Origin of the sequence: Hymenobacter saemangeumensis (genome assembly GCF_039541835.1) — a bacterium.
In the GTDB taxonomy this organism is placed as follows: domain Bacteria; phylum Bacteroidota; class Bacteroidia; order Cytophagales; family Hymenobacteraceae; genus Hymenobacter; species Hymenobacter saemangeumensis.
In genome coordinates this window covers 628,059-685,729 of the sequence record NZ_BAABGZ010000013.1, presented here as the reverse complement: position 1 = coordinate 685,729, position 57,671 = coordinate 628,059, and the positions used below count along the sequence as shown (strand labels likewise).

36 protein-coding genes and 1 riboswitch (1 of these 37 only partly in view) are annotated in these 57,671 nt (G+C 64.2%); of the genes, 12 read left to right on the top strand and 24 right to left on the bottom strand.

Annotation, left to right across the window (positions count from 1 at the left end; all coding sequences use genetic code 11):
* Positions 1-78 precede the first annotated feature (78 nt).
* The 3 genes from ABD919_RS07180 to moaC form a co-directional block, all read right to left on the bottom strand.
* On the bottom strand, positions 79-771 hold the full coding sequence (locus ABD919_RS07180) for a porin family protein (RefSeq protein ID WP_345235168.1): 693 nt from the start codon (positions 769-771) through the stop codon (positions 79-81).
* A 136-nt stretch (positions 772-907) separates the two neighbouring features.
* Positions 908-2,095 carry an NTP transferase domain-containing protein gene (locus ABD919_RS07175; protein ID WP_345235166.1) on the bottom strand — a complete coding sequence of 396 codons (1,188 nt, stop codon included), beginning with the start codon at positions 2,093-2,095 and terminating at the stop codon, positions 908-910.
* Between the two features lie 9 nt (positions 2,096-2,104).
* Entirely contained in the window at positions 2,105-2,590 is a 486-nt protein-coding gene (gene moaC, locus ABD919_RS07170; RefSeq protein WP_345235164.1) for a cyclic pyranopterin monophosphate synthase MoaC, read from the bottom strand.
* 272 nt (positions 2,591-2,862) lie between these two features.
* Here moaC and ABD919_RS07165 point away from each other — a divergent pair, with 272 nt between their 5' ends.
* Positions 2,863-4,065 (top strand): molybdopterin molybdotransferase MoeA, encoded by a 1,203-nt coding sequence (locus tag ABD919_RS07165; protein ID WP_345235162.1) that lies wholly within the window; start codon positions 2,863-2,865, stop codon positions 4,063-4,065.
* Positions 4,066-4,163: 98 nt separating this feature from the next.
* Here the strand turns inward: ABD919_RS07165 and ABD919_RS07160 are convergent, their stop codons facing one another.
* On the bottom strand, positions 4,164-5,687 hold the full coding sequence (locus tag ABD919_RS07160) for a hypothetical protein (protein ID WP_345235160.1): 1,524 nt from the start codon (positions 5,685-5,687) through the stop codon (positions 4,164-4,166).
* 235 nt (positions 5,688-5,922) lie between these two features.
* Positions 5,923-6,031, top strand: a riboswitch (SAM riboswitch).
* Positions 6,032-6,103: 72 nt separating this feature from the next.
* Between ABD919_RS07160 and metH the strand changes: the two genes are divergently transcribed.
* The 6 genes from metH (at position 6,104) to ABD919_RS07130 (ending at position 14,497) form a co-directional block, all read left to right on the top strand.
* A complete protein-coding gene (gene metH / locus ABD919_RS07155) occupies positions 6,104-9,925 on the top strand; it encodes a methionine synthase (protein ID WP_345235158.1) in 3,822 nt (1,273 codons plus the stop codon).
* Between the two features lie 160 nt (positions 9,926-10,085).
* Complete coding sequence (metF, locus tag ABD919_RS07150) at positions 10,086-11,060, top strand: methylenetetrahydrofolate reductase [NAD(P)H] (RefSeq protein ID WP_345235156.1); 975 nt, start codon at positions 10,086-10,088, stop codon at positions 11,058-11,060.
* A 75-nt stretch (positions 11,061-11,135) separates the two neighbouring features.
* Positions 11,136-11,624, top strand: a complete 489-nt coding sequence (locus ABD919_RS07145; RefSeq protein WP_345235154.1) for a tetratricopeptide repeat protein — start codon at positions 11,136-11,138, stop codon at positions 11,622-11,624.
* A 171-nt stretch (positions 11,625-11,795) separates the two neighbouring features.
* Complete coding sequence (locus ABD919_RS07140) at positions 11,796-12,323, top strand: energy transducer TonB (RefSeq protein ID WP_345235153.1); 528 nt, start codon at positions 11,796-11,798, stop codon at positions 12,321-12,323.
* Between the two features lie 437 nt (positions 12,324-12,760).
* Positions 12,761-13,312 carry a hypothetical protein gene (locus ABD919_RS07135; RefSeq protein WP_345235151.1) on the top strand — a complete coding sequence of 184 codons (552 nt, stop codon included), beginning with the start codon at positions 12,761-12,763 and terminating at the stop codon, positions 13,310-13,312.
* Positions 13,313-13,360: 48 nt separating this feature from the next.
* Entirely contained in the window at positions 13,361-14,497 is a 1,137-nt protein-coding gene (locus ABD919_RS07130) for a PA14 domain-containing protein (protein ID WP_345235149.1), read from the top strand.
* Between the two features lie 87 nt (positions 14,498-14,584).
* On the opposite strand, the gene ABD919_RS07125 is transcribed toward ABD919_RS07130, so the two are convergent.
* Positions 14,585-17,047 (bottom strand): M4 family metallopeptidase, encoded by a 2,463-nt coding sequence (locus tag ABD919_RS07125; protein WP_345235147.1) that lies wholly within the window; start codon positions 17,045-17,047, stop codon positions 14,585-14,587.
* A 515-nt stretch (positions 17,048-17,562) separates the two neighbouring features.
* On the opposite strand from ABD919_RS07125, the gene ABD919_RS07120 reads away from it, so the two are divergent.
* A complete protein-coding gene (locus ABD919_RS07120; RefSeq protein WP_345235145.1) occupies positions 17,563-20,121 on the top strand; it encodes a DUF5686 and carboxypeptidase-like regulatory domain-containing protein in 2,559 nt (852 codons plus the stop codon).
* A gap of 91 nt (positions 20,122-20,212) precedes the next feature.
* Here ABD919_RS07120 and ABD919_RS07115 read toward each other — a convergent pair whose 3' ends face one another.
* Positions 20,213-22,219 (bottom strand): tetratricopeptide repeat-containing sensor histidine kinase, encoded by a 2,007-nt coding sequence (locus ABD919_RS07115; protein WP_345235143.1) that lies wholly within the window; start codon positions 22,217-22,219, stop codon positions 20,213-20,215.
* Between the two features lie 558 nt (positions 22,220-22,777).
* Between ABD919_RS07115 and ABD919_RS07110 the strand changes: the two genes are divergently transcribed.
* Together ABD919_RS07110 and ABD919_RS07105 are read left to right on the top strand one after the other, a co-directional pair.
* Positions 22,778-22,963 (top strand): hypothetical protein, encoded by a 186-nt coding sequence (locus tag ABD919_RS07110; protein WP_345235141.1) that lies wholly within the window; start codon positions 22,778-22,780, stop codon positions 22,961-22,963.
* A gap of 278 nt (positions 22,964-23,241) precedes the next feature.
* Positions 23,242-24,264 carry a Gfo/Idh/MocA family protein gene (locus ABD919_RS07105; RefSeq protein ID WP_345235139.1) on the top strand — a complete coding sequence of 341 codons (1,023 nt, stop codon included), beginning with the start codon at positions 23,242-23,244 and terminating at the stop codon, positions 24,262-24,264.
* A gap of 60 nt (positions 24,265-24,324) precedes the next feature.
* Here the strand turns inward: ABD919_RS07105 and ABD919_RS07100 are convergent, their stop codons facing one another.
* The 17 genes from ABD919_RS07100 to ABD919_RS07020 form a co-directional block, all read right to left on the bottom strand.
* Positions 24,325-26,349, bottom strand: coding sequence for an alpha/beta hydrolase family protein (locus ABD919_RS07100; RefSeq protein WP_345235137.1), 2,025 nt, complete (start codon positions 26,347-26,349; stop codon positions 24,325-24,327).
* A 199-nt stretch (positions 26,350-26,548) separates the two neighbouring features.
* Entirely contained in the window at positions 26,549-28,093 is a 1,545-nt protein-coding gene (locus ABD919_RS07095; protein WP_345235135.1) for an aldehyde dehydrogenase family protein, read from the bottom strand.
* A 124-nt stretch (positions 28,094-28,217) separates the two neighbouring features.
* Complete coding sequence (gene fbp / locus ABD919_RS07090) at positions 28,218-29,300, bottom strand: class 1 fructose-bisphosphatase (RefSeq protein ID WP_345235133.1); 1,083 nt, start codon at positions 29,298-29,300, stop codon at positions 28,218-28,220.
* A 123-nt stretch (positions 29,301-29,423) separates the two neighbouring features.
* Positions 29,424-29,891, bottom strand: a complete 468-nt coding sequence (locus ABD919_RS07085) for a nuclear transport factor 2 family protein (protein WP_345235131.1) — start codon at positions 29,889-29,891, stop codon at positions 29,424-29,426.
* A 97-nt stretch (positions 29,892-29,988) separates the two neighbouring features.
* A complete protein-coding gene (locus ABD919_RS07080; protein WP_345235129.1) occupies positions 29,989-31,335 on the bottom strand; it encodes an MFS transporter in 1,347 nt (448 codons plus the stop codon).
* Positions 31,336-31,476: 141 nt separating this feature from the next.
* On the bottom strand, positions 31,477-32,133 hold the full coding sequence (locus ABD919_RS07075; RefSeq protein WP_345235127.1) for a beta/alpha barrel domain-containing protein: 657 nt from the start codon (positions 32,131-32,133) through the stop codon (positions 31,477-31,479).
* 95 nt (positions 32,134-32,228) lie between these two features.
* Positions 32,229-33,239 carry a PfkB family carbohydrate kinase gene (locus ABD919_RS07070; protein WP_345235125.1) on the bottom strand — a complete coding sequence of 337 codons (1,011 nt, stop codon included), beginning with the start codon at positions 33,237-33,239 and terminating at the stop codon, positions 32,229-32,231.
* A 179-nt stretch (positions 33,240-33,418) separates the two neighbouring features.
* On the bottom strand, positions 33,419-34,855 hold the full coding sequence (gene uxaC / locus ABD919_RS07065; RefSeq protein WP_345235123.1) for a glucuronate isomerase: 1,437 nt from the start codon (positions 34,853-34,855) through the stop codon (positions 33,419-33,421).
* Positions 34,856-35,156: 301 nt separating this feature from the next.
* Positions 35,157-36,812, bottom strand: a complete 1,656-nt coding sequence (locus ABD919_RS07060; RefSeq protein ID WP_345235121.1) for a UxaA family hydrolase — start codon at positions 36,810-36,812, stop codon at positions 35,157-35,159.
* A gap of 208 nt (positions 36,813-37,020) precedes the next feature.
* Positions 37,021-38,553: a tagaturonate reductase gene (locus ABD919_RS07055; RefSeq protein WP_345235119.1), complete on the bottom strand. Its 1,533-nt coding sequence runs from the start codon at positions 38,551-38,553 to the stop codon at positions 37,021-37,023.
* A 25-nt stretch (positions 38,554-38,578) separates the two neighbouring features.
* Positions 38,579-40,627 (bottom strand): pectate lyase, encoded by a 2,049-nt coding sequence (gene pelA / locus ABD919_RS07050; protein ID WP_345235118.1) that lies wholly within the window; start codon positions 40,625-40,627, stop codon positions 38,579-38,581.
* Positions 40,628-40,731: 104 nt separating this feature from the next.
* A complete protein-coding gene (locus tag ABD919_RS07045; RefSeq protein WP_345235115.1) occupies positions 40,732-41,067 on the bottom strand; it encodes a cupin domain-containing protein in 336 nt (111 codons plus the stop codon).
* Between the two features lie 104 nt (positions 41,068-41,171).
* Positions 41,172-42,956, bottom strand: a complete 1,785-nt coding sequence (locus ABD919_RS07040) for a RagB/SusD family nutrient uptake outer membrane protein (protein WP_345235113.1) — start codon at positions 42,954-42,956, stop codon at positions 41,172-41,174.
* 27 nt (positions 42,957-42,983) lie between these two features.
* Positions 42,984-46,280, bottom strand: a complete 3,297-nt coding sequence (locus ABD919_RS07035) for a SusC/RagA family TonB-linked outer membrane protein (protein WP_345235111.1) — start codon at positions 46,278-46,280, stop codon at positions 42,984-42,986.
* Positions 46,281-46,427: 147 nt separating this feature from the next.
* Positions 46,428-47,258 carry a 5-dehydro-4-deoxy-D-glucuronate isomerase gene (gene kduI, locus ABD919_RS07030; RefSeq protein ID WP_345235109.1) on the bottom strand — a complete coding sequence of 277 codons (831 nt, stop codon included), beginning with the start codon at positions 47,256-47,258 and terminating at the stop codon, positions 46,428-46,430.
* Between the two features lie 96 nt (positions 47,259-47,354).
* On the bottom strand, positions 47,355-48,140 hold the full coding sequence (locus tag ABD919_RS07025; protein ID WP_345235107.1) for an SDR family NAD(P)-dependent oxidoreductase: 786 nt from the start codon (positions 48,138-48,140) through the stop codon (positions 47,355-47,357).
* A 420-nt stretch (positions 48,141-48,560) separates the two neighbouring features.
* Positions 48,561-51,170 carry a T9SS type B sorting domain-containing protein gene (locus ABD919_RS07020; protein ID WP_345235105.1) on the bottom strand — a complete coding sequence of 870 codons (2,610 nt, stop codon included), beginning with the start codon at positions 51,168-51,170 and terminating at the stop codon, positions 48,561-48,563.
* Between the two features lie 403 nt (positions 51,171-51,573).
* Between ABD919_RS07020 and ABD919_RS07015 the strand changes: the two genes are divergently transcribed.
* On the top strand, positions 51,574-52,656 hold the full coding sequence (locus tag ABD919_RS07015) for a T9SS type A sorting domain-containing protein (RefSeq protein WP_345235103.1): 1,083 nt from the start codon (positions 51,574-51,576) through the stop codon (positions 52,654-52,656).
* 393 nt (positions 52,657-53,049) lie between these two features.
* On the opposite strand, the gene ABD919_RS07010 is transcribed toward ABD919_RS07015, so the two are convergent.
* Entirely contained in the window at positions 53,050-54,819 is a 1,770-nt protein-coding gene (locus ABD919_RS07010; RefSeq protein ID WP_345235101.1) for a T9SS type A sorting domain-containing protein, read from the bottom strand.
* A 520-nt stretch (positions 54,820-55,339) separates the two neighbouring features.
* Here ABD919_RS07010 and ABD919_RS07005 point away from each other — a divergent pair.
* A protein-coding gene (locus tag ABD919_RS07005) for a beta strand repeat-containing protein (protein ID WP_345235099.1) crosses the window boundary here: on the top strand, positions 55,340-57,671 show its start. Its footprint extends 2,414 nt past the window's final position; only the first 2,332 of its 4,746 coding nucleotides appear in the window; the start codon lies at positions 55,340-55,342; the stop codon falls past the right edge of the window.

Here is a 57,671-nt window from a genome sequence, read left to right as displayed (position 1 = left end):
AAGGTTCGCTTTCGCTATGCATGACGTTCTTTTTGCTTGTCAGGCTATTTGCGCAGGCGACGCCGGCACAACCGGCGCTTACTTGCTCGGAATCAGGTAGCCCAGCGAGAGCTGGAAAGCCGAGTGGCGGGCATTTTTGAGGTCGCCGTTGAAGTAGGTGCTGTTGTCGCTTTTCACGAAGTCGCTCAGGGCGCCGGTGTAGCGCAGGTTCAGGCTCAGGCCGTTCTCGGCCTGGTAGCCCACGCCGGCCACGTAGCCCAGCTCGTTGCGGTTGAGGCCGCTCACATCGCGCTTGTTCTGGGCTTCCGTGGTGCTTGGAGCCCCGCCCAGGGGGGGCGTGGTCGTGGTACGGGTTTCGTTGTTGGCGCTCAGCAGGTAGGAATACTGCGGCCCGGCCTCGGCAATGAAGCCGCCGGCGTTCACCTTAAAGAGCACGGGCACGTCGAGGTAGTTGTAGCTGACGCGGCCTTCGCGGACCTGCTTGCCGCCCAGCAGGCCGCTGTATTCCACAGGCTTGTTTTCGAAGCCTTTCTGGGAGTACAGAATTTCCGGCTGCACCGACAGGAAGTTGTCGTCCACCAGCGGCACGTTAATCATAATGCCGCCCAGGAAGCCGGCTTTGTTGTTGTAAGTAGATTCGTTCTGAACGTTGCCGGCCAGGTTGGAGTAGTTGGCGCCGGCCCGCAGGCCAAAGCGCACGTCCTGGGCCTGAGCAGAAGAAAAGGCAGCCGACGCCAGCAGCGCAGCCCCCAGAATTGCAGTCTTTTTCATGATGAAAAAAGCGGTTAGAAAACGGTTGTTGAGGCTGGCACTTCCGAAAAGTGTGCCAACCCACCATCCTGAACACTATTCCATCTGAAAAAATTACCAAATACGCTTACATTCAGCCAGATTTTTATCCGGCTTCTCAGCCCAGCTCCTGCTCCGCCGCGGCCCGCTCTTCCGGGGTATTCACGTTGCGCAGCTCGGCCGGCTCCGGCGCACTAAGCAGAGCGATGTCGGAGTTAATCAGGGCCTTGCGGGGGCAGGAATAGCCCAGGCCCAGGAAGCGCAGCAGCTGCCCATAGCTGCGCGGCTCCCAGATGGTGACCAGCGGCTCGGGGAAGTCGCTGACGGGGCTGCGCAGGGCCGTGGCGAGGCGGCCAGGCTGCCGCAGCTGCACCAGATAATCCAGTGTGGTAGTGGTGAGGAAAGGCAGGTCGCAGGCCAGCACCAGCCAGGCCGCGTTGGGGTCGTGCTGCAGGGCCGAGAGCAGGCCACCCAGCGGGCCCAGCCCCAGAAAGGTATCGGGCAGGGCCTTAAGGCCCACGGGCACGTCCTCTACCTGGTCGGGCCGGCAGGATACGTACACTTCCGCGCAGTAGGGCGCCAGCAGGCCGGCCGTGTGCTCGCGCTGGTCGAGGCCGTGGTAGCGCAGGCGGGCCTTGTCGGTTTGCATCCGCTCGCTGCGGCCGCCGGCCAGCACCAGCCCTTTCAGCACGGGTAAGGCCGCCGCGTACCACTGCCGGATAAAGGCCGCGATGCCGGCGGTGTCGGCCAGGGACAGCACGGGCGGCAGCGGCGCGGCGGCCAGGTGCGCTGTCAGCACGGCCGGCAGCTCGGCTTGCCCTTCGGCCAGCAGAATCAGCCGCACGTCGGTGAGGCGGTCCAGCTTTTTATCCAGGGGCTTGCGCGGGTCGACAATGACGACCTGCTGCCGGGCGCGGAAGTGGTTGCCGTTCACCAGCACCAGGCTTTCGTGGGCCAGCAGCTCGGTCTGGGCAAAGCGGTCGAGGCCGCGCGTGGTGTTGAGCTGGCGGTAGGTGATTTTATCTACCAGCTCGGCTGCCAGCGCATCGGCCCCTACCTGGGGCACCGGGCGGGCGGCAGCGGGGGTAGCGGCCGCAGCCGCGTCGCCGGCCGCGTGGTCGGCATCAACGTAAGCCACGCGCAGCGCCGGCGCCAGCAAGGGCAGCAGCCGCGCCACCAGGGCTTGAATGTCGCCGCAGGGTGCCCCCAGAATGGCCAGCTCGTGCCGGCCAAACTCACCCAGGTCGGGCCGGGCCAGGGCGGCGTGCTTGCGGTGTTTGGGGGACTGGTTTTCAGATGTCGGCATAGCTGGAAGTCAGGTTGTTTCGGGCCGCAGGAAGTCGCGCTTGCCGCCGGTTTTCTCCACCAGCTGCACCTGCTCGATGGTGATGTCGTGCGAGAAGGCCTTGCACATGTCGTAGAGCGTGAGGGCGGCCACGGTGGCGCCGGTCAGGGCTTCCATCTCCACGCCGGTGCGGCCCGTCACCACGGCGGTGCACTCCACGCGCAGGGCGTCGGCCCCGTCGGGCTCAATGCTCACCCGGCAGTCGTCGAGCCCCAGCGGGTGGCACAGCGGAATCAGGTCGGCGGTGCGCTTGGCACCCAAGATGCCCGCCAGAATCGCGGTATGAATCACGGGCCCCTTGTGCGAGGGCAGCTCGCCGGCCTGCACGCGGGCCAGCAGCTCGGTGCCCAGCACCACGCGGCAGCGGGCCCGGGCCAGGCGGCGCGTCGGCACTTTAGCGCCCACATCGACCATGGTGGGCTGGTTGGCAGCGTTTACGTGGGTGAAGTTTTCCATAAGTCCAGCTAAGTGAAGAGCCGTGGCGGGAGTTGCTTTGCTACCTCCAAACAAAGCTACGCCCTTACCTTCCCTGGCGTTGGCTGGCTAGTCCACACCCGAAGGCCCGCTTATTACTGTTTCAATCGTTATTTCTGAGCCGCTTTCAGGTTGGTGTACTGAGTTAAAAGTGAAGAGTTAAAAAGCAGGTCAAGTGAGTTTTAACTCTTCACTTTTAACTCTCCTAAAGGAGCACCAAACAGACAATACGTTGTTAATTAATTATTTACACCATGCTGAATGTTGCTGAAGCCTATGCCCGCGTGCTGTCCACCACCCGGCCCCTGCCGCCCGAAACCGTGGCGCTGCCGGCCGCCGCTGGCCGCCTGCTCGCTCAGGATTTAGTGGCCGACCGCGACTTCCCCCCCTTCCACCGCGTAGCCATGGATGGCATTGCCCTGGCCCACGCCGCCTGGGCAGCCGGGCAGACCGAGTTTGCAATCGAAGGCAGCCAGTTTGCCGGCGCGCCTTCGGTTCCACTGCAGAGCCCGCTGGCCGCCCGGGAGGTGATGACCGGCGCCGTGCTGCCGCCCGGCACCGACACCGTGGTGCGGTACGAAGACTTAAGCCTGGCCGATGGCCGCGCCACCCTCCTCATCCCGCCGCCCGAAAAGCCCGGCACCCATATTCATCCCCGGGCTGCCGACCGCCGTGCGGGCGAGCTGCTGCTGCCCGCCGGCACCCGCCTGGGCCCGGCCGAGCTGGCCGTAGCCGCCACGGTGGGTGCCGCCCAGGTGCAGGTGCAGCGCCGGGCCCGCCTGGCCGTGGTGAGCACCGGCGACGAGCTGGTGGAAATTGACGCCACGCCCCTGCCCCACCAGATTCGGCGCTCCAACGCCTACGCCCTGCAGGCCCTGCTGCAGCCGGCGGGTGCCGAGGTTTCGCTGTTTCACCTTACCGATGAGCTGAGCTCCCTGCGCTCGGGACTAACCAACATCCTAGCCGCCGGCTTCGACGCCGTGGTGCTGAGCGGGGCCGTGAGCAAGGGCCGCGCCGACCACCTGCCGGCCCTGCTGCAGGAACTGGGCGTGCAGGAAATCTTCCACGAGGTAAGCCAGCGCCCCGGCAAGCCGCTGTGGTTTGGGGCGCGAGCCGGCGGGCCGGTGGTGTTCGGCCTGCCCGGCAACCCGGTTTCCACCTTCCTGACCGCCTGCCGCTACGTGCGGCCCTGGCTGCAGGCCTGCCAGCAGGGCCTGGCCCCGCCGCTGCCGCCCCTGGCCTTGCTCACGGAAGAAGTGGTGTTCAGGCCCCAGCTGAGCTACCTGCTGCCGGTGCGCCTGCACGTCGATGCCCAGGGCCGGCGCCTGGCCACGCCCCGGCCTACGGGCGGCTCCGGCGACCTGGCCGGCCTCATCGGGGCCGATGCTTTTGTGGAGCTGCCGGCCGGGGAAAGCGTATTTCCGGCCGGCTCAGCCTGGCCGGCGTGGGAGATATAGCCACATGGCAGGCCCGCTTGTAGCTGCCTCAACCAGCCCCAAGCCCGCAGCTTGGCTCGAGCGCTGGACTTACCAAGTGGTTTGTAGCGGCAGAACCGTCATGGGCGCTTGTTTGACTCGATATTAACCGCTTCTGCCAGGAAGCTCATTGTGCCCTGCTGATTGGTTAGCAGGATGCCGCCAAGCTGTGCTTTGGCGCCCGCCGTGCCCGTGATGTAGGCTCTGCCAGCGGCCAGGCTGATGCTGCTTCCTCCCTGCAACCCGCTGCCGCTGCCGGTGATGGTCCAGGCCTCCTGCGGGGCCGGGCCGTCATCCAGGTACTTGGCAACGAAGAGCTGCCCATCCTTGGCTCCGGTTACCAGCAGCGCGTTTCCGCTGACGGCAATGCTGTTGCCTCGTCCTACGCCAATGTTTTTGGCCCAGGCCAGCGTTGCCGTACTGCCAGCGTCGGTGTACTTGGCCACGAACACCTCCCGGTTGGGCGCCGGGCTCAGGCCCCGGAGGGTAACGCCATCGAAGCGAACCCGCATGGAGCCGGCAGGCGCAATCCAGTCGTTCTGAACGTAGCCCGTTACATACACGCTGCTGCCGCTCACGGCCAGTGCCTGCCCGGCATCGGCGTAGGTACCACCGCCGTACCTGGCCCAGGCCTCGGTAGCGGTGGCACCCGCATCAAGGTACTTGACCAGGAACATGTCCTGGCTTTTCTCCGGGCCAGCGGCCGCGGCCATCACCGGGCCGTGTGGGTTATTCTTGCGAAACTCCGGGTTTCTGCGCCCTTCTCCTCCGGTAACATACACATTGCCCCCGCTCACGGCAATACCCTGGCCCTCATCGGGCCCTTCACTGCCCCGTAGCATGACCCAGCCGACCTTGGCCGAATCCCCTGCATCGACGTACTTGGCAATGAAAGTATCCATCTCATTGGTACCAATCCATTGTTTGGCCCGGCTAAGGCCCTGCATCCGGTTCGGGCCAAAGCGAAATGGCGGGGAAGTGGCAATGCCCTCCACCGAGCCGGTGAGGTACACATTCGGGCCATCGATGGCGATGCTGCGGCCGACGTCGAGGCCGGGCCCGCCCGCCGCATAGGCCCAGTTGACCCGGGCCGTCGGCCCCGCATCGGTAAGCTTGGCCACCAGCACATCCTGAAAGTTAACGTTTACCGGAGCGGCCAAAACGATGCGGCTGAAAAGCCCTTGCATTGCCTCGGGCGCCTCCTGCGTTGGCGTACCGGTGCCAATCTGGCCCGTCAGGTAAATACTGTTGCCGCTCACCGCGATGCTGTGGCCGGTGTCGAAGCCGGTGCCGCCGCCCCCGTAGGCCCATATCCAGCGGCCGGTGGCGCTGCTCCACTTGGCCACGAATACGTCGGAGCCCCCCGCACTTGTCAGCTGGGTTGTGCCAAAGCGGACGGTTCCCTCAAAGCCCCCCGTCACGTAAACATTGCCGGCTCCATCCGTGGCCGTAGCCAGGCCCTTGGGCCCGGCCCCTTGCAGGCTGACGACGTTGACAACCCGCCGCCAGGCCGGGACCTGGGCAGCAGCAGATGACGACAGCAGCAGGCCCAGCCACAGCAGGCACAGCCCCGGCAGAATGCGGCTCAAAGCATGAGTATCCATGAAGAACAAGATAGGAAACGAAGTTGCGGCGCTCTCGCCAGGGTTTACAGTACTCAAAGCCTGCATCGCCAGTATTGCTGGAACTCAGGCCAACGCAGGCAGGCTCATACTATTATGCTCCCGGCTGGCCAGCCAGCCGGAGCGGCCTTGCTTTGGGGCCGGGGCAGGGCACAAGTTAGCCAAAGAGAGCCCCGCCCTAGTATGTTTCCCAAGCCCGGCCGTATCTTCGCCGTCGCTGCTATCCAGAAAGACCGAGGGACTGGGCCCGACGACGTCTTGGCAACCTATCGAGAGTAGGTGCCAACTCCCATTTCACCAAGCCCTTAGGTGAAAGAAGATGACAGCCGGAACCGTGCCTTGCCGCGCGGGTTTCTTTCTGGATGCACGCGCCTACGCCGTTACCTGACCCGAAAGAAATGTCCCACGCCTCCCCCACCGCCCTGCCCCACGCCCTGCCGGCCCCGGCCCGCCTGCCCGAGCTGCTGCGCCAGCGCCTGCTCATCCTCGACGGCGCCATGGGCACCATGATTCAGCGCCACCCCCTCACGGAGGAAGACTTCCGCGGGAGCCGCTTTGCCGACCACCCCCGCCCCCTGCGCGGCAACAACGACCTGCTGAGTCTCACCCGACCCGACATCATCAAGGGCATTCACGCCGAGTACTTCGCTGCCGGGGCCGACATGGTGGAAACCAATACCTTCTCGGGCACCACCATCGCCCAGGCCGACTATGGCCTGGAGCACATTGTGTATGAGCTGAACTTTGAGTCGGCCCGCCTGGCCCGTGAGGCAGCCGACGAGTACAGCACGCCCGACAAGCCTCGCTTCGTGGCCGGCGCCATCGGCCCCACCAACCGCACGGCCTCGCTCTCGCCCGACGTGAACCGGCCCGGCTTCCGCGCCGTCACCTTCGACGAGCTGGCCACCGCCTACCACGAGCAGGTGCGCGGCCTGGTAGACGGCGGCGTAGATGCCCTGCTCATCGAAACCATCTTCGACACCCTGAACGCCAAGGCCGCCCTGTTTGCGGTGCAGCAATTCTTCGACGAGGGCGGCCGGCCGGTGCCGCTGATGATTTCCGGCACCATCACCGACGCCTCGGGCCGCACCCTGTCGGGGCAGACGGTGGAAGCCTTCTGGAACTCCATCCGTCACCTGCCCCTGCTCAGCGTGGGCCTCAACTGCGCCCTGGGGGCCCAGCAGCTGAAACAGTACGTGGAAGAGCTGGCCCGCATCGCCGACGTGCACATCTCGGCCTACCCCAACGCCGGCCTGCCCAATGCCTTCGGCGGCTACGACGAGTCGGCCCAGGAATTTGCCGCCGTGGTGGAAGACTACCTCAGGGACGGCCTGGTGACGGTGGTGGGCGGCTGCTGCGGCACCACACCCCAGCATATTGCGGAGCTGAGCAAGCTGGCGGAGAAGTATAAGCCCCAGCCCCACCCCCCTACCCCCTCCCCTGTTGGGGAGGGGGAGCCCAACGGCAGTGGTACCGAACCGGCTCCCCTCCCCCGCAGGGGAGGGGTCGGGGGTGGGGCTACCCGCCTCGCCGGCCTCGAACCCTTCAACATCACGCCCAGCAGCCTGTTCGTGAACGTGGGCGAGCGCTGCAACGTGACCGGCTCCCGCGCCTTTGCCCGCCTCGTGCGCACCGGCGCCTACGAGCAGGCCCTGGCCGTGGCCCGGCAGCAGGTGGAGGAGGGCGCCCAGGTGCTCGACATCAACATGGACGAGGGCATGCTGGACTCGGAGCAGGTGATGACCACCTTCCTGCACCTCATTGCCTCCGAGCCCGACATCGCCCGGGTGCCGGTGATGATAGACTCCTCGAAGTGGAGTGTGCTGGAAGCCGGCCTGAAGTGCGTGCAGGGCAAGAGCATCGTCAACTCCATCTCCCTGAAAGAGGGCGAGGAAGCCTTTAAGGCGCGGGCCCGCACCGTGCGGCAGTACGGCGCGGCCGTGGTGGTGATGGCCTTCGACGAGCAGGGCCAGGCCGACACCCTGGAACGGCGCATTGCCATCTGCCAGCGCAGCTACGACATCCTGGTGAATGAGGTAGGCTTCCCGGCCGAGGACATCATCTTCGACCCCAACATCCTGACCGTGGGCACGGGCATGGAGGAGCACCGCCGCTACGCCCTCGACTTTATTGAGGCCGTGCGCTGGATTAAGGCCCACCTGCCCGGTGCCCTCACCAGCGGGGGCGTGAGCAACATCAGCTTCGCCTTCCGCGGCAACGACGTGGTGCGCGAAGCCATGCACTCGGCCTTCCTCTACCACGCCATCCGGGCGGGGCTCGACATGGGCATCGTGAACCCCAGCCAGCTGGCGGTGTACGACGAAGTACCAAAAGACCTGCTCGAGCTGGTGGAAGACGTGCTGCTCGACCGCCGCGACGACGCTACCGAGCGCCTCATCGACTTCGCGGAAACCGTGAAGCAGAAGGACAAGGTGGAAGTGGTGGCCGATGCCTGGCGCAGCCTGCCCGTGGCCGAGCGCCTGCAGCACTCGCTGGTGCGCGGCATCACCGAGTTTATTGAGCAGGACACCGAGGAGGTGCGCCAGCAGGTAGGGCGCCCGCTGGAGGTGATTGAGGGCCCGCTCATGGCCGGCATGAACGTGGTGGGCGACCTGTTCGGAGCCGGCAAGATGTTTCTGCCCCAGGTGGTGAAGTCGGCCCGCGTGATGAAGAAGGCCGTGGCGTATCTGGAGCCCTTCCTGCTGGCCGACAAGCGCGGGCAGGAACGGCAGACGGCCGGCAAGATTCTGCTGGCCACAGTGAAAGGCGACGTGCACGACATCGGCAAGAACATCGTGGGCGTGGTGCTGGCCTGCAACAACTTCGACATCGTGGACCTGGGCGTGATGGTGCCGCTGGATAAGATTCTGGACGAAGCCCAAACCCAGGGCGCCGACATCATCGGCCTGAGCGGGCTGATTACGCCCAGCCTCGACGAGATGGTGTACGTGGCCCAGGCCATGAAAAAGCGCGGCCTGACCACCCCGCTGCTCATCGGCGGCGCCACCACCTCGCGCCTGCACACCGCCGTGAAGATTGCGCCGGCCTACGACGGCCCCGTGGTGCACGTGAACGACGCCTCCCGCAGCGTGGGCGTGGCGGCGGGCCTGCTGGGCTCGGGCGCCGGGGCCTACGCCCGGGCCGTGGCCGACGACTACGCCGCCCTGCGCAGCGACTACGCCGGCCGGCAGCGCGACAAGCGCTACCTCAGCATCGAAGCCGCCCGCGCCAACGGGTTTAAGTCGGACTGGGACGCCGTGCCCATCACCCGCCCCAGCTTCCTGGGCACCCGGGTGCTGGACGACTACGACCTGGCCGAGCTGGCCCGCTACATCGACTGGACGCCCTTCTTCCACACCTGGGAGCTGAAAGGACGCTACCCGCGCATTCTGGAAGACGAGAACCTGGGCGAAGCCGCCCGCCGGCTGTTCGACGACGCCCAGGCCATGCTCGCACGCATCATTGATGAAAAGCTGCTGCAGGCCCGCGCCGTGCTGGGCTTCTGGCCGGCCAATACCGTCGACCACGACACCATTGAGGTGTATGCCGACGAGCAGCGCCAGCAGGTAACCACGGAGTTTTTCACCCTGCGCCAGCAGGGCGAGAAGGGCCCCAACATCCCCAACCTGGCTTTTTCCGACTTCCTGGCGCCCAGGGACAGCGGCCGCCCGGACTACCTCGGCGGCTTCGCCGTGACGGCCGGCATCGGCATCGAGCGCCTGCTGCAGCAGTTTGAGGCCGAGCACGACGACTACTCCAGCATCATGGTGAAGGCCCTGGCCGACCGCCTGGCCGAAGCCTTCGCCGAGCGCCTGCACGAGCGGGTGCGCCGCGAGTTCTGGGGCTACGCGCCCGACGAGCAGCTGAGCGGCGACGACCTCATTCAGGAGAAGTACCGCGGCGTGCGCCCCGCGCCCGGCTACCCCGGCTGCCCCGACCACACCGAGAAAATCACCCTGTTCCAGCTGCTGGAGGCCGAAAGCAAGTCGGGCATCACCCTCACCGAAAACCTGGCCATGTACCCCGCCGCTTCCGTCAGCGGCATGTACTACGCCCACCCCGACGCCCGCTACTTCGGCCTCGGCCGCATCGGGCCCGACCAGGTAGCCGATATTGCCCGCCGCAAAGGCATGCCCGTGCCGGAGCTGGAGCGCTGGCTGATGCCGAATCTGAACTACAGCCCCACCCCCGACCCCTCCCCTGCAGGGAGGGAAGCCTGATGATGCCCTGTACCGCAAATTTTATATCCTCCAAGCCAGCTTGGAGTTAGGGCAAGCAGCATTGTCTAGGCCTCTATAATATTGTAAACAAGCCAAAATATGCCTTAAATCGTCAGGCTCCCCTCCCCGCAGGGGAGGGGCCGGGGGTGGGGCTGAACATATGAAAGTTACCGAACACCTGGCCCGCGCCAAGGGCAAAACCCTGTTCTCGTTTGAAGTGCTGCCGCCCCGCAAGGGCGAAACCATTCAGAACCTGTTCAACAACATCGAGCCGCTGCTGGAATTCAAGCCGCCGTTTATCGACGTGACCTACCACCGCGAGGAGTTTGTGCTGCGCGAGCGGCCCGGCGGGGGCTTTACCCGGCGGGCCGTGCGCAAGCGGCCGGGCACGGTGGCCATCTGCGCAGCCATCAAAAACCGCTTCGACGTGGACACCGTGCCCCACCTCATCTGCGGCGGCTTTTCGCGGGAGGAAACCGAAAACGCCCTGATAGACCTGCACTTCCTGGGCATCGACAACGTGCTGGCCCTGCGCGGCGACCCCGTGAAAACCGAGCCCCACTTCCAGCCCCACCCCGAGGGCCACGCCTACGCCGACGGCCTCATTGCCCAGATTGCCGCCCTCAACGCCGGCCGCTACCACGACCACGACGAGAACTTCCAGCCCGAAGGCACCGACGCCTGGGCGTCCGACTTCTGCATTGGCACGGCCGGCTACCCCGAAAAGCACTTCGAAGCCCCCAATCATGGCTCCGACATGCGCTACCTCAAGCGCAAGATTGACGCCGGCGCCGACTACATCGTAACGCAGATGTTTTTCGACAATGAGGAGTTTTTTAAGTTCGAGAAGCGCTGCCGCGAGGCCGGCATCACCGTGCCCATCATTCCCGGCCTCAAGCCCCTCACCACCAAAAGCCAGCTCACTACCCTGCCCCGCTCCTTTTACCTGAGCATTCCCGAAGCCCTGGCCGAGGCCGTCAGCCAGTGCCGCGACAACGAGTCGGCCCGCGCCATCGGCATCGAGTGGTGCCTCAACCAGAGCCGCGAGCTCATGGCCCACGGCGTGCCCTGCCTGCACTACTACTCCATGGGCAAGGCCGAAAGCATCCGCCGGATAGCCAAGGAGCTGTTTTAACCAGCAGGGAACCCGGAACCGGAAGAAATGAGGGACGTTAATACTCATTGTTAACTGCTCACTGTCCAGCCTCACATGTCAGCTGTGTTAGATGACTTATTCGACCGCCTGCGGGCGGCCACCTCGCCCGTGGAGATTGAAGCCTTGCAGGACGCCATCTGGCAGCACTGGCTCAGCACAGGCCAGCAGCACCTAGACAAGGCCCTCGAAGCCGGCATGCGGGCCCTGCAGGCCGAAGACTATACAGCAGCCATCGCCGAGTTTAACCAGATAATCCAACTAGCGCCACAGCTTGCCGAGGGCTGGAACAAGCGTGCTACGGCCTATTATCTGCGGGGCGAGTACCGTGCCGCGCTGTCCGACATTGCAGCGGCACTGCAGCGCGAGCCTCGTCATTTCGGGGCGCTGTGGGGACAGTTTCGTATTCTCGAACACTTGGGCGAAACGCGGCGCGCATTGGCCATATTAAATCGGCTGGATGCCATTTGCTCAGGATTTTACGGCCTGCGAGAGCTACAGCTTACCTTCCGGGAACGATTGGGAGAAAATGATGCAATCGATTAGGGAAAATTTGCGTTCTTGTGTCTAGCGAATGTACCTTTCTTTAACCTAATCAGGTTTTGAGGCCCTCAAGCACTCTTTCTCCGATTTTTTCCCACCAGTTCCATGAAGAATACAATTACTTATCTCGTTTTCTTAGTAGCTCTTACCACCACTCCCGCTTTCGCCCAAAAAATGGTTACCACGGAATGGGAAAGCGGCATGATGGACAAAAAGAACAAAGTGGGCGTATGGGAGTACTTTGGCTACACTCCCTCCAAGCGCCAGGTGACGGTGCAGAAGTACGACCACACCAATAACAAGCTGGTGTATTACCGTCCCATTCCGGAATCCCACTACAACGTAGAGCTGCAGTCCGGCAAATGGACGCGCCGCCTCGTTGACCAGCCACCGCTGTTTATTGGTGGCGATGCCGCCCTGGCCAACTACACCACCCGGCTGAACTACCCCAAGGCAGCCCAGGCCGGCAACATTCAGGGCCGGGTTACCATCGTTTTCACCCTCGACACCCTGGGCCGGGCTTCCAACCACAAGGTGCTGAGCGGCATTGGCGGGGGCTGCGATGAAGAAGCCCTGCGGGTGGCCCGCGAAATTCCCGACCAGTGGATTCCGGCCCGTATAGGCTCGAAAGCCGTGCGCATTGAGTACGAGCTGCCCATGACCTTCCGCCTCGCCCAGCCGGTTACGCAGATTGGCTATTAGGGCTCTGTCTCTTTCCGCGGATTAAGGTTAATAAGGGGGCGTGCAAGGTTAAAAGCAGGACTGCCTGACTTTTAACCTTTCACGCCCCCTTTCTTATTTCTACTTGGCCCATAGTGCGGCTTATCGCTGATTAGGCTCCAGGGCTCCGCAACTCACATTGAATTTCAGGTTTTTGTATGGGTCAACCCTGTGCCTCCCCCTCTCCTTTTCGGAAATGCGGATTAAGCATTTTTTGGGGCCGGGGGGTGAGGCAGCCACGAGAACGAGGCCGTACATCAACCAGAAAACCGCAACTAAGGCCCGCTTTACGTACCGCTTTGGCACTGGCTACCCCGGCGGTGCCCCTCCCTCTTTCTTTCAACTACGGCCCGCCGGCCCGACCTTCTGCCCGGCGCATGCGTACAAGCGAACTGCTATTTTATCAGTCTGCTTGCACCATGCGCCTTTCCCTTCTTTCGCTGCCCGCCTGCCTGGCAGCAGCTTCCTTGTTTCTTACTTCCTGCGACTCAACCCCGCGCGAGCGGCAGGCCGCTGTGAAGGATGAGCTGAACGAGCTGGACACCCTGGCCCGCAAAGGCACCCGCAAAATTGCGAACCTGGGCAAAGCCGCCGCCCGGGTAAATGCCGCCAACCGCCGCCGCCGCGACTCTCCGCTGGACCCGCGCCAGGAAATTGCCATGGAAAGCCAGCTCATGGGGCCCTACTCCGGGCAGATAGACAACCTGACGCCGGCCGACCTGCCTGCGGCCTATGCCCAGCTGGTGCGGAGCGCCCGGGCCCAGCGCAGCACCTGGTCGGAGCGCGACTGGGACTATGCCCGGGCCGTGTACAAGCGGCTGAACGACCAGGTAAAGCAGATTCGCATGGATTTGCCCGCCCGGGACGAGGTGCGCATTCGCGCCCGCCAGGCCGAGTTTGTGGCCTTGCAGGCCGGCCACACGGCCAAGGAGATAGGGGAAGCCGCGCGCGACGATAAAGCCGCCGACTAACCCGGCCGCGTCGGTTATACTAACGCCTGCCGTTGTCGTTATTGCGTTATGCTTCGCCTCGGTATTGCCTCGCTGCTCTCTTCCTTTCTGCTGGCTGCCCCGGCCCGGGCCCAGACCCCGGCTGGCGACGGCCTGGTGGGCCAGTATTACGACGGCCAGAACTTCGAGCGGGTGATGGTCATCCGCCACGATGCCACCATCGACTTCGACTGGACCGGCAGCGAGCCGGCCCCTGGCGTGCCCGCTGAGCATTTCTCGGTGCGCTGGACGGGCTGGCTGGTACCGCCGGTAAGCGGGCGCTACAAGTTTCACGTCACCGTCGACGATGGCATGCGGCTGTGGATTAACGAGCGCCAGATTCTGAACGAGTGGCGCGACCAGCCCGTGCGGCAATACACGGCCACCGTGGAGCTTACAGCCGGCCAGGCCTACCGCCTGCGCGTCGATTACTATCAAAACATTCTCGATAACCGCGCCCGCCTCACCTGGGAGCGGCCCGACGCGGCCAAGCAGCCCCCGCCCACCTGGCGCAATGGCTGGAACATGGGCAGCCAGCCTTCCGGCGCCGAGCCCATTCCTTCGCGCTATCTGTACCGAAAGCCGCCTCCCAATGCGACGACGGCGCAAGCGGCAGCTCCTGCGCCGGCCAAGCCCACCGACCAGGCTGCGGCGGCCACGGGAGGCCCGGCTCCTGGCTCCAATCCGAGTGCCAGCCCCAGCCCTCCCGCCCGGCCTAAGCCCCTGGCTGTTCCGGCCCCGAAACCACTGCCAGCACCGGCTACTATTCCGGCTCCTCGTCCCAGCATCGACTCGGCCGCGGCCCGGGTGGCCCGGCTCGACGAGGGCGAAGCCGTAACCCTGCCCGACCTGTACTTCGACCAGGGCCAGGCCCAGCTGCTGCCGGCCGCCCGGGCGGCCCTCGACGACCTGGCGGTGGCCCTGCGCGCCCGCCCCGGCCTGCGCCTGGAAGTGCAGGGCCATACCGACAACGTGGGCGTGCCCGAGCTGAACCGCCAGCTCTCCCAGCAGCGCGCCGAGGCCGTGTGCCGCTACCTGGCTGCCCACGGCGTGCCCGACGGCCAGCTGCGCCCCGTTGGCTATGGCGGCACCCGCCCCGTAGCCGACAACACCGACCCCGCGCAGCGTCCTAAAAACCGCCGCGTAGTACTGGTAAAGCTACAGTAGCCCCCACGGGCCGGGCTATGCTTGACCTAAACAAAACGGCCTGCCAGTATTCCTGGCAGGCCGTTGCATGAGTGGGCAGCGCGCGGCTTATTCTTTCACAAAGCGCTTGTGGTAGGTGCGCTCGCCGTCGTTTACGGTTACGGTATAAATTCCTTTGTTGAGGTGCCCGATGCGCAGCGCGCCATCCGGCCCGGCCTGGGTGGCCACCACTGCCCCCCGAACATCCGTTATGACCACAGACAAGGGGGCTGGCCTGCCTTCCAGCGCTACGTTCAGCAGGTCGGTTGCCGGATTGGGGAAGACTGTTAGCTGAAGGTCGCCCCTGGTAGGCGCTTTGGCTGTAGCCGTGGCCATGCGGGGCACGGGAGCGGGCACCGGGGAAGTCCCATTAATGATATCAACGATGTAGTCTTCGGTTTCGCCGTAGCTGTAGCTGCCGCAGCTGTTGGTGGCCGAGGCCCTGCTCATGACCACTCGCAGGCGGGTCGGGCCGGTCAGGGCCGTGGTGGGGATGGTGAAAGTGGACGCATAGTCCCATTTGTCCGGAGTGGTGATGTTCACAATCTGCTCCCCGGCGTCGGTGAACACGCCGTTCTGGTTGTAGTCGATGTAAATTCTGAAGTTCTCCGCAAACGAGTTGCCGCTGCTGAAGCCCGCCGAGTAGAGAATGGAATGCTGCATACCAGCGGCCAGCGGAGTGGCCCCCAGGTTATAGAAGAAGTTGTACCCGCCGTTGGAGCCCGTGTTTGAATCGATGCTGCCAATTCTCACCCGGTCAATCCATTCAGTGGCTGCGCTGGCACCTTTGGAAGTGCAATAGGAGGGCGTGTTGTTGTAAACCCCCACGGCGAACCAGGCATTTTCCACTGCCCGCACTTCCGCCGACCCCGCGCCGTAGATGTCGGTGGCCGAGGCGAGGGTGGCCGTGCGGGCCGAGGCGAAGTAGCTGGCCGGCGACAGGTAAAAGCGCTCGGCGTGGTAAGCAATTCTGGCGGCCTTGCTGCTGGTTATCCCGGCTACGGAAAAGGTCCGCCCGTGGTCGTTGGTGCCGCTTCCGCCCACGCTTAGCAAGTAAAACCAATAGTTCAGAACGCCTGAGTTGGTATGCACACCGCCATAGTCATTTCCGTTTTGTCCACCCATGGGGTTCGAAACGGTTGGCTGCCAGAACCGGCCGCCGTAGGTATCCGGCTGGGAGGATAGGTTGGGGTTGCTCATGGAGCGCAGTCCCCCGCTGGTTACGTCTTCGCCGATGGTCCACGCCGACTTATTAAACCGCCCGCCGTAAATCTCTACTTGTGAGCCCCAGATATCCGAGAAGCCTTCGTTCAGGGCGCCCGACTCATTCTGGTATCTGAGCTTGGCCGTCTTGTCGCAAACCGCATGGCCGAGCTCATGCCCCACAATATCCAGCGAGGTGAGCGGGCCATACACCTTGCCCTGGCCATCAACTCCGCCATCCCCATAAACCATTAGCTCGTTTTGGCTATCCCAGCCCGCGTTTATGGTAGATGCAAACTGGCTGGGGTCTTCGTTGAAGTGGACGTAGCTGGCAAGCTTGGCCCCCGAGCCGTCGTAGCTATTGCGTCCGTGCACGTTTTTCCAATAATCGTACGTTACCTGCGTTCCCCAGTGCACATCAAGGGCCGCGTTGTCGAATTTCGCATTATCGTACTCGCCGGCAGTCCAGTGGTTATTCGCATCAACGAAGTCCACTACCGCGCTTAACAGATTACTGTTTCTGATATTCTTTGTCTCAATCCGATTGCCCCGGGTGGCGTCGTGCAGGCGGTAGCCGCCCGTGGTGGTTTCCGTGGTGCTGGTAACCGTGTAGTTGTAGCGCGTGTCAAAAGTGCCCGTTGCATTGGCGTGCTTGATAATGGCGTCGCGCATTACTTCTTCGCCGGTGTGGGCATCGATGTACACGTACTCACGGCTCATCGGCAGCTGGGCATAGATGTCGAATTTCCAGGCCAGCACGGGCTCGTTCGTTTTCAGGCTACGCACAACAACCAGCTCGCCTGCCGGCAGGTAGGTGGCCGTCGGGCTGCCCTTCATGCTTTTTAACTGAGCCTCAGCGGCCGCATCCTGCCACATGTACTTGCGGGCGTTCACAAAGCTGAGTGCCCGGGCCAGGGCCTTGGATGCACGCAGGGTTGGAGTGGTGTTGAGGTTCTCGATTTTTTCGAAGTCGCCGCTGATGCTTTGGATGGCATCGCCTTTGGCGTGTACCGAGTACTCGGCGTGCTCTACCTTGATGCCTTTGTAAAACTGGCTGTACTTGCGGTGGACCAGGCCTACTTCGTCGGCCTCCTGGGAAACGGGCAGCAGCGCGTCATCAGCCGTCAGGCCCAGCTGCTCGCGGAGCACCTGCGTGGCATTGGCCAGGCGGTAGGCGGCTTTGCCCGCAGCCGAAAATTGTACCATTTCAGGTTGGTTGTCGGGGCCCAGGAATTTCTGCTGAATGCGCTCACTGTTCTGGGCCATTGCGACCGGCGAGAGCAGCGTGCCCAGCAGGGCACAAGCCAGCGCTTTGTATTGTTTTTTCATCCGAAGATTGAGTTGGGGGTTGGTTAAGATGCCCGAATTGCAGCGAGTGCTATCTGTCTGGCAGCCTGTTATCGCCGCAAAGTTCTGCCCTTCCGGCAGGGTCATCCTACCCCGCTACTGTCCGACTTGGACCAAAAGCAGCTGGGGTAGGAACAACGGTTGAAATACTAGGACCAATGCAATGGGGCCCGGCCGCTTTCCTGCTCCACAGCGCACTCGCTGCTACGGCCTCGCGGCCTGCGGCCTGCTTGTGTTTCCGGTTCTTTTCCGGCCCAGCCGGGCCAACCGGCGCGCCCATCCTTTTTTCGTGCCCTCCCTTAGGCAACCAATGCGGTGCAATTCACATCTTACCGACCAAAATCACCGTAGTGTTTTGCAGGATAAAAATTGTCTTATACCGGAAAGGAAGTATTTTTTGCCAGGCACGCCGGAACTACTTGTTGGCTATTTAAGCTTTCTGTAACTTGCGGGCTGTCCGGCATTTTCAACATTATTTTCTGCGTCAATACATCTTTATGAGAGTACTTGCTATGCTGCTTCTGGCGTGCCTATTTGCTTTCCCAGCAGCAGCCCAGCGTATTGTCATTGTGGGGCAAGTAGTAGAGGCCAGCAGTGGGGAGCCGGTACCCTTCGCCTCTGTTTTTATTCCCAAAACCGCTACCGGAGCCACCGCCGACCTGGAAGGCAAGTTCAAGCTGGCTGTAAGCGGAATGCCCGATTCCATTGCGGCTTCGGCCCTGGGCTTTGCTACCATGCGTAAAAAGCTTTCGGCAGCTCCCCAGCAAACGGTTTTGTTCCGGCTCAAGCCCGGCGGCGTGGCCCTGGCCGAAGTAGTGGTGCGGCCCGGTGAAAACCCGGCATTCCGCATTCTGCGCGAAGTACAGAAGCACAAGTCCCAGAACGAGCGCAACGCCCTGACAGCCGCCGAGTTCGACTCCTACAACCGCATCGAGGTCAGCCTGTCGGAGCTGCCGCCGCGCATTGCCAAGCGCAAGGTGGTGAAGGACATCCGGGCCCTGGCCGCGCGCCGGGGCGCCGCCGCTGCCGCCGACCCCGACGCTCCCCTGCCCCTGTTTGCTTCCGAAGTAGGCTCCAAAGTGTACCAGCGCTTCAACCCGCTGCGCCGGCGCGAAGACATTCAGCACCGGCAGATGCGCGGTGCCGGGCCACGCGAGGGCTCGGTGCTGTCGCAGGTGCTGGGGGCCAACTTCATCAACATAGACTTCTACCCGAACTGGCAGAACATCATGGGCAAGGACTTCATCTCGCCCATTGCCGAGGGCTGGCGGATAAGCTACGACTACGAGCTGCTGGATTCGGTGTTTGTCGACAAAGACTGGTGCTACAAAATTGCCGTGACGCCCAAGCGCAGCCACGACCTGGCGTTTAAGGGCACCATGTGGATAACGGCGGAAAGCTATGCCCTGCGCCGCATCGATGTGATAGCGAATGCGGATGCGAACATCAACTTCGTTACCGACCTCCGCATTTTTCAGGACCTCACGCCCCCCGACCAGGGCCCGGGCCTGGCGGGCCGCACGCGCATGGCCTTTGGCATTAAGCCCTACGAAGGCCAGGCCGCCATGCGGGTGCGCACCACCACCGTCAACACCAACTTCGTGCGTAATCAGCTGCACGAGGCTGGCTTTTACGATGTGCCGGTGAACGTGGCCCAGCAAACCAGCGACCCCGAGCCCGAAGGCGGCCTGCTGGGCCGGCTTTCCATGGACGGCACCGGCCCGGCCAAGGGCTACTTCGACCTGCACCGCCCCGACACCTTGAGCTTGTCGGAGCAGCAGACCTTCGCCGTACTTGACTCGGCCAGGCAGCTGCCCTCAGTGCGCAACATCCTGGACTGGGTAGAGCTGTTTGTGAACGGCTACAAGCGCGTAGGCCGCTGGGACATTGGCCCCATCCTCAATACCTACGCCTACAACAACTTCGAAGGCCACCGCTTCCGTCTGGGCTTCCGCACCACGCCCGACATCAGCCTGAACTGGGTGACGCAGGGCTACGTAGCCTACGGCACGCGCGATAACATCTTTAAGTACGGGCTGAAAACCAACCGCATTCTGGAGCGCCGGCACTGGACCGTAGCCGGGATTGAGTACCGCCACGACATTGAGCAGATAGCCTTGCTCGACAACGACTTCATCCCCGACAACAACCTGTTTGTGGCGGCCTCGCGCTCCGGCAACTTTATTCAGGGACGGCCCGTGCTGCGCGACCTGACGGCGCTTTCCCTGCAGCGTGACCTGTTTCATGGCTTCACGCAAACCGTTACGCTGCGCCATCAGCGCTTCCGGCCCCAGCACGACTTCGCGTTTTACGACGACGATGACGACGACCTGCCGCGCCCCAGCCGCCGGCTGCGCCGCAACTTTATGGTGTCGGAGCTGGTGCTGGAGTCGCGCTACGCCCGCGACGAAAACCTGGTGCAAAGCGAAAACCGCCGCCGGGCCATTGGCCTGAAGCGCTGGCCGGTGTGGACGCTGCGCTACACCCTGGGGGCTAACCGCTTCCTGGGCAGCAACTTCAAGTATCAGAAGATTAATCTGATAATGAACCACAGCGTGAACACCGGGCAGCTCGGGCGCCTCACTTACCGCATCGAGGGCAGCTACATTCCCAGCGCCGTGCCTTACCCGCTGCTGAAGGCCCCGCTGGGCAACGAAACGCCCTTCCTCAACTTCAACGCCTTCAACCTGATGCGCTACTTCGAGTTCGTAACGGACCGCTCGGTGTCGCTGCGCCTCGAACAGCACCTGGAGGGCTTTCTGCTGAACTCCATCCCGGGTATCCGCAGCCTGAACTGGCGCCTGGTGGCCTCGGCCAACATGCTGTATGGCGACCTGTCGACGGCCAACCGCAACCTGCTGCCGCCCTTCGACGACCAGGGCCATCCCCTGCCCCGCTTCCAGACCCTGGAGAAGCAGCCCTACGTGGAAGTGGGCTACGGCGTGGAAAACATCCTGAAGTTTATCCGCGTCGACTTTCTGCACCGCGTCACGTACCGCGACCTGCCCAAGGCCAACAACTTCGGCATCAAGTTCGGCATGCAGTTCCGCCTATAACCCGGCTGGCTGGAACGGGGGCTGGCGGGTTTGTCATCTGCGCCCTGCACACCGGCTTCCTCATATCCTGCTGAAAGTCAGCGCTTCGGCGCTACGCGGCACGTACTGGCTGCGACAGCGCCGCGGGTACCACCAGGGGCAGGCGAATAATAAATTCAGTTCCCTCGCCTTCCCGCGACTCCACGGTGAGGGTGCCGCCGTGCCCGGTCGTGACGATGTCGCGGCTCAAGGACAAACCCAGGCCGGTGCCTTCGCCCACGGGCTTGGTGGTGAAGAACGGCTCGAAGATGCGGGCCTTTACACTTTCGGGGATGCCGGTACCGTTGTCGCGCACACGGATTTCCACCGTGCCCGGCCCCTGGCGGGTCGCGATGCACACCTCCGGCTGAAAGCCCGTGCCGGCGGCTTGCGTCTGGCGCTGCTGCACGGCATAAAGGGCGTTGGTGCATAGGTTGAGCAGCACCCGGCCCAGGTCCTGGCTTACTACGGGCACGGGGCCCAGGGTAGTGTCGAGCTGGGTGCTGAGCTGGGCGGTGAAGCTCTTTTCTTTGGTGCGCACGCCGTGGTAGGCCAGGCGCAGGTTTTCCTCGACCAGCTGATTGAGGTTGGTGGCCTCGCGCTGGCCCGTGCCCGTGCGGGAGTGCTCCAGCATGCCTTTGATGATGGACGAGGCGCGCTGCCCGTGCTGGCTGATTTCCTGCAGGTTTTGCTTGAGGCCGGCCAGAATCTCGTGCTCCAGCCCCGCATTGCGGGCCGCGCCGGTCTGCACCCCGTTGATTTCGTTTACCAGGTCGGTACTCACCTCGGCGAAGTTCTTCACGAAGTTGAGCGGGTTCTGCAGCTCGTGGGCAATGCCGGCGGTGAGCTCGCCCAGGAAAGCCATTTTCTCGCGCTGCACCAGCTGCTCCTGCGTGGCTTTGAGCTCGCCCAGCGACTTCTCCAGGGCGGCATTCGACTGCGCCAGGGCGGCGTTGACGCGGTGCTGCTGCCGGCTGTGCCAGCCCAGCAGCAGCACCAGGGCCAGCACCCCCACCAGGCCCGCCAGCAGCCCGTAGGTACGGTAGCGCGCCTTCAGGGCCTGCTGCTCGGCGGCGGCCTGCTGCTCGCGCTGCCGCTCGCGGTAGTTCACCGTTTGCAGGCGCATCACCTTTTCCTGCCCAAAGAGGGTGTCCTTCATGGCCACCATGAGGGTCTGGTACTTCAGGGCGCTGTCGGCCTGGCCGCGGGCCTTGAAGCTTTGGGTAAGCAAGGTGCTGGCGTTGAGCACCCCGCGCAGGAAGCCATTCCTTTGCGCCGCGGCGCAGCCTTGCCGGGCATAGTAGATGCTGGAGTCGGGGCGGCCCATCTGCTGGTAGAGCGTGGCCATGCCTACACTGGCGAAGTTGACGCTGCGCAGGTGGCCTACTTCCATCGACTCTTCGTAGCTCTGCCGGTACAGGGCCCGGGCCTTGGCAAGCTCGCCGCGCTTGCGGGCCACGTTGCCCAGCCCGTACCGGATGTAGTTGGTGCGGGTACCCAGGCGGCGGGCCAGGTTGTAGGCTTGCTGCTGAAAATACTGGGCCGAGTCCAGCTCATTGAACAGGTCGTAGGCCAGCCCGATGTTGCTGAGCTCAATCACGGTGCGGTGCTCGTCGCCCAGCTCTTCGCCGATGCGCAGGGCCCGGTGGTAGTAGCTCAGACCCTGGTGCTTGTCGCGCAGGTAGATGTAGAGAATGCCGATGCTACGCAGGTTCTGCGCTTCCAGGGGCTTGTCGTTGATAGCCTCGGCAATGCGCAGGGACTGTTGGAACAGCTCGAGGGCCCGGGCCAGGTTGCTTTCGCGCAGGGCGGCGCCCAGCCGGTTCAGGGCCTCGCCGTGCCGGTAATGCAGGCGGCGGGCCAGGGCCAGCGCCCGCCGGGCATAGGCCTCGGCCGAGTCGACGCGCAGCGTCCAGTACTCGTCGCTGATTTGACAGAGCAGCATCACCCGGCTGGAGTCGGGCTGGGGCTGCCGCACCTGCGCCCGCAGGCGGTCCAGCTTGGGACTTTGTGCGCGGGCCCCGGCCCCCAGGGCCAGCAGCAGCCACAGCAAAAGCAACCGGTGAAATCGTAAGTTCATCGAAAAGTCAACTAGGGCAATCCGTGGATAAGCCCCGGGTTTTACTTATTTCCCAGCAGCAAAGCCGCTAGCTATGAAGGCACTCGAAGGTAGTTCCGCGAGAAACTTTGCCATTACGAAGGTAAGCTTTCGCCCATGTACCCACTAAGCTGCCGCACTATATTGTAAAAACGAATAGCCTGGTACAGTCCTACTGAATTGGCGGAAGCGGCAACAGCCTATTCGGCACACTCGGCCAGGCAAGCCCAAGCGTTGCCTGGGGTAGCGCAAGCCAGAGCGGCTTAGCAGTAAGTGTAGCGCAGACTCTGCGAGTCTGCACGCGTGAACGCTCAACAGCGCGGACTCGCAGAGTCGGCGCTACTGCGTGCTTGTTACTGCCCCTACTCGGCTCTAGCGCCTGAGTAGTGGTATTATCCTACGACAGAACTCTATTTACCCGGATAAATACCATACTAAAGCAACCATTGCCGAGCCTGCTGGGTCGTATCAAAAGCAGCGCAGCGGAGGTGCATCATTGTACCAGCTGCGTGCCAGCGTTTCACCCTTCACCCCACCCCTATGAAACCCTTCTTTCTGCATTTCCTGTCTTTGCCCACCATCGCCTCACTAAATCGTCGGTTAGCAGGCCTGGCGCTGCTGTGGCTGTTGACCCTACTGTTGCTTAATCCTGCCGTGAATGCCCATTCGGGCAGCTCCGCAGCCCCGGTCAACCCGGCTGCCACGGTAGCTGCTCTGCTCCGCTAGCGCCCAGCCTCCACTCTACCCTGCTGCCTTATGGTAGAAGTGGAGCAGCTGCTGCCTACAGCAGCTCCCGGGGCGGCGCACACCTTTGAAAAGTATTAAAACCATGGCATAGTGGCTTTTAACCTTCAATTCAGCCCACGAATCTAAAATCTGCTCCAGCATCGCAGCGTGTGCCCCGTGCTAAAGCCCCGGCCTAAAGCCGGTGCGGGGATTTTTACTTAGAGCAAGCGTGTGGGAATGAATGCGGAGCACCGGGCAGCAGGTACTATTTTTGGCGCATGAGCCAAGGACCTATTTCAACTGCTTTGCTGGCCTATGGCATGTCGGGCAAGGTGTTTCAAGCGCCGTTTGTGGCGGCCCACTCCGGGTTTGCGCTGCGGGCAGTGCTGGAGCGAAACGAGCAGCGCATGCAGCACGACTACCCGCAGGTGCGGAGCTACGTCAGCCTGCCCGAGCTGCTGGCCGAGCCGGGCCTGGAGCTGGTAGTGGTGAACACGCCCAGCAACACCCACTTCGAGCTGGCCGAGCAGGCCCTGCGGGCCGGCAAGCACGTGCTGATTGAAAAGCCGGTAGCTACATCCACCGCCCAGCTGCAGGCCCTGCTGGACCTGGGCCGCGAAACCGACCGCCACGTGCTGGCCTACCAGAACCGGCGCTGGGACAGCGACTTCCAGGCCGTGCGGCGGGTGGTAGAGAGCGGCCAGCTGGGCCAGCTGCTGGAAGCCCACTTCCGCTTCGACCGCTACAAGGTGGCCCTCAACCCCAAGAAGTTCAAGGAAAACCCCCAACCCGGCAGCGGCCTGCTCTACGACCTTGGGCCCCACCTCATCGACCAGGCTCTGAGCCTGTTTGGCCAGCCCCTGAGTGCCAGCAAGACGCTGGGCGCTAACCGGCCCCACACCCAGGTCGACGACTTCTTCAGCCTGCACCTGCGCTACCCCCAGGGACTTAACGTATGGATTACTTCCAGCCTGCTGGTGGCCGACCCGGGCCCCGCCTACGTGCTGCACGGCACCCAGGGCAGCTACCAAAAGCACCGCACCGACCCGCAGGAAGCCCAGCTGCTGCAAGGCACCTCACTTCGTTCGCCCTACTACGGCCGCGAAACCCCGGGTCAGGAAGGCCGCCTCACGCTGGTTGCCGCCGACGGCAGCCTCACCACCACGGCCGACCCGGCCCCGGCTGGCGACTACCTGCAGCTGTTCGAGGCCGTGTACCAAACCATTCGGCACGGCCGCCCCTACCCTATTCGGGAAGAGCAGCTGCGCTGGCAGAACGAGCTGCTGGAAATGCCTGTATAGTTGGCTTTCGGTTATAGTCAGCGCGCGCTAGCCGTTGTTCCGAATAGGCCGACCGGCACCCTACTTAACTACTCTGCTGCCCAGCGCCCGCACTAAATCGGGCACGTCGTAGTGCTGCAGCACGCCCGGCAGCACGTCGGAATACTGGTCTTTGGTGGTGGGCTGCGCCAGCTGACTTTGCCAGGAAGCCGGTAGGGCGCGGAGCCGCACCTGCCCGATGCGGGGCGTGAGCAGGGCCGCCTGCAGCGCCACCAGCGCCGAGCTGCGGCCGTCGGCATACAGGTCAATGGTGGCGTCCAGCCAATTGCCTACCAGTGCATTTAGAGCAGTGGCTACGTCGGCCACGCGCTGGGCCGGCAGGGGCTGCCCCAGGTGCAGGCCGATGAGAGCCGGACGGTATTCGCGGTTGTAGTATTTGGGGTCGAGGGCCGCGGCCGGGTCGGCGGTTTCGCCCTGCCCGCGTAGGTCTACCAGCAGCACCGACTCGTAGTCTTTCAGCAAGGTGCGCAGCCAGGCGGTGCTGTCGGCCAGGGCAGCTTTGCCGCGGTCGGAAAAGCAGGCGATGTGCCGGCCTTTCGACCGGCCGGAGGTGTGGCCATACACCCGCAGGGCAGGCAATGGCGGCCCGGGCCCGCCCCGCAGAATAAGGCGGTGAAACAGCAGGCCGCCCCGGGGCACCGTGTCGCGCCGCTCGGTCTGTATTGTCCCGTGCCAGATTTCGTGTCCGTTGGGCCGGAACAAGCGTCCAAGAGACATTCCCAGCTGCTGACTCACAGCATGCCGTATGTCGTTTGACGCCAGCGCCGAGCGGGCCGCGTGCAAGCGGTGGGCCTGGGCCTGGTAAAAGGCCGGCAGGCTTTCTTCATCGGCAAAGCTGGTGCTTACCTGCCCGGTGGGGGTGCACTGCAGCTCCCGCGCCGTGGCCAGCGGCAGGTCCTCTTCTTTCACCTCTGTCGGCTTTTCCTCACCGCGCAGCCAAAACCGAAACCAGCGAACGACAGACTCGCGCTTGGGCCGCGAAATTCCGTGTCCATCAGCATGAGTAGATAAGCTAATAGTGGGGAGTCTGACCGGGCCAGGCTGGCGCAAGGCGGCGTAGGCATTGCCGGCTTCCCGATAAGCGGTGGTGATGCTGGTATAATCCACGAAGTCGTATTGGCCCGCCAGCAGCAACAGCGGCTTGGGCGCAAAGGCGATAAGCCAGTCGGCCAGGTCCAGCCGGGCCGGGCCGGCGCCGGGCAGCATCACGCAGCCGTCGGCGGGGCCGGTAAGCTCCAGGTTGCGCTCGCCGGCGGCCACGTAGCTGCACAGGGCAGCCACTTTCAGGCGCCTATCAACAGCCAGGAGGTAGGCCGTTTGCGTGGCGCCGCCCGAGTTGCCCAGGCAGCCGAGGCGGGCCGTGTCCACTTCGGGCCGGCTGCTGAGGTAGTCGAGGCCGCGCACGTTGTCCCAGAGCTCGGCCGCGGGCAGGGTAAGGCCCAGCAGCGTGGCCTGGGCATTGAGCAGCGTGTGCTCGGTGGTGCCGCCGCGCGTGAGGGCCTTGCCGCCGGCATCAGTGAGCTGCATGCGCTCGCCCTGCGACACCGGGTCGGGCACGAGCACGGCAAAGCCGTGGGTGGCCAGCAGCATGGCCGTTTTCTGGTACGACGCCGTGGCCTTGCCTTCGGCCTCGTGCCCGCAGGGAAACAGCAGCGCCGGCCACTTGCCAGTACCCGCCGGCAGGTACAGGTTGGCCGTGACGCGGTGGCGCGGCATGCTTTCGTAAATGATTTTCTCGATGCGGAAGCCCGGCCGCTCAATGGCACCGCTCACCTGGGCGTTCAGCGGGGTGCGGACTGGCAGCGGCCCCAGCACCCGCCGGAAGCGGGCCCGCACGCTGTCCTGGTAGGCTTTGGTGGCGGGAGCTGATTGAGTGGCAGCTTCCAGGTTGCCCGCCCGGGGCGCGTACTGCTGGTGCAGCTGCTGCATCAGGTAGCTATGCAGCGTGGTATTGGCTTTCCAGTCCAGCACCTCGTAGGGCTTCTGGGCCAGGGCCCAGGATGAGAACAGCAGCAAGAGCAGGCAGGTCAGGAACGGGCTTCGCATACGTTAGATATCCTGCTAAGGCAGAAAACACGGAAAACAGCAAATAAAAAGAACGTCATGCTGAGCTTGTCGAAGCATCTCTACCACGAGAGTAGTCCCAATCGAAAAGGATTACTGCCGCAGGCAAGATGCTTCGCTTTCGCTCAGCATGACGTTCAATGAGTAGGACGCTCTATTATCAAAACATCTCAAAAAACGCTTAAATCTTCTCCGGCAGCAGCGTGGCGTCCTCATAATTCCCCAGCACCGGCTGGGATTCCGGGCCGTTGGTCACGGCTTCTACCAGCAGCCTGCCGCCCACGAAGGCGCCTTTCCAGGACTCGCCCAGGCCGCCGAATACTTCGTCGCGGTCGCCGCGGGAGCGCAGCTTGTTCACGCCCACCTTGAAGGCACGGATTTCGCGGGCGGTGCGGGCAGCCCACTTGGGGTCGTCGCTGGCCACGGCGGCCACCAGGGCGCCGTTCGATACGTTCATCTCGCCCACCAGCTCCTCTACCCTATCCACCAGCACGATGCTGTCGATGGGGCCGAAGGGCTCCTTGAAGTACAGCTCGCTCTGCCGGGGCAGGTTCACCAGGGCGCGGGGGGCACGGTAGGCACTGCGGTCCTGGCCGGGCAGGAAGAGGCTGTCGTCGAGCTGCCCGTCGAGCAAGGGCGTGGCGCCGGTTTGCAGGGCGTTCTGGTAGAGACGGTCGAGGTCCTGGGCCTGGCGGGCGTTGATGACGGGGCCGAACGCCAGGTCGGGCAGCTTATCGCCGGCCTGGTCCACCAGCGTGGGGTTGCCCACTTTGAGGTTGCGCACCACGTCCCAGTAGGTTTCCAGAAAGCGCGGGAACAGGCGGCGCTCCACTACGTAGCGCACGTAGGCCGTGCAGCGCTGCTTGCCGTAGTCGTAGCTTTTCTTGAGCTGGTCGGCCAGGGTGTTCCAGTCGGAGTAGTCCCAGATGCCGTAGGCATTCACGCCTTCCATCTCCAGCATGTAGCGCTTGTGCTGGGAGGCCAGGGCGTCGGCGATGTTGCGGCCGTTGTAGCGGCCGCCCACGAAGCTGAGGCAGTCCACGGCGTCGTTGCGTACGAGTACCTCGCTCAGGTCGCCGCCGGCGCCGCTCACCAGCGTTACGGGCAGGCCGGCGCGGCGGGCCAGGGCAAAGGCCAGGCTCAGGGAGATGAAGCCGCCGTCGGTGGGCGTTTTGGCGATGACGGCGTTGCCGGCCAGGGCCTGCACCAGCACCGCGTGCAGCAGCACCGACATGGGGTAGTTCCAGGAGGCGATGTTGCTGACCAGGCCCAGCGGCGTGCGGCCTTCCAGCATGGGCTCGATGTTGTCGACGTACCACTGCACGCCGTCCACGGCGCGGTCGATGTCGGTAAAGCCCATCTTGTAGGTTTTGCCGATTTCCCACATCAGCAGCTTGCCGATGAGGTCGACCTGGGGCCGGAGCAGGTCGAGGGCGGCCTGCACGCGGCGGCGGCGCTCGTCGAGGTCGGTTGCAGCCCAGCTGGCCGCTTCGCCCTTGGCGGCGCGCACGGCCCGCTCGGCGGTGGCGTGGTCCAGCATGGGCAGGCTGCCGAGCAGGCTGCCGTCGATGGCCGAGTGGAATTCGCGGGGCTTGCCCGGCTCCTGCCAGCGGCCTTCAATCAGGTTCAGGAAGCCGCCGTCGTGGTTGAAGATTTCCGGCGTGGCCTGCTTGGTAAGAGAAAGAAGGGTGGCAAACTCAACTTCAGGCGCAATGATTTTGGACATAGAGGTCAATGGGTGAATGGGCGAATGGGTGAATGAGTGAATGGGCGCCGCCGGCTGAACGATGAAACTCCTTGTCTTGCCACAATTCATTCCCCCATTCAGCCATTCGCCCATTCACCCATTGTTACAGCGCCGCCGCCTGTAGCTCGCGCACCAGCTCGGCTGAGCCGATGAAGAGGGGGGCGCGCTGGTGCAGGTCGGCGGTGGGGGGCACGTCGAGCACTACGTCGGCTCCGGTAACCGCCACGCCACCGGCTTGTTCGATGAGCAGGGCCAGGGGGTAGCACTCGTAGAGCAGGCGCAGCTTGCCCACGGGCTTGGCCGCGGTGGGCGGGTAGAGGTAGATGCCGCCGGTGAAGAGGTTGCGGTGGTAGTCGGCCACCAGCGAGCCCACGTAGCGGCCGGTGAGGCGGCGCTCCTTGCAGGTGGTGAGGAAGCTGCGCACAAACTCGGGGTAATCGAACCAGTTGCCTTCGTTGACCGAGAACACCGGCCCGCGCTCGGGAATGCGGATGTCGGGGTGCGAGAGGAAGAATTCCCCCAGCGAGTTTTCGTAGGTAAAGCCTGTCACGCCGTGGCCGGTGGTGTACACCAGCATGGTGCTGGAGCCGTACAGGATGTAGCCGGCGGCCACCTGGGCGCGGCCGCCCTGCAAAAAGTCTTCGGCCCGGGCCGGCCCGCCCGGCCGCGACACGCGCCGGTAGATGCTGAAGATGGTGCCGATGCTGATGTTGACGTCGATGTTGCTGGAGCCGTCCAGCGGGTCGATGGCCACCACGTACTTGCCGTGCTGGTTGCCGGTCTGGATAATGCCTTCGTCTTCCTCCGAAAGGATGGCGCAGCACTCGCCGCCGTTGGTCAGGGCCCGGATAAAGCGGATGTTGGCTTCCACGTCGAGCTTCTGCTGGGCCTCGCCCTGCACGTTGTCGCCGCCCATGGCGCCGGTGATGCGGGAGAGGCCGGCGCGGTTTACTTCGCGGTTCACGATTTTCCCGGCCAGGGCAATGTCGCGCAGCAGCTGGCTCAGCTCGCCGGTGGCGTAGGGAAACTCGGCCTGCTTGCGCATGATGTAGCGCTCCAGCGTGGTGCCCACGGGCGTGGCCAGCCGCTCTTCGGTGGTTGGCGCGGGCTCGGGTGCCACGGCGGGGGCGGGTACTGGCTGCACGGCTGGCGCGGCGGCGGACTTAAGTAGAGCTTTGGCGGTCATATAATGAGTGAGTTGAATGTGGGCGTTAACCCCACCCCCGGCCCCTCCCCAAAAGGGAGGGGAGCCTGACAAATACTGATAGGATTCTGTTCTCCCTTGATAAGGAGGAAACCTGGCGAACAATCAGGAAGCCTGTTTCTGCGACTGCCACAGCACCACCTGCCAGCCCTTCTGCTTGTCCTTCACCTGCACCACCACGTACTTGAGGTGGGCGACGTTGGCCGTGCCATCGGGCTTGTTGGGCAGGGTGATGGTGATGGTGCCGTTCACCACGGCCGCTTTCCCGTCGTTGTAGGCGCGCACGTTCAGGGCTTCCACGTCAATCTTGTCGTACTGGCTTTTTCCGTCGCGGATGCTCTGGATGTAGTCGGGCTTGCCGTTCTGCTTGCCGTTGGAGTGGGTGTACACCAGGTCATCGGCGAATACCTTTTCCAGGAAGGCATAGTCCTTCTTCACCTGGGCCTCGAAGCGCTGCCGCTCCAGGGTTTCCACTTCCTGCTGCGCGGCGAGGTCTTTTTTGTTGGGTTTGGGCTGGGCAATGCCCGCCAGCGCCAGCAGGAGCAGCGCGGTAAGAGTGAGGAGGCGTTTCATTAGGTTTTAGTTGTCAGTTGTTCGTTGTCAGTTGTTAGTTCGTTCTTATAAAGCAGATATCAGAACAAGCTGACAACTGACAACGAACAACTGACAACTAGTCCAGGGCAATCTGCTTCATGCGGGGGGCCAGCAGGTGCATCAGGGTCCAGGCCAGCAGGTAGGCGCCGCCGCAGATGAGGAACATGATGAAGTAGGCCTTGTTGAGCTGGCCGATGCTTTCGTAGTACACAAACATGCGCTTCTGCACCAGGGCCGAGAGCAGGATGCCGCCCAGGCCGCCGGCCATGCCGCCGATGCCCGTAACCGAGCCCACGGCCCGCTTGGGGAACATGTCCGACACGGTGGTGAAGATGTTGGCACTCCAGGCCTGGTGGGCCGCCGCCGCGATGCCGATGACCAGCACCGCCAGCCACATGTTGAGCTGCCCCAGGTACTGCGCAAACACGATGGGGAACACGCACAGCGCGATAATGAGCATGCTCAGCTTGCGGGCCTTGAAGGCCTCCATGCCGTTGCGCATGAAGTTGAGCGGAATCCAGCCGCCGCCCACGCTGCCGATGCTCGACAGCACGTACACGGCTGCCACGGGCAGGGCCACTTCGGTGCCCTTCAGGCCGTACTGCTTGTTGAGGAAGTCGGGCAGCCAGAACAGGTAGAACCACCAGATGGGGTCGGTCAGGAACTTGCCCAGCACGAAGGCCCAGGTCTGGCGGAAGGTGAGCAGGCGGAACCACGACACCTTGGGCTGCTCTTCCACGCCGGCTACGCTGGCCTGGCTGTCCACGTCGCTGTGGATGTAGTCGAACTCGGCTTTGCTCAGGCGGGCCTGCCGGGCGGGCACTTCGTAGTACATAAACCACAGAATCAGCCACACGAAGCCGAAGGCGCCGGTGATGATGAAGGCCCACTTCCAGCCGATGGACTCGGCAATGAGCGGCACAGTGAGCGGCGCAATAATGGCGCCCACGTTGGAGCCGGAGTTGAAGATGCCCGTGGCCAGGGCCCGCTCCCGCTGCGGAAACCACTCGGCCGTGGTTTTGATGGCCGCCGGGAAGTTGCCGGCCTCCGTGACGCCCAGAAAGGCGCGGGCCACGCTGAAGCCAAAGGTGCTGCTCACGAAGGCGTGGCCGATGGCCGCCAGGCTCCACAGGGCCGTGGCCAGGCCGTAGCCGATTTTGGTACCCAGCTTGTCGATGATGCGGCCAGCACCCAGCATGCCAAACGAATAAGCCACCTTGAAGGCAATTTCGATGTTGGCGTAGTCGCCCGCGTTCCACTTAAACTCGGTTTCGAGGTAAGGCTTGAGCAGGGAGATAACCGCCCGGTCGAGGTAGTTGACCGTGGTGGCGAAAAACACCAGCGCGCAAATGGTCCAGCGGTACTTGCCAATCTGGGCATTCACCGTGGTGGGTATGTCGGGAGCTAGCTGCGAAGTTGCCATATCGGGTGGGAATTGATGGGCATTTATGTGTTAGACATGAGACGTTAGACCTTAGACATGAGAACTGTTCTGGAACAGACACTAGAACTTTCTAACGTCTCATGTCTAAGGTCTCATATCTTTTTTTGTCGGTACTAAAGGCTACTCATTGAAGCTGGCCACCAGCTGCATAAGTCCAGCTATGCTGGCCGTGAGGGCGGCGGGGTCGTCGGCGTTCTTGAAAAGCTGAGAGCCCATGCCCACCACGTTGGCGCCGGCGCCGAACCATTCGCGCAGGCTGGCCTCGGTGGGCTCCACGCCGCCGGTTACCATCAGCGGCACCAGTGGCAGGGGGCCGCGCAGGCTTTTCACAAAGCCGGGGCCCACCACGTTGCCGGGGAATATCTTCACGATGGCCGCGCCCAGCCGCGTGGCCTGGTACACTTCCGACACCGTCATGGCGCCGGGCAGCCAGGGCACCTCGTGCTGCCGGCACACCTCGGCCACCTCGGCCGTGAGGCAGGGCTGCACCACGAAGTCGGCGCCGGCGGCAATGAACTGCTCGGCCTCCGCCGCGGTGAAGATGGTGCCGATGCCCAGCAGCATGTCGGGGCAGCTTGCCCGCACGTAAGTCAGCAGCTCGCCAAACACCGCCGCCGCCTGCTGGCCCCGGTTGGTGAACTCAAACACACGCATTCCCCCATCGTAGCACAGCTGCAGCATACGCCGGGCATAGTTGGCATCGGCGTGGTAAAACACCGGCACCACCGGGTAGCGCAGCACGGTTTCGAGGATGTGGGCGGAAGAGAAGCGGGGCATTTTTTAGTTGTCAGTTGTTGGTTGTCAGTTGTCAGGGTCGTTCTGGGGCCAGCTTTATCAGAACAAGCTGACAACTGACAACGGAAAACTGACAACTACCTTAAAAGGCGGCCCGAGGTGTTGCCCAGCATAATGGGCTCCACTTCGGCGGGAGTGACGAGGTTGATGTCGCCGGCGATGGTGTGCTTGAGGGCCGAGGCGGCCGTGGCGAAGGCCAGGGCCTGCTCCGGCGTGTCGTAGGTCTGGGAGCCGTAGATAAAGCCGGAGATAAAGGAGTCGCCGCCACCGATGCGGTCCACCACGGGGTTGATGTCAAAGTAGGGCGTCTGGTAGTACCTGCCCTCCTGGTAGAGCATGCCGCGGATGCGCTCGTGGGAGGCGCTCTGCGTTTTGCGGCGGGTAGCGATGACGCGCTTTATTTGGGGGAAGCGCTGCATCAGCTGCTCGCTCATGTCCACGAAGGGGTGGTCCGACTCCTCGGCTACCTTGATGCCGAACAGGTCGTCGGCGTCGCCTTCGGTGCACACCACCAGGTCGCAGCCGGCCACCAGGGGCGGCATCACGTCCTGGGCTTTTTGCCCGTACTGCCACAGGTTGCGGCGGTAGTTCACGTCGGCCGACACGGTGATGCCCAGACGGCGGGCAGCGGCAATGGCGTCGGCTGTTGCCTGGGCTGCGGCGGCCGAGATGGCCGGCGTGATGCCCGTCCAGTGCAGCCAGCCGGCATCTTTCAGAATCTCGTCCCAGTTGAAGGCCGCCGGGTCGAGGTTGGCGAAGGCCGAGTCGGCGCGGTCGTACACGATGCGGCTGGAGCGCAGCGAGGCGCCCACTTCGAGGAAGTAGAGGCCGAGGCGGCCGGGCTGGTACTGCACGTGGCGCAGGTCCACGCCCAGGCGGCGGAAGTGGCCGGCGGCGGCCTGGCCCAGCTCATGCTCCGGGAAGCAGCTGACGTGAGCGGCGGGCACGCCCATGTACGCCAGGGCGGCGGCCACGTTGGCATCGCCGCCGCCATAAGTCACGTCCAGGCTGGTCGCCTGGCCGAGGCGCAGGTGCTGGGGCGGCGAGAGCCGCATCATGATTTCGCCGAACGTGACGACTTGCTGCATGGATTAGGGATTAGGGACTTAGGTATTAGGACTTAGAAAAAGAACGTCATGCTGAGCGGAGCCGGAGGCGCAGTCGAAGCATCTCTACCGCGGCATTAATTCTAATCGTTCAACGAAGCGGTAGAGATGCTTCGACTGCGCTGCGCTCCGCTCAGCATGACGTTCCTTTAAGGTTAATTCTACTGAGCTACAACGGTCTCTGCTTCTACCACCTGCTCAAAGCCGAAGTACTCTTTGGCGTTGAAGTAGCAGATGTTCTGCACCATCTGGCCGAGCAGGGCCATGTCGTGGGGCAGCTCGCCGTTTTCCACGTCGTTGCCGAGCAGGTTGCAGAGCGTGCGACGGAAGTACTCGTGGCGCGGGTACGAGAGGAAGCTGCGCGAGTCGGTGAGCATGCCCACGAAGCGGCTCAGCAGGCCCATGTTGGAGAGGGCGTTGATTTGCTTTTCCATGCCGTCCTTCTGGTCGAGAAACCACCAGCCGGAGCCGAACTGCATCTTGCCGGCCACCGAGCCGTCGTTGAAGTTACCAATCATCGTGGCCACCAGCTCGTTGTCGGCGGGGTTGAGGTTGTAGATGATGGTCTTGGCCAGCTTGTCGTTGGTGTCGAGGCGGTCGAGGAAGGTGGCCAGGGCGCGGCCCTGGCTAAAGTCGCCGATGGAGTCCCAGCCCGTGTCGGGGCCAAGCTGGCGCAGCATGCGGGCGTTGTTGTTGCGCAGTGCGCCCAAGTGGTACTGCTGGGTCCAGCCCTTCTCCCAGTCCATCTCGGCCAGCAGCACCAGCATGGCGCTCTTGAACTTCAGCACTTCCAGCCCGGCCAGGTTGTGGCCGCTGCGGATTTTGCGGAAGATGGCGTCGATTTCGTCCTGGGTATAGTCCTCAGCATAAATCTGCTCCAGGCCGTGGTCCGACAGGCGGCAGCCCAGCGAGGCGAAGAAGTCATGGCGGCGGCGCAGGGCCGTTTCCAGGTCGGCGAAGGTGTTGATTTCCAGTTCCGCTACCGGCCCCAGCTTATTGAGGTAGGCGTTGTAGCTGCCGGCCTCGTCCACGGCCATGGCCTTGTCGGCGCGGAAGGTGGGCAGCACCTGCACGTCGAAGTCGCTGGATGCCAGGGCCTGGTGGTGCTCCAGGGAGTCGGCGGGGTCGTCGGTGGTGCAGAGCGTCTTCACGTTCATCATGCGCAATAGATTGCGCACCGAATACTCGGGCGTGCGCAGCTTCTCGCTGCAGGCGTCGTAGATGCGGCGGGCGCTGTCCTTGTTCAGCAGCTCGTGTATGCCGAAGTAGCGCTGCAGCTCCAGGTGCGTCCAGTGGTAGAGCGGGTTACGCAGGGTGTAGGGCACGGTTTCGGCCCATTTCTCAAACTTCTCCCAGTCCGAGGCCGCCCCGGTGATGTAATACTCATCCACGCCATTAGCCCGCATGGCCCGCCACTTGTAATGGTCGCCGTAGAGCCAGATTTGGGTCAGGTTGTCAAACTGCTTGTCTTCGGCAATCTGGTCGGGCAGCAGGTGGTTGTGGTAATCGATAATGGGCATGGGCGCCGCAAACTCGTGGTAGAGCTGCCGGGCCGTGGCGGTCTGAAGCAGGAAGTCGTCGTTTAGAAATGGCTTCATAGTTAACTGGGGAGGTGGGCGCCGGGCCCGGGATAGGCTAATCTTTCAGTTGTCGAAGTTAGGCCCATGCAACAGCCAAAACCTTGATTTTGGGCCCGTTTCGGGGGATTTATTCACGCAATCGATTGCACTAGCCCCACCCCCGACCCCTCCCCTGCGGGGGAGGGGAGCCAGGCGGCTTTAGGTCGGGACTTACTCCCAAGGGTTCTGCCTTTAGGAAAATGTGAGTTCGATTCCAGTACAGAACTTAATCTTCAGGCTCTCCTCCCCCGCAGGGGAGGGGCCGGGGGTGGGGCCGGGGCTACAGCGACACCCCTCTTTTCCACGGAATAAAATCCGTCTGGTCGTGGCGCACGGCGGCGACTTCCTCGCCGCTGGCTACTTTGATGACGTAGTCGAGAATCCGCTCGCCGGCCTGCTCGATGGTTTCTTCGCCGTCGATGATGGTGCCGGTGTTTACGTCGATGATGTCGGGCATGCGGCGGGCCAGGGCGGTGTTGGAGGCCACCTTCACCACGGGAGCAATGGGGTTGCCGGTGGGCGTGCCCAGGCCGGTGGTGAAGAGCACGATGTTGGCGCCGGAGCCTACTTCGGCCGTGGTCGACTCCACGTCGTTGCCGGGGGTGCAAAGCAGGTTGAGGCCGGGCCTGGTCACGGGCTCGGGGTAGTCGAGCACGGCCACTACGGGCGAGGAGCCGCCTTTACGGGCCGCGCCGGCCGACTTCATGGCGTCGGTAATCAGGCCGTCGCGGATGTTGCCCGGCGAGGGGTTCATGTCGAAGCCCGAGCCCACGGCCACGGCGCTGTCGCCGTAGGCCTTCATCAGCGAGCTGAACCGCTCGGCGATGGCTGGCTCCACGCTGCGGTCGACCAGCTCCTGCTCTACGCCGCAGAGCTCCGGAAACTCGGCCAGGATGACGGAGCCGCCCAAGGCCACCAGCATATCCGAGACGTGGCCCAGGGCCGGGTTGGCCGAGATGCCGGAGAAGCCGTCGGAGCCGCCGCATTCCAGGCCGATGCAGAGCTTGCTGAGCGGGGCGGGCGCCCGGCGGGCCTGGTTGGCCAGCATCAGGCCGGCGAAGGTCTGGCGCAGGGCCGTGCTGATGAGCTTGTCCTCGGTGCCCAGCAGCTGCTGGTCGAGGATGTAGAGCGGCTTGCTGAACTGCGGGTCGCGCTTGTTGATTTCGTCCTGCAGCATACTGGCCTGGGCGTTCTGGCAGCCCAGGCTGAGCACGGTGGCGCCGGCCACGTTGGGGTGGGTGATGTAGCCGGCCAGCAGGCCGCACAGCGTCTGGGCATCCTGGCGGATGCCGCCGCAGCCGCCCTCGTGGGTGAGGAAGCGGATGCCGTCGACGTTGGGGAAAGGGCGGTTGCCGGGGCTGGCTTCCTGGCCCGCGTCGAGGTCGGCGCTCAGGATTTCCTCTACCGACTTGCCCGCCTGCATCAGCTGCAGCAGCTCGCGGGTCTGGGGTTGGTACGACTTCTTGCGGGCGTAGCCCAGGTCCTGCACCAGGGCCTGCTCCAGCACCTGGATGTTGCGGTTTTCGCAGAACACCAGCGGAATTATCAGCCAGTAGTTGGCAGTGCCCACGCGGCCGTCGGGGCGGTGGTAGCCCAGGAAGCTGCGGTCTTGCCAGCGGCTCACGTCGGGCGCCTGCCACACGGGGCGCTGCCGGCTGGCCTGCTCGTCGTAGGTGTCGGTGGCGTGCTTGATGTTGCTGGTGGTGAGGCGGCCGCCGGGGCGGATGGCTTCACGGGCCTGGCCCACGAGCACGCCGTACATGGTCACGTCCTGGCCGGGAGCCAGGCCTTCGGGGGCCAGCTTGTGCTTGGCGGGTATGGCTTCAGCCGTGGTCACGAAGCCGCCGTTCCAGGGCACCTCGGTGCCAATGGGCAGGTCGACCAGGGCCACCAGCACATTATCGGCGGGGTGAATACGGGCTACCTGATGCTTCACGGTGGGGAGTTATAAGTTATGAGTTGTGAGTTATGAGTTCGGCCGTAATGGCGCGGGGCTCCAGAACGTCATGCTGAGCGGAGCGTAGCGGAGGCTAAGCATCTTGCCCGCAGCAGTAACCTCCTTTTGATTGGGTTTACTCTTGTGGTAGAGATGCTTCGGCTTCGCTCAGCATGACGTTCTTGTTGGACGTGCCCAATGCCTGTTTTTACGAATTCGCCAGCACCGGCTTGCGGCTGAAGAACGCGGCCAGCGTATCGGCTGCTCCTTCTGCCATGAGCTGCTGCAGGTAGCCGCCCACGCGCTCGGCAAAGCCGGGCAGGCGCAGCAGGTCGAAGCCCCAGAGGCCGGAGTTGTGCAGCACCATGGTGATAAGCTCCTGCGGGCTGAGGCGGGCCCAGAGGTCGGCGAAGTAGGCGGCGCGGTCGTCCTGAATCTTGTAGGGCTGGCCGTTGGCTTCGCCCAGCACGCTGCCGTCGGCCTGCACGGTGCCGCGCATGAACAGCAGGTAGGCCGCGAAGCCCAGGGCGAAGTAGTGCGGCACGGCGTTGTGCTGCTTGTAGTAGTGCTGCAGGGTGGGCATGGTGCGCATCTGCATCTTCATGGTGGCCTGCATGCTGATGGCCAGCCAGCGGTGCTCCAGGTAGGGGTTGCGGAACCGGTCGAGCACCTGCATGCCGAAGCGCTGCCCCACCTTTTCATCCACGGGGTAGGGAATGCCGGGCAGCAGGTCGGCCAGCATAAGGTTGTGGATAAAGCGGGCCAGGGCTTCGTCGTCCAGGGCCTCGCGCACGGTGGCGGCGCCGGCCAGGTGGGCCAGGGCGAAGCTCAGCGTGTGCGTGCCGTTGAGCAGGCGCAGCTTCAGCTCCCGAAACAGGTTGATGTCGGGGCGCACGATTACGCCATCATTGGCCTGCTGAAAGCTCAGCACTTCGCGCACCTGCTCGTTGCCTTCGATGGCCCAGAGGTAGTAGGCTTCGGCCACGGTCAGCAGCTCGTCCTGAAACCCGATTTCGGCCTGAATGCTGGCGTAGGTGGCGTCGTCGGGGCGGCCCGGCACGATGCGGTCCACGAGGGAGTTGCAGAAGTGGTTGGCCGACTCCAGCCAGTCGATGAACTCGCTGCCCAGGTTGTTGCGGTGAGCCAGCTCCAGCACAATGGCTTCGAGCTTGCTGCCGTTGTCGGGAATCAGCTCGGTGGGCACAATGACCAGGCCCTTGTCGCTGGCGCCGTCGAAGGCCTGGTAGCGGGCGTGCAGCACGGCCAGCAGCTTGCCGGGAAACGACTGCGGCGGCGTGAGCTCAATGGACTCGTTCACGAACTGAATGCCTACCTCGGTGGTGTTGGACACCACCACCTGCAGGTCGGGGCTGGTGGCAAACTCCAGAATCTGCTGCCATTGGCTTTTGGCCGACAGCACGCGGCTGATGCTGGCGCACACCACGTTTTCTTCCACCGGCTGCCCGTCTTCCAGGCCGCGCACGCACACCGTGTACAGGCCGTCCTGGCGCTCGAAGGCCGTGAGGTCGCCGCCGTCGGTGGACTTCACCACCACGATGCGGCCGTTGAACACACCCTGGCGGTTGGCCTGGTCGATGAGGAAGGCCGGCAGGCCGCGCAGCAGCACGCCCGTGCCAAACTGCAGCACTTTTTCGGGCAGCTCAAACAGCGCCGGGGCGGGCCAGGCTACGGGGGCGCCGGCGGGTGCTGCCAGGGCCAGGGCTTTATTTAGGGAGCTCATATCCAAATCAGAATCGGGGGTACAGTTATTTTTTGGCCGGTTCGCTTACTCGCTTCACCCAGGCCGGGTATTCTTTGGCCAGCAGCTTGGCCGGCCAGTCGCCGGCGTAGCCGTAGCCCGCGCGGCGCTCGTTTTCAATCTCACTCAGCTGGGCGTGCTTCTGCCCGTCGCGGCCCACGTAAATGGGCTGGTTGGTGTCGAGGTCGTAGAAGCGCGCCCAGATAACGGAGCCTTCCTTGGGCAGAATCACCCGGTCGCGGCCCGTGGGCTGGCTGGCGTCGGCCACCAGCTGCACGTCGTAATCGACGATTTTCACCTGGTCGAGCCACTTCACGGCGGCCTCAACCGAGCGGCGGATTTCCGGCGAGGGCTCGCGCACACTCATCAGGAAGCGCACGATGTTCACCGTTTCCATGCCCGAGAGCGAGGCCAGCTCAAAGGCCCGGGCCTTTACCGGCTCAAAGGTTCTGCGGTCGTGCTGGGCACACCAGGCGGTGAGGGTGCCGCGCTGCACGTACTGGGTTTTCAGGATGCACTGAATGCCCCGCGCTATGGCTGCTTTGGCGGGCGCCACCAGGCTGAAGTCCAGGCTCACGAAGCCGTTGCGCTGCTCGGCCACGTCGCGCAGCAGGCGCAGGGCGCGCACCATGGCGTCGTCGTTGTAGGTAATCTGCCCGCGGTAGCCGCTGGAGTCGGGGTAAAACTGGGGGAAGCCGCCGCTGCGCTGCTGCATCTTCAGCAGGTAGCGCACGCCGCGCTCGGCAGCCTGGCGGTAGGCGGGGTTGTTGGTGCGCTGAAAGGCTTCCACCAGGTAGTTGATTTCGCGGGTGGTGGCCTCGTTGTCGATGGTGGCGTCGTTGCGGCTCTTGTCGGCCAGCGTGGCGGCGCGCAGGGCAGCCGGCAGGGGCTTGTCGTAGTTCACCTTCACCTCCCCTACTGCCTTGGGCCAGCCGCCCACGCTGCGCTGGTACACCAGCATCTTCTCGGCTATGCTGTCCTGGGCGGCCGCGGCTGCCGGGGCGGCCGTTTTGCCCGTCAGCGGGTTCCAGCGGCCGTCGAAGGCCCAGGCGGCGGTAATCTGCTTGGCCTTGGGGGCCCCTTCGGCCGAAGCGAGGTTGTCTTTATGCCAGGCGTAGTCGCCGCCGGCGCGGTGGCAGTCGGCGTAGTACACGCGGCGGCCCCAGAGCTGGGCGCCGGGCCCGGAAGTGGCGTGGTAGATGTCGGCGTCGGCCAGGTTCTTATCGAACTTGCAGCCCACCAGGTAGAACTGCGCCTCGCGGTGGAAGCGGCCCAGCTTGTAGCCGTCGTCGCCGGTGAACGTGCAGTTTTTCAATACCGTCTTCGAGTCTTTGCTGCCCGAGCCGTCGTGCCAGATGGCGGCGCTTTTGCTGTGGCATACAAAGCGGCAGTTTTCGGCGTAGGCCCAGCCGCGAGGGCAGTAGAAGTCCACGCCGCCTTCCATTGTGCAGTCCTTGAAGTAGTACATGCCGGCCTCGCTGTCCCAGGGGCTCACCGTGTCGCCGCCCAGCGCCCGGAAGGTGCAGCGGCGGGCAATAAGGCGGGTGGTACCGGGGAAGGTGCGCAGGGCCATCTGGTGGCTGGTTTTGCTAATGATTTTCTGCCCACCGGGCTCGGCCGGGCAGGGAATGGTGACGTCGGCGGCGGGGGCGTCGAAGCCGTAGGAGTTCACCACCGTCAGGTTTTCCAGGGTGATGTCGGGGCTGTTGCGCAGGTTGAGCGTGGCCACGCCCCAGTCGTCTTTGCCGGAGGCCGGGTCGCAGTGCCAGGCTTCGCGGGCCAGGGCCAGGGTAAGCACCACGCCTTTTTCGCTCTGGCCTTTGAGAATGATGTTGGACTTGCCGTCGATGAGGACTTTCTCGCGGTAGGTGCCATTCTTGATGTACACCGTGCGCGGCTTGGCCGCAGCATTGGGCAAGCTGTTGAGCGCTGCCTGGATGGTCCGGAAACTTCCCGAACCATCCGTGGCCACCGTTACCTGTTGGGCGCGGGTCGTACCAAGTCCCACCTTGCCCAATCCCACCAACAGGACGAGTAGTTGCAGCGTGAATTTCATTTGTTTAGTTGTCAGTTGACAGTTGTCAGTTGTCAGGCTGCTCTGATGGCGCAGCTGCCAGAACGATACTGACAACCGACAACGAGCAACTGACAACCAGCACCTTACAAAAAATCGGTCCGTGCCGGGCTGAACACGTCCAGCAGCACGCCGGCCTCGATGCACTCCACGCCGTGCCATACATCGGAGGGAATGTGGAAGGAGTCGCCGGCTACCAGCACCTTTTTCTCATCGCCCACGCACACCGTGAATACCCCGCTTTCCACGTAAGTCATCTGGGTGTGCAGGTGGCGGTGGCGGCTGCCGATGCCGCCGCGCTCGAAGGCCACCTTCACCACCATCAGGCGGTCGTCGTAGGTGAGCACCTGGCGGCGGATGCCCAGGCCCACGGATTCCCAGGGGCGCTGAGTGGAAAGCAGAAAAGGCGAGGAAGTGCGCATAGCTCTGGAAGTTGCTGGTTTCTTGTTTCTTGTTTATGGTTTCTGGCTGCTGGTTTTTCGTCAGAACATCAACTAGAAACCAGCAACCAGAAACCAGCAACCTCCTAGTACCCGGGGTTCTGGGTCAGGCGGGGGTTGAGGTTGATGGACTCGGCCGGGATGGGCAGCAGCTGGCGCTGCAGGCTGAAACCCGAGGCGATGTCGTCGATGCGCTCCGGCGAGATGGAGGAGCTCACCCAGTTTACCCGCGTGGTGCCGGCCGGGGCCGCCACGGTGGCCGAGGGCCGGTAGTAGGAGTTGCGGATTTGCAGCGGCCCCAGCGTGGTGGGTGTGGTGTAGTAGATGTACTGGGCGTACTGCGTGTTCAGGTTGGCCGGGTCGGTCCAGGTGCGCAGCGTGTTCTTAATCTGCTGGAAGGTGGAGCCCAGGCGGTTCCAGCGAATCAGGTCGTACTTGCGGATGCCTTCGCCGCCAAACTCCAGGTTACGCTCCCGGATAATGGCTTCGCGGAAGCCGGTGTAGTCGCCGGGGATGGGCGGCGGGGTGTTGGCGCCGTAGCCGCGCACGCGCACTTCGCGCAGGGCCGAGATGGCCGCCGCGCTGGGGCCGCTGTTAAGCTCGTTGTCGGCCTCCGCAAACATGAGCAGCACGTCGGAGAAGCGGATGAGGGGCCAGTTGAAGCCCATGCTCTGGGAGTTGCTGGCGCGCAGCGTCAGGTTGCTGCTCCAGTCGCGGCGCAGCTTGCCGTCGTACACGGCTACCGTGGTGGTGTGCAGACGCTTGGGGCCGGCATCGATGCTGTAGGCCGCCAGCGTCACGTCGCGGCGGGTGTCGGTCGAGTCGAAAGCGTAGAAGTAGGTGGGCGTGGCCACCAGCGAGCCCTGGGTGGTGGAGCCGAAGGCCGCCGAGGTGCCCGTCACCCGCGGGCCCGTGGCATAGCCTAGCTTGCTGTCGGCGGCATTGTTGTTGCCGCCCATGGCTACCTGGAAGATGAGCTCGTTTTTGGCATCGGGGCGGTACTCGCACATGGCCCGGAAGGTTTCTTCGAAGCGGGTGTTGAGGTCGTGCTCGCCGCGGTTGGCCATGATGCCCCGGCACTCGTTGCGCACAATCTCGTAGAACTGGTTGCGGTCGGGCGCCTGCAGCATGCGGTTTTCGCTGGGGTCGAAGTACCAGCTGGCGCGGTACAGCGCCAGGCGGGCGCGCAGGGCCTTCACGGCACCTTTGGTGATGCGCTCGTCGCTGCTGCCGGCCTGGGTGCGCCAGGGCACCAGTCCTTCGGCAATGCCCAGGTCGGCAATCATGCGGTCCAGGATTTCGTTGCGCTTCACACGGGGCAGGTTAAAGTCCTGGCCGGTCACGCTGGGCTCGTAGGGGGCGGGCACGTCGCCCCAGTTGCGTACCAGCTCGAAGTAGTACTGGGCGCGCAGGGTGAGGGCCTCGCCGTGCAGGCGGCGCACGGCGGCCTGGTCGGGCCCGCCGGCGTACTGGCTCATGCCGGGGATGTACTTGATGCACACGTTGCAGCGCTCCACGCCGCGGTAGAGCGTGTTCCAGGCGTTGCGCACGTCGGTGTTGGTGGGGGCGGCGGCGTAGCGGGCAATGCCGCGGCGGCCTTCGCCGGCGTCGGTGCCGGTGGGCGAGTTAAGGAAGTCCTCGGAGTCGTAGGGGAAGTAGGTGCTGATGCGGCTGCCGTAGGCCTGGTCGCCGGCCATGGGCGCATAGGCTCCAATCACAGCGTTGTAGGCCCCGCTCACCGTGCCGAACACAGCCTCGGCGCTCTGGATGGCGGTGGGCTCCACGTCGAGGTAGTCCTTGCAGGACGATACCAGGCCGCTGAAGAAGGCCAGCCCCAGCACTGCCAGCGTCGGACGAACGATATTTTTCATTACAATCATGGCGGTGGAATGTGGGAATTAGAAGGTCAGGTTCAGGCCGAAAAGGAAGGCGCGGCTGCGCGGGTAGGCGGCGTAGTCCACGCCGGGCGTCAGGGGTGAGCCGCGGCGGGAGTTCACCTCGGGGTCGTAGCCGCTGTAGCGGGTGAAGGTGTGCAGGTTGTTGAGCGTCACGTAGAAGCGGGCCGACTGCATCCGGGCGTACTGCGTGATGGACTTGGGCAGGGTGTAGCCAAGGGTCACGTTGTTGACGCGCAGGAAGGAGCCGTCCTCAATGGCCCAGGAGTGCACAAACAGGGTGCGGGTGGGCGTCCAGATGGTGGCGTTCTGGTTCAGGCGGCGCGAGGTTTCGAGGTCGGTAATCAGGGCACCGTTCTCGTCAATCTGGCGGTAGCGGCCCTTCATGTCGTCGAGGCCGTTGGCCAGGTGGGAGTTGGCCAGGTAAGACGTCAGCTCAATCTTGTTGGCGTTGTAGATATCGTTGCCTACCACCCAGTTGAGGAATATGCTGGCGTCGAAGCCTTTGTAGGAAAACTGCTGGTTCAGGCCGCCGGTAAACTTGGGGTTGGCGTTGCCAATCACCTGGCGGTCGTTGGTGTCCACCACGCCGTCGCCGTTGAGGTCCTTGAGCTTGATGGTGCCGGGCGTCACCTCGGTGGTGCTGAAGCCGGTGAGGGCGCGGTTGCTTACCACGCCGCTTTTCAGGCGCCAGCGGCCGCCGCTGTAGCCTTCAAAGTCGTCGGCGGTGTAGAAGCCGTCGGTCACGTAGCCGTACATCAGGCCCACGGGCTGGCCCACGGCCACGTAGTAGTCGCCGCTGATGGCCGTGCTGGCCCAGCCCGAGTACTGAATGGGCAGGGCGTTGATGCCGCCCAGGTCTTCCACGCGGTTGCGGTTGAAGGCCACGTTGGTGTTGGCCGTCCAGTTGAAGTCGGGCGTCTGCAGCACCGTGCCGCTGAGCTGCAGCTCCAGGCCGCGGTTGGAAGTGGCGCCGATGTTGATGAGCTGGGTCTGGTAGCCGGTGGTGGCCGGAATGGCCTGGTTCAGCAGCAGGTCGTAGGTGCGGTTGTAGTAGGCATCCAGGGTAAACTGCACGCGGTTGCTGAACAGGCCCAGGTCCAGGCCCAGGTTGGTGGAGGCCGTGCTTTCCCACTTCAGGTTGGGGTTGGCCAGGGAGATGGGCGCGATGCCCGGCACCGGGATGTCGTTCAGGGCGTAGTAGGTATTCACCGGGAAGCTGCTCAGGGTGGTGCCGGTGCCGAAGAGCGGGTCGTAGAGGAAGTCGGCAATGCGGTTGTTGCCCGACAGGCCGTAGCTCAGGCGCAGCTTGCCTTCGCTCACAATGGCGTTGTAGCTCTCCATGAACTGCTCCTGCGAGAAGCGCCAGGCCACCGAGGCCGCCGGGAAAAAGCCCCACTGGTTTTTGCCCTTGAACTTGGACGAGCCGTCGGCCCGCATGGTGGCCGTGAACAGGTACTTGTTGTCGAAGCTGTAGTTGAGGCGGCCGAAGCCCGAGAGCAGGCGCGCATTTTCGGAGATGCCGGTCTGGGGAGCGGGCTGGGGCGTGCCGGGTGCGCCGGGGTCGCGCTGCCCGATGTTGTCCACGGCCTGCTCAAACGTCACCCCTTTGGGCAGGTACAGGCTGGTGGTGTTCAGGAACGTGGCCTTGCGCTGGTAGGTTTCCTGGCCCAGCACCGCGTCGATGGCATGCTTGCTGCGCTTGAGCGAGTAGCTCAGCACGTTGGAGTTGTTAATGGAGATGGCCTGGCCGTTGTTGACAATGACGTAGGGCAGGTCGCTCAGGGGCTTCACGGCCGGCGAGTAGCGGGCGAAGAAAGCCTCCAGGCGCGTGCTGTTGTTGTCGAAGCCCAGGGTGGTGCGGAAGCTCAGGTTCTTGGTGAAGCTGTAGCTGGCCGTGCCGCTGAGGTTGAACACCTGGCGCTTGTCGTCGCGGAACTCGTTGTTGAGCGTCAGCACGGGGTTGGCCAGGCTGTTGGAGTTCTGGAAGAAGTCGTCGTCGGGAATCTCGTCGATGGCGCCGCCGGCCGCGGCCTGGTTGGCCGTCACGATGGGCTGGTACACCAGCGTGTTGCGCAGGCGGGTGTTGGTGGTGGAGCCCGAGCCCTGGTTGGAGGTGCCCGCGCCGCTGATGGTCTGGTCGGTGAGGCGGGCGGTGAAGCCGATGCGGAACTTGTCGGTGGCCTTGTGGTCGAAACGGAAGTTGAGCAGGTTGCGCACAAAGCCGGAGTTGAGCTGAATGCCCTCCTCGTTGTTGCGCGTCAGGCTCAGGGCGTAGGTAGTGCCCTTGGAGCCGCCCGAGATGGAGAGGTTGTGGGTTTGCTGGAAGGCGTCGCGGCCAAAGGCCTTTTCCTGCCAGTCGATAAACTCCGAGTTGCGGGCCAGGCCCAGCGTGTCGTAGCCGGCCATCTGGCTGTAGTTGCGGGTGTCGCGGAAGGTGTTGCTGCCAAAGCGGTTCTTAAAGCCGCTGAACGCCGTGCCGCCCGAGATGCGGGCCTTTTCGTAGGCGTAGTCCACGTAGTCGGCCGACTGCAGCACGCCCAGCTTCTTGGTGATGCGGCGGAAGCCGGCGAAGCCGGTGTAGGTTACCACGGTGCGGCCTTCGAGACCATTCTTGGTGGTGATGATGACCACGCCGTTGGCGCCGCGGGCACCGTAGATGGCCGTGGCCGAAGCGTCTTTCAGCACGTCGACCGAGGCAATGTCCTGGGGCGAGAGCACCGACAGGGCATTCTCGACCTGCACGCCGTCCACTACATACAGCGGGGAGTTGTCCTGGGTGATGGAGCTGCCGCCCCGCACCCGAATGCGGACGTCGGCCCCGGGCTGGCCCTCGGAGGCCGTTACCTGCACGCCGGCCAGGCGGCCCGACAGCGCTTCGGCGGCCGAGTTCACCGGGATGTCCTTGATTTGCTTGGCACTCACCGAAGCCACCGAGCCGGTTACGTCGCGGCGCTGCACTTCCTGGTAGCCAATCACCACCACGTCGTCGAGCTGCTTGGAGTCGCTGGCCAGGGTCACCTTAAGGCTGGTCTGGCTGCCCACGGCCACTTCCTTGGTAGCAAAGCCGATGTAGCTGAATACCAGCGTGGCGTTGCCGGCCTGGGGCAGGGTAATGGCGAAGTCGCCGTTCATGCCGGTGGTGGCGCCGTTGGTGGTGCCTTTCACCAGCACCGTTACGCCGGGCAGGGTCTCGCCCTCCGCCGACTTCACTACGCCCGTCACCTGCCGGCTCTGAGCGACGGCCAGGCCCACGCTGCAGCACAGCAGCAGCCAAAGCATGAGAAACTGTTTTTTCATAAGAGTTAGGTCTTAGGGACTTAGGGCTTAGGTATTAGGGCTTGGGAAGTAGGTTTTAAGGGCTTGGGCTTTAGGTTAGGGGTTAGGCTTTAGTAGTCGTCAGCGGGATAAAACTCACCTAAAACCTAAGTCCCTAAGACCTAATACCTAACGAAGCGCCTCCAGCGGCACGGCGTCCATGTCGGTGTATTCGCGGTTTTCGCCGGCCATGCCCCAGATGAAGCTGTAGCTGCCGGTGCCGCAGCCGGTGTGAATGGACCAGGGCGGCGAGAGAATGGCCTGCCCTTCGCTCACCCACAGCGGGCGGGTTTGGCTGGGCTCGCCCATCAGGTGCAGCACGCGCTGGCCGGGGGTCAGGTCGAAGTAGAGGTAGGCCTCCATGCGGCGGTCGTGGGTGTGGCTGGGCATGGTGTTCCACACGTTGCCGGGCTTCAGGGTGGTGAGGCCCATCACCAGCTGGCAGCTCTGAATGCCTTCGTTGTAGATGTACTTGTAGATGGTGCGCTGGTTGGCGGTTTCCAGGGCGCCCATTTCCACGGGCGTGGCCTCGGCCTGGGTGCGGCGCTGCGTAGGGTAGGCGTGGTGAGCCGGCGCCGACAGCAGGTAGAACTTGGCCGGCTGGCCGGCATCGGCGCTTTCGAAGCGCACCGGGCCGGCGCCCATGCCTACGTAGAGGCAGTCCTGGCGGCCCAGCTCGTAGCTTTCCTCGCCTACCGTCACGCGGCCGGCGCCGCCCACGTTAAGAACGCCCAGCTCGCGGCGCTCCAGAAAGTGCGTGGCCTTGAGGCTTTCCGGGCAGGGCAGCTCCAAGGCGGTACCGGCGGGCATGGCCCCGCCCACTATCATGCGGTCGTAGTGGGTGTAGGTGAGCGTGATTTCGCCAGGCACAAACAGGGTTTCAATCAGGAAGTGCGCCCGCAGCTCGTCCGTGCTCATGGCAGCGGTTTCGCGGGGGCTGATGGCGAAGCGGGTAGTCATTCTTTTCAGTTAACATTTATCAGTGAGCAGTTAACAGTTATGTAAAAAGGCGTTGAACAACACTGTTCATTGCTCATTGATAACTGTTAACTGATTTTACCTTCCCATCCAGCCGCCGTCGACGGTGAGAATGGTGCCGTGCACGTAGTCGGCGGCCGCGGAGGCCAGAAAAACCGTGGGGCCTTTGAAGTCGTCGGGCTGGCCCCAGCGCCCGGCCGGGATGCGGCCCAGGATGCTGGCCGAGCGGTCGGCGTCCTGGCGCAGGGCTTCGGTGTTGTCGGTGGCGATGTAACCCGGGGCAATGGCATTAACGTTCACGCCGCGGCCGGCCCACTCGTTGGCCAGGGCTTTCACCAGGCTGCCGATGGCGCCCTTGCTGGCCGCGTAGCCCGGCACCGTGATGCCGCCCTGGAAGGTGAGCAGCGAGGCCGTAAAAATGATTTTGCCCCGCCCCTGCTGCAGCATCTGCCCGCCAATGGCGCGGGCCAGGCGGAAGGGCGCGTCGAGGTTAATGGTCAGCACTTCGTCCCAGTCGGCGTCGGAGTGCTCGGCAGCCGGGGCCCGGCGGATGGTGCCGGCGTTGTTAATCAGGATGTCGATGCGGGGATGGTCGGCCAGCACCTGGGCAGCGAAGGCGTCTACCTGGGCCCGCTGGCCGAAGTTGACCTGATACGCCCGGAAGCTACGGCCGGCAGCCCGCACCAGGCGGCCGGTTTCGCCGCCGTCGGCCGGCAGCGAAGCCGATACGCCGATGATGTCGGCCCCGGCTTCGGCCAGCCCCACGGCCATGGCCTGCCCAATGCCGCGGCTGCACCCCGTAACGAGGGCCAGCTGCCCGGCAAGGCTGAACGAGGCAGGAAAGAAGGAGGCAGAAGCAGCCATGGGCTTTTGGTAATCTTAGAGGGTAGCAACACGGGCGGGCTGATAAAGCTGCCGCATTGTGTTTTCTAAACTTCCGACCCCGCTCAGCCGAAAACAAGGGTTTTAGCATTTTTATTTCCGCAATCGATGCCGGCATCGATGCCATTCCCCTGCTTTTTCGGGCCGATGCATGCCATTTACCCTTTCCATCACTTACCAAGGCCTAATTCATAGCTTAGCCCGGCCCAATCTGCTTTACTTGAAAAATTGTACTTAACCAATAAATCGACTTTCCCCGCAATCCTTTCCGGCAGATGGGCACATGCAAGGCTGAGTACCGTGCCCCTCGCGAAACGGGGTGCTCCTGCTCTGGCCCCATAACCAAGAAAAGCCACCCGCACGGGTGGCTTTTCTGTAGGATGCGCTTCTAAGCTGGCCGGCTTACCGGGCCACTTCCACCCAGCCTTTCTGGGTCTGGCCCTGGCGGTCGGTGAGGCTGTAGTAGTAGGTACCGCTGGGCAGGCCGTCGGCAGCCCACTGGTTCTGGTAGTTGTCATATTCGGCCACCACGCGGCCCCAGCGGTTAAACACCTGCAGCTTGCCGCCCACCTGCTCGCCGCTCACCACGAAGGTGTCGTTCAGGCGGTCGCCGTTGGGCGTGAATACGTTGGGGGTCTGAATAGCAGGAACCACGGCGTGGTAGCGGGCCTGGGCTGCCGGGCAGGCCGCGCCGCCGGCCGTAGTGCCGGTGTAAAGCCGAATCAGGTAGTCGCCGCCCAGGGCCAGGGTCAGCGGGGCGGGCGTGGCCTGGCGCGAGAACACAATCTCAGCCTCGCTCACGCTGCGGCCCTGCCCGTCTTTGAGGCGCTGGTAGGTCCAGCGCACCGAGTCGAGGCGGAAGCCTCCCCCAATGCTGGAGCGGTTGACGAAGGTGTAGGTGATGGGCGCCACCCGGCGCGTGAGGCTGCCGCCGGAGCTGCTCGAATCCGTGAGGAAGGCCGCGGTGGGCGAAGGCGCCAGGCGCACCAGCACCGAAGTGGTGTCGCGGCAGCCGTAGGGCGCCGCGCCGGTCACGGTGAGGTAGTAGCGCGTGGCGGCAGCCGTAGGGCGCGCCGTCACCGTGGCCCCGGTGCTGGCCGCGGGCAGGCCGGCGCCGGTCCAGGTGTAGGTGTAGGGATCGGTCAGGTTATCCGGGCGGCTGGCGCTGCCGCTGAGGGTGACGTTCGCGGCCGAGCAGGCCACCACCGGCGAGGCCGTGGCCCGGGCGCGCGGCGGGGGCACCACGCGCACCAGCACCGACACGGTGTCGCTGCCGCAGCCCCCGCCGGGGTTGAGCACGGGCGTTACGCGCAGCAGGTAGCGGGTCGTCACGGCAGGGTTCACCGTGATGCTGCGGCTGTTGGCCTGGGCCGGGTTCAGGCCGCTGTTGTTGGGGGCCGTCCACAGGTAGCTGTACGACTGCGCCACCACGCTGCCGGTGCTGGTGCGCACCGAGTCGGGCCGGTTGACGGTGCCGTTGAGGGTGAGGGAGCCGCCGGGGCAGATGGCCGCGGCCGCGGCCCCGCCCAGGCCCGGCATGGCGATGGCCGGGGCCGCCTGCACCGCCCGCCCGGGCCGCACGTTGATGATGATGGTGCGGTACTGGGTGCCTTTCACGGGGCAGGCATTGTCTTCGATGCGCACGTTGAGCAGCACCTGGGTGCCGGCCGTGCTGGCCAGGGGCTGGAAGTAAAACGTGCCCACCGGGGCCGTGCTGCCGTTGCCGGCGAGGGCAAAGGTGCCGATGTCGCCGTTCTGCAGCAGGGTGCTGTTCACGTTGGCGGGCACGAATACCGTGAGCTGGTCCTGGGGGTTGGGGTCGGTGAAGGCGATGCGCACCCGCGAGAAGCTGCAGGTGGGTATGGTAATCAGGGTGGTGTCGCGGCGGTTAATCACGCTGGCCTGACTGAGCGGGTCCACCACCACGCTCACCGGGCTGGCCGGCACCTGGTTGCTGGCGCAGTCGATGACGATAACCAGGAAGTCGCGGCGCACCGAGCCCACCTTGTAGTACACGCCGTTGATGCGGCGGTACTCAGTTACCTTGCCCACTACCACGTACTTGTTTTCCATCTGGTTGTTGGTGGCCAGGTTGGCCGGCACGAAGCGCGAAGGCGTGAAGGTGAAGCTGCCGGCCTGGGCGTTGAAGTAGAAGCTGGGTACCAGGCGGCGGTTGGGGCAGCTGCCCACGGTATCCAGGCGCACCAGGATGGGCAGCGTGGCCGAGTAGGCCAGCGGGGCCGGGGGGCACTGCACGGCGCAGCTGCCGGGCAGCGTGGCCGGGGCGCAGGGCGCCGGGTAGGGCACGTAGGCCGACACGCGGTTGCAGTCGGCCAGGGGCTGCTCCAGCGAGTATACCAGCGAGTCGGCCCGGCCGCCGTTGAGGCGGTCGGCGTCGGTGGCCGTGAAGGAGATGGTCGACTGCTGGTTGACGCACACGAAGGGCACCGGCAGGTTGGTGTTGGTAAACTGCGGGGAGTTGTTCAGGATGGGCTGCTGCACGTTGCCGGGCAGGGTAATCAGGTTGTTGAGCGTGGCCTCCATGCGCAGGTTCTGGTTGTTGGAGTTCACCAGCGTGGTGGTGAAGGGGCGGGCGTCGATGGTGACGCTCAGCACCCACTCCTGGGCCGGGGGCAAGGTCACGGTGCCGTCGTAGAGGCGGGTTTCGTAGTTGGGCAGGGCGCTGGAGGAGCTGCACACATTGCTGCTCTGGGCGGCCCCGCAGTACGGGCTGCCAATGGTGGACATGCCCACCGGCCGCAGCGTGCCCGTCACAGCCCCCGTCGAGGAGGAGCAGCCGTTGGGCCGGCACGTAAGCGAGAGTGAGCCCGGAATGGACGTGCCCGAGCAGTCGCGGAAGAAGGCCACCGTGACGCGGTACTGGTTGTTGCCGAGAGACTCGTAGGTGAGCTGGCCGGCCTGGCCGTGGGTGGCGGCGGCCCGCTGCGCGCTGAAAAGCAGCAGCATACAGCCCAGCAGCAGCCGCGCTGCGCTAGCGTAAAGGTTTTTCATAAAAAAGAGGGGGAAGAAGCCGCACCCCGCGATAGGGCGCTATCGAAACACAGCGGGAAAGCTAGAGCGCTATGCCTCCGATTTATCCCCGTTGGCCCGGGTTTATTTATGCAAACGTTACCGGTAACGTTCCCAGAAGCGCCGGGCCTGCGGCGGGCGGCTGCGGCCGGGCAGGCGGCAGCGCTTACACGGGCTAGCGGCTTGCTAGTCAAGAAAAAGAGCCCGCCGGGGCCAGGCACTCCTGGTCCAGGCGGCCCCGGCCGGCGTGGCAACGTTGCCGGGAACGTTTGCGCAAATAAAGTAGCTCAAACGCTTCAATTTGCCCATATTCTATAGCAGATTGCATGGCAATTCGTCCGGTTCTGCCCGGATTTCTGGTTTAAACTTCATCACCCCTGCTTTTATGAAAAAGTCTTTACTCTCCTCGCGCACCCTGCAGGCCCTGGCCGTGGCCGGTGGCCTGGCGCTGGCGGCTCCCGCCTCGGCTCAAACTGCTGCCAACGCAGTCTGGCCGCTCACGGCTAACAACAACTCCACGGTAAACTCGGCTAACATCACTACGGGTACGCCGGTGTTCCGCCGCTACGTGCTGTCGAACGGCCAGCTGCCCTCGGGCACCGGCAACATGGCCTTCCAGCCGTACTCGGCCACCTACGGCCAGGCCTTTGCACCGGCGGCCGATGGCGGCGGCTGGAGCTCGTCGAGCGCCACGCCTCCCGGCACGGGCAGCACGCCCCGCCGTCGTTTCTACGAGCAGTTCACCATCACCGCCGTGGGCGGGGCCGTACGGGTCGACTCCGTACTATTTAACGCCTCCATCTTCAACTCGGCGGCTGGTAAGGTGGCGGTTACGTACTCGCGCAGCAACTACACCACCGACTCGGCCAGCGTAACGGGCGGCATCGGGCCGGAAATCAGCAACAGCACCAACATGGTACCCGGCGGCCCGCTGCCGGCGGCCGGCAACGGCACCTTCGGCGTAAACCCCACCACCGGCACCCCGGGCGACGTAGCCAACAACGGCGCCATCCTGCCCCAGATGCCCAGCACGGGCTCGGTGCCCGACCAGTACCGCTTCATCCTGAACGGAGCTACCGGCGTCACCATCAACGCCGGCCAGACGCTGACCGTGCGCCTGCACTTCGCCGTGGGCAGCTCCAGCATGGGCCGCTACGTGCTGCTGCGCAACGTCATCCTCAAAGGCCGCGGCACGGCTTCGGCCACAGCCAGCGCCCTGCTGGTGAAAAATGGCCTGAGCCTGAGCCCCAACCCTGCCGCCGAGCGTGTACTGGTAAACCACCCCGCTGCCAAGGCTGATGCCCGCGTAAGCCTGTACACCACCACGGGCCAGAAAGTAGCCAGCCTGCCCACCCAGGCCGGCAGCAACGGCACCTCCGTCGACCTGAGCAAGCTGGCCGCCGGCCTCTACCTGGTAGAGTACGCCGATGCCGAGCAGCGCGTAACGGGCCGCATCATCAAGCAATAACCCTTCCCTCTCCACCCCCACTAAGGCGCCGCCGGACTTGTTCCGGCGGCGTTTTTTTGTGCCCGGGCCGGACTCACGAGTGCCGTATGCTTCTGCGCCTTCTGCGTAAGCTTCAGCGTCCTCTGCGGGCTAAAAACGGTTGGCCTGCCCGATGCTATTCTGAGTTGTGAGTTGTCAGTTGTTAGTTGTTAGTTGTTAGTTGTTAGTTGTTAGTCTCTGAGCAGGCATTTGCTTGTCGACGGACATCCTTTTACTGCTAAACGACTTATTAGTTAGCCCACAGAGGACGCTGAAGCTTACGCAGAAGGCGCAGAGGGCAGGTGCCCTTGGCACTGGGCATAAAAAAAGCCCCGACTGTTCGTCGGGGCTTTTTCAGCAGGAAAAACCTAGGCGCTACTCGCGCATGCACTTGGCGCTGAGCTGCACGTTGGCGTCGCGGTACACTACCAGGTAGTTGCCCTTGGCCAGGCTGGCCAGGTTGAGCTGGGTTTCCTGGGCGCCGGTGCTGGCGGCAAAAGCCGCTACCTGCTGGCCGACGAAGTTGTAGACCGTGATGCGGGCCGCTTTGCCGGCCTGGGGGTGGCCCAGGGTAAGCTGCTCGCTGGCGGGGTTGGGAAACAGGCGCAGGCTTTCGGCCACCGCGGCCCCCGAGCGGCTGGACGTGACCACGGAAGCCACCAGGCTGTTGAGGTAGTTTTCGAGGTTGGTGTAGCCATTGGGGGCGATGTCGTTGCGGTCGCCGGGGTTATTGTAGTCCAGGCCCATGCTCATCTCCCAGGTGTCGGGCATGCCGTCGTGGTCGGTGTCGACCGGGGCGGGGCCGCAGGTGAGGGTGGGCCAGGCGCCGGACGTCTGGCTGTAGGGCGTGCCGTGCGGGTAGCCGCCCTGCACGTCGATGATGGCGCCGGTGCGGTTGCGCACGTCGTTAAGGATGCGCTGGTCGAGGGCGTCGCGGGTGGGCAGCACGCAGCCCACGTTCTGCAGCACCGAGTTGTAGGCATCAAGGGCGCTCTGCGTGGCGACGGGGGCGATGTTGAACGGCGTCGACACCTTCGACAGCACGGTATCGGCCTGGCTGGTGCCCTGCATGGTAACGCCGCGCCAGTTGCGGGCCGTGTTGGTGGCCGAGCCGTCTACGTAGTTGCCGTCGATGTATAGCTGGGGGAAGGGCAGCACCGGGGCCGTGTTTTGGCGGTAGGGGTTGAACACGCGGTAGCGCACGCTGCTGCTGGTGCTGGTGTTAGGCCCGTACTTGTAGTAGTTGTTGACGATGTTGTAGTTGCCGCCCTCGCCGGCGTGGGCATTGTTGATGCCCCAGTTGTAGATGACGTTGTTGCGGAAGTCGCAGTTTTCCGAGCCCACGGCGGCCCCGTAGCGGGTGCCGTTGAAGCGCGGCGTGCGGCTGAGGCAGTGGGCAAACAGGTTGTGGTGGAAGCTGGCCCGGCGCCCGCCCCAGATGCCGCCGTAGCCGTGGCGCTGGTAGTCGGTGTCGCCCGTCTCGAAGTGGTAGGAGTAGTTCAGCGGCTCGCTGATGAGGTTCCACTGCAGGGTGGTGCTGTCCGACTGCGCCCCGTACACGGTAAAGGCCTCGTCCATCGACCAACTCATGGTGCAGTGGTCGATGATGACGTTCTTCTTGTCGATGGCATTGAGCGCGTCCTCGTCGCCGTTGCCGTTCACCATGCCGATGCCGGTGATTTGCGGGTACCGGTCGCCGGTGCGGAAGCGCATGAAGCGGATGATGACGTTGTCGCCGCCCACCGATACCTGGCGGTCGGCGATGCAGATGCCGTCGCCGGGGGCCGTCTGCCCGGCAACGGTGGTGTTGCGGGGAATGTTGAGGCGGGACGAGAGGCGAATGGTGCCGCACACCCGAAACACAATGGTGCGGGCCGGCACGGCTGCCACCGACTGGCTGCAGGCGTAGCGCAGGGTGCCGGGCGTGTTGGTGTCGGCCAGGCTGGTTACCTCAAACACCGTGGTGCCGGCCGTGCCGCGCCCGCGGCCGCCCGAGGTGAAGCGGCCGGCGCCCTCGGCCCCGGGGAAGGCCAGCAGCTGGGCCTGGGCGGCGGGGGTGCCCGCGGCTCCCAGCAGCAGGCCGGTCAGCAGGCCCGCGGTGCGAAGCTTGGGATGGGAAAGCTGCAGGGTTCGTGATACGTGCATAGAAAAAAGTTAAATCAGCTCATCAACCGGTACCGGGCCCACAACCGTGGCGGGTACCCGTCTGGTTTCGTTTTCTAATATTACCACTGCCAGCGGCCAGCACCGGCAGCTTCCAGTGCCTTTTTCTGCGCAATCGATGCCGGGAACGTTGCCACGTCCGGCAGCAACCGGGTGGTGCAGGGGCAGCGCCCGGCGCCGGGCCCAGGGCGGGGCCAGGTGCTGGCGGTGGGGCCCGCGCGCGGGGCCGGCGGCAGGCCAAGCGCGGCGAGACGGCCGCCCGCAGAAAAGCCCGCTATGAGAACGTTCCCGGCATCGATTGCATAAATAAAGCCTGAAAACGGCTCCTTATAAGGCATTGCACAAGCATACCTTCACAGTAATGCAAGCAATTAAGGGCCTTAGCACCCTGTAAATCGCGGGCTTACCCTTCCTTTCACTGGATGTTGCGCTCCGGGTCCGGCACTGCCGCCCCGGGCTTTTGCTATTTCTCTTCATCACCCTCTAAACCCTCTTTTAATTTATGCTACAATCACTACTTCGCGGCACAGCTTCCGGCAACGGACGAAGGCTCGCGCTTGGTTCCACCCTGCGGGCCCTGGCCCTGGCGGCCCTGGCCGGCGTTGGGCTGGTAAGCCAAAGCGCGGCCCAAAGCCTGGCTACCTGGCCCCTGGAAGCCAATAACAGCGCCGGCACCACAGCCGCCGGCGCCACGGCCGGCCCCTCCACGCTGGCCGACCTGGTGCTGGCCTCCACCAACCCCTACACGGCCCTGCGCGGGCAGCAGGTGTCGCCGGTAAGCGACGGCAGCTGGACCAACCCCTCGCTGACGCCGGTGCGCACCCGCTACGAGCAGTTTGCCGTTACGGCCGCCTCGGGCTTCAACCTGAACGTGACCAGCATCAGCATGAATACCGGCATCCTAGGCACCAGCAATGGCCGCCTGGGCGTGTCTTACTCCACCGACCCCACCTTCGCTACGCCCAGCGAAGTGACGGGCTCCACCCTGCCCAGCGGCACCACCAGCACCTCGGGCAGCTTCGGCGCCCCCGTTGCCCTGCCCAGCCTGAGCAGCAGCACCGGCACCAGCGGCACGGCCGCCGCCACCACCGCGTTTTCATTTCAGCTGAACGGCGCCACGGGCGTAGCCGTGAACACGGGCCAGACCCTGTACATCCGCCTGTACTACAACGCCAACACCGGCACCACCACCGCCAAGTACGTGATGCTGCGCAACGTGTCCATCAACGGCACGGCCGTGGCCAGCGGCGCTACCTGCGCCGACCCCACGGGGGCCACGGTGAGCAACATCACCGCAACGTCGGCCCAGCTGAGCTTCACGCCCGGCGCCCTCAACACCAGCTACACGGTTACTTATTACCCCACGGCCACGCCGGCCTCCACGACGACGGTAAGCCCGGCTCCCACCGCCTCGCCGGTAAACCTGACGGGCCTGTCGGCCAGCACCGACTATACCGTGACGCTGCGCAGCAACTGCAGCGGCAACGGCGCCTCGGGCTCGGTTATCACCAACACCTTCACTACGCCTGCGCCCCCCGTGTGCGCCGACCCCACCAACGTAAGCATAGCCAACCGCACCGCCACCTCGGCCGACCTGGTTTTCACGGCAGGCAGCCTCAACACCAGCTACACGGTTACCATCACGCCCCAGGGCGGCCCCACCACCACGATTACCCCCGCGCCCACCGCGTCGCCGGTAAGCTTTACCGGCCTGAGCAGCGGCACCCAGTACACCGTGACGCTACGCAGCAACTGCAGCGGCAACGGCGGCGTGGGCACGCTCATCACCCGCACCTTCGTGGCGCCGGTAGCCAACTCGCCCCTGCTGCAGGAGTGGCCCCTCACGGCCAACAACACGGATGATGCGGGCACCCGCGCCACGGGCGTGTCGGCTTCTACCCAGGCCCTGCAGGGCCTGGCGGTTTCCAATGGCACCACCGTGCCTACGGTCCCGGCTTACGCCGCTGCCACCGGCCAGGCCTTCGCCCCCACCGCTGACGGCGGCAGCTGGGGCAACACCCAAGTCCTGAGCGGCAACTTCTACACCGAGTTCACGGTGAATGCCACCAGCACCTACACCGTGCGCGTCGACTCCATCACCTTCGCCACCGGCATCCTGCAGTCGAGCGGCGGCCGCCTGGCCGTGCGCTACTCCACCAACGGCTTCTCGACGTCCAGCGAGCCCAACGGCTGGGTGCTGCCCGCCGGGGCCAGCACCACCACCAACAGCGGCTTCACTACGGCCTTCACCGGCCTGCGCAACGTGGCCGTGAGCGGTGCCGCCCTCACGGCGGCCGACACCTACCGCTTTGCCCTGAACGGGGTAAGCGGCGTAACCCTGCAGCCGGGCCAGACGCTGACCGTGCGCCTGTACTACGCCGTGGGCACCAGCAACACCGGCCGCTACGCCCTGCTGCGCGACGTTATGGCCAAAGGCCAGGCTACCTTCACCATGCCTACCTGCAACGACCCCAGCAGCGTGAGCGTGGGTGCCATCAGCTACAACTCGGCCCGCCTCAGCTTCACGGCCGGCTCCGGCAACAGCAGCTACGTGGTAACCCTGACGCCCCAGGGCGGCAGCGCCACCACCATCAGCCCCGCTCCTACCGCCTCGCCGGTAAACCTTACCGGCCTGACGGCCGGCACCACCTACACCGTAACGCTGCAGGCCAACTGCGCCGCCGCGGGCATGCAGAGCAGCGTCATCAGCCGCACCTTCAGCACGCCGGTGCTGCCCCTGCAGCACTGGCCCCTGCGCGTGAGCACCGCCGACAGCGCCGCCCTGCGCTCGGTGGCCGTCACGGCCAGCTCGGCCTCGCTGCGCCGCCTGGTGG

What these genes read in the sequence shown, in the direction of transcription:
- metH (WP_345235158.1), top strand. Translation starts at nt 6,104, where the DNA reads ATGTCCCACGCCTCCCCCACCGCCCTGCCCCACGCCCTGCCGGCCCCG.
- ABD919_RS07095 (WP_345235135.1), bottom strand. Translation starts at nt 28,093, where the DNA reads ATGTCCAAAATCATTGCGCCTGAAGTTGAGTTTGCCACCCTTCTTTCT.
- pelA (WP_345235118.1), bottom strand. Translation starts at nt 40,627, where the DNA reads ATGAAATTCACGCTGCAACTACTCGTCCTGTTGGTGGGATTGGGCAAG.
- ABD919_RS07055 (WP_345235119.1), bottom strand. Translation starts at nt 38,553, where the DNA reads ATGAGCTCCCTAAATAAAGCCCTGGCCCTGGCAGCACCCGCCGGCGCC.
- ABD919_RS07165 (WP_345235162.1), top strand. Translation starts at nt 2,863, where the DNA reads ATGCTGAATGTTGCTGAAGCCTATGCCCGCGTGCTGTCCACCACCCGG.
- fbp (WP_345235133.1), bottom strand. Translation starts at nt 29,300, where the DNA reads ATGACCGCCAAAGCTCTACTTAAGTCCGCCGCCGCGCCAGCCGTGCAG.
- ABD919_RS07110 (WP_345235141.1), top strand. Translation starts at nt 22,778, where the DNA reads ATGAAACCCTTCTTTCTGCATTTCCTGTCTTTGCCCACCATCGCCTCA.
- ABD919_RS07125 (WP_345235147.1), bottom strand. Translation starts at nt 17,047, where the DNA reads ATGAAAAAACAATACAAAGCGCTGGCTTGTGCCCTGCTGGGCACGCTG.
- ABD919_RS07015 (WP_345235103.1), top strand. Translation starts at nt 51,574, where the DNA reads ATGAAAAAGTCTTTACTCTCCTCGCGCACCCTGCAGGCCCTGGCCGTG.
- ABD919_RS07130 (WP_345235149.1), top strand. Translation starts at nt 13,361, where the DNA reads ATGCTTCGCCTCGGTATTGCCTCGCTGCTCTCTTCCTTTCTGCTGGCT.
- kduI (WP_345235109.1), bottom strand. Translation starts at nt 47,258, where the DNA reads ATGACTACCCGCTTCGCCATCAGCCCCCGCGAAACCGCTGCCATGAGC.
- ABD919_RS07120 (WP_345235145.1), top strand. Translation starts at nt 17,563, where the DNA reads ATGAGAGTACTTGCTATGCTGCTTCTGGCGTGCCTATTTGCTTTCCCA.
- ABD919_RS07020 (WP_345235105.1), bottom strand. Translation starts at nt 51,170, where the DNA reads ATGAAAAACCTTTACGCTAGCGCAGCGCGGCTGCTGCTGGGCTGTATG.
- ABD919_RS07070 (WP_345235125.1), bottom strand. Translation starts at nt 33,239, where the DNA reads ATGCAGCAAGTCGTCACGTTCGGCGAAATCATGATGCGGCTCTCGCCG.
- ABD919_RS07010 (WP_345235101.1), bottom strand. Translation starts at nt 54,819, where the DNA reads ATGCACGTATCACGAACCCTGCAGCTTTCCCATCCCAAGCTTCGCACC.
- ABD919_RS07140 (WP_345235153.1), top strand. Translation starts at nt 11,796, where the DNA reads ATGGTTACCACGGAATGGGAAAGCGGCATGATGGACAAAAAGAACAAA.
- ABD919_RS07035 (WP_345235111.1), bottom strand. Translation starts at nt 46,280, where the DNA reads ATGAAAAAACAGTTTCTCATGCTTTGGCTGCTGCTGTGCTGCAGCGTG.
- ABD919_RS07160 (WP_345235160.1), bottom strand. Translation starts at nt 5,687, where the DNA reads ATGGATACTCATGCTTTGAGCCGCATTCTGCCGGGGCTGTGCCTGCTG.
- ABD919_RS07025 (WP_345235107.1), bottom strand. Translation starts at nt 48,140, where the DNA reads ATGGCTGCTTCTGCCTCCTTCTTTCCTGCCTCGTTCAGCCTTGCCGGG.
- ABD919_RS07040 (WP_345235113.1), bottom strand. Translation starts at nt 42,956, where the DNA reads ATGAAAAATATCGTTCGTCCGACGCTGGCAGTGCTGGGGCTGGCCTTC.
- uxaC (WP_345235123.1), bottom strand. Translation starts at nt 34,855, where the DNA reads ATGAAGCCATTTCTAAACGACGACTTCCTGCTTCAGACCGCCACGGCC.
- ABD919_RS07115 (WP_345235143.1), bottom strand. Translation starts at nt 22,219, where the DNA reads ATGAACTTACGATTTCACCGGTTGCTTTTGCTGTGGCTGCTGCTGGCC.
- metF (WP_345235156.1), top strand. Translation starts at nt 10,086, where the DNA reads ATGAAAGTTACCGAACACCTGGCCCGCGCCAAGGGCAAAACCCTGTTC.
- ABD919_RS07080 (WP_345235129.1), bottom strand. Translation starts at nt 31,335, where the DNA reads ATGGCAACTTCGCAGCTAGCTCCCGACATACCCACCACGGTGAATGCC.
- ABD919_RS07075 (WP_345235127.1), bottom strand. Translation starts at nt 32,133, where the DNA reads ATGCCCCGCTTCTCTTCCGCCCACATCCTCGAAACCGTGCTGCGCTAC.
- ABD919_RS07135 (WP_345235151.1), top strand. Translation starts at nt 12,761, where the DNA reads ATGCGCCTTTCCCTTCTTTCGCTGCCCGCCTGCCTGGCAGCAGCTTCC.
- ABD919_RS07105 (WP_345235139.1), top strand. Translation starts at nt 23,242, where the DNA reads ATGAGCCAAGGACCTATTTCAACTGCTTTGCTGGCCTATGGCATGTCG.
- ABD919_RS07045 (WP_345235115.1), bottom strand. Translation starts at nt 41,067, where the DNA reads ATGCGCACTTCCTCGCCTTTTCTGCTTTCCACTCAGCGCCCCTGGGAA.
- ABD919_RS07085 (WP_345235131.1), bottom strand. Translation starts at nt 29,891, where the DNA reads ATGAAACGCCTCCTCACTCTTACCGCGCTGCTCCTGCTGGCGCTGGCG.
- ABD919_RS07180 (WP_345235168.1), bottom strand. Translation starts at nt 771, where the DNA reads ATGAAAAAGACTGCAATTCTGGGGGCTGCGCTGCTGGCGTCGGCTGCC.
- ABD919_RS07145 (WP_345235154.1), top strand. Translation starts at nt 11,136, where the DNA reads ATGTCAGCTGTGTTAGATGACTTATTCGACCGCCTGCGGGCGGCCACC.
- ABD919_RS07175 (WP_345235166.1), bottom strand. Translation starts at nt 2,095, where the DNA reads ATGCCGACATCTGAAAACCAGTCCCCCAAACACCGCAAGCACGCCGCC.
- ABD919_RS07100 (WP_345235137.1), bottom strand. Translation starts at nt 26,349, where the DNA reads ATGCGAAGCCCGTTCCTGACCTGCCTGCTCTTGCTGCTGTTCTCATCC.
- moaC (WP_345235164.1), bottom strand. Translation starts at nt 2,590, where the DNA reads ATGGAAAACTTCACCCACGTAAACGCTGCCAACCAGCCCACCATGGTC.